Annotated in this window: 47 protein-coding genes and 1 pseudogene (2 of these 48 running past the window's edge); all 48 read right to left on the reverse strand. The window is 40.5% G+C overall.

The window, feature by feature from the left end; all coding sequences use genetic code 11:
* Positions 1-280 carry the 5' portion of a hypothetical protein gene (locus BLA28_RS21440; protein WP_009254689.1) on the reverse strand. It extends 35 nt beyond the left edge of the window, so 280 of the gene's 315 nt are visible here — the first part of the coding sequence; its start codon is at positions 278-280; its stop codon lies beyond the left edge, outside the window.
* Positions 280-684, reverse strand: a complete 405-nt coding sequence (locus BLA28_RS21445; RefSeq protein WP_071699405.1) for a hypothetical protein — start codon at positions 682-684, stop codon at positions 280-282. Before BLA28_RS21445 ends, BLA28_RS21440 begins: the two co-directional genes overlap by 1 nt.
* A gap of 444 nt (positions 685-1,128) precedes the next feature.
* Complete coding sequence (locus BLA28_RS21450; RefSeq protein WP_071699406.1) at positions 1,129-1,785, reverse strand: PIN domain-containing protein; 657 nt, start codon at positions 1,783-1,785, stop codon at positions 1,129-1,131.
* A gap of 89 nt (positions 1,786-1,874) precedes the next feature.
* Positions 1,875-2,201: a helix-turn-helix domain-containing protein gene (locus tag BLA28_RS21455; RefSeq protein ID WP_071699407.1), complete on the reverse strand. Its 327-nt coding sequence runs from the start codon at positions 2,199-2,201 to the stop codon at positions 1,875-1,877.
* Between the two features lie 524 nt (positions 2,202-2,725).
* The gene (locus tag BLA28_RS21460; protein ID WP_071699408.1) at positions 2,726-4,522 is read right to left on the reverse strand and encodes a hypothetical protein; all 1,797 of its coding nucleotides are present in this window, start codon (positions 4,520-4,522) and stop codon (positions 2,726-2,728) included.
* 12 nt (positions 4,523-4,534) lie between these two features.
* A complete protein-coding gene (locus BLA28_RS21465) occupies positions 4,535-5,392 on the reverse strand; it encodes an AraC family transcriptional regulator (RefSeq protein ID WP_069428390.1) in 858 nt (285 codons plus the stop codon).
* A 37-nt stretch (positions 5,393-5,429) separates the two neighbouring features.
* Positions 5,430-6,443, reverse strand: a complete 1,014-nt coding sequence (locus tag BLA28_RS21470; RefSeq protein ID WP_071699409.1) for a glycoside hydrolase family 88/105 protein — start codon at positions 6,441-6,443, stop codon at positions 5,430-5,432.
* A gap of 20 nt (positions 6,444-6,463) precedes the next feature.
* Positions 6,464-7,531, reverse strand: coding sequence for an oligogalacturonate lyase family protein (locus BLA28_RS21475; RefSeq protein WP_071699410.1), 1,068 nt, complete (start codon positions 7,529-7,531; stop codon positions 6,464-6,466).
* An 88-nt stretch (positions 7,532-7,619) separates the two neighbouring features.
* Complete coding sequence (locus BLA28_RS21480; RefSeq protein ID WP_071699411.1) at positions 7,620-9,239, reverse strand: extracellular solute-binding protein; 1,620 nt, start codon at positions 9,237-9,239, stop codon at positions 7,620-7,622.
* Between the two features lie 98 nt (positions 9,240-9,337).
* Positions 9,338-10,246: a carbohydrate ABC transporter permease gene (locus BLA28_RS21485; protein ID WP_207647381.1), complete on the reverse strand. Its 909-nt coding sequence runs from the start codon at positions 10,244-10,246 to the stop codon at positions 9,338-9,340.
* Between the two features lie 20 nt (positions 10,247-10,266).
* Positions 10,267-11,010, reverse strand: a complete 744-nt coding sequence (locus BLA28_RS21490; protein ID WP_242877419.1) for an ABC transporter permease — start codon at positions 11,008-11,010, stop codon at positions 10,267-10,269.
* 588 nt (positions 11,011-11,598) lie between these two features.
* Positions 11,599-12,399, reverse strand: coding sequence for a helix-turn-helix domain-containing protein (locus BLA28_RS21495; protein WP_071699412.1), 801 nt, complete (start codon positions 12,397-12,399; stop codon positions 11,599-11,601).
* 106 nt (positions 12,400-12,505) lie between these two features.
* Positions 12,506-14,746: a helix-turn-helix domain-containing protein gene (locus BLA28_RS21500; protein ID WP_071699489.1), complete on the reverse strand. Its 2,241-nt coding sequence runs from the start codon at positions 14,744-14,746 to the stop codon at positions 12,506-12,508.
* A gap of 38 nt (positions 14,747-14,784) precedes the next feature.
* Complete coding sequence (locus BLA28_RS21505) at positions 14,785-15,816, reverse strand: family 43 glycosylhydrolase (RefSeq protein ID WP_071699413.1); 1,032 nt, start codon at positions 15,814-15,816, stop codon at positions 14,785-14,787.
* A gap of 40 nt (positions 15,817-15,856) precedes the next feature.
* Positions 15,857-16,717: a carbohydrate ABC transporter permease gene (locus tag BLA28_RS21510; RefSeq protein WP_044963016.1), complete on the reverse strand. Its 861-nt coding sequence runs from the start codon at positions 16,715-16,717 to the stop codon at positions 15,857-15,859.
* 75 nt (positions 16,718-16,792) lie between these two features.
* Positions 16,793-17,707 carry an ABC transporter permease gene (locus BLA28_RS21515; protein WP_069428396.1) on the reverse strand — a complete coding sequence of 305 codons (915 nt, stop codon included), beginning with the start codon at positions 17,705-17,707 and terminating at the stop codon, positions 16,793-16,795.
* Positions 17,708-18,058: 351 nt separating this feature from the next.
* A complete protein-coding gene (locus tag BLA28_RS21525) occupies positions 18,059-19,777 on the reverse strand; it encodes an extracellular solute-binding protein (RefSeq protein WP_071699415.1) in 1,719 nt (572 codons plus the stop codon).
* Positions 19,778-20,003: 226 nt separating this feature from the next.
* Entirely contained in the window at positions 20,004-20,192 is a 189-nt protein-coding gene (locus BLA28_RS21530; protein ID WP_071699416.1) for a hypothetical protein, read from the reverse strand.
* A gap of 4 nt (positions 20,193-20,196) precedes the next feature.
* Positions 20,197-21,375, reverse strand: coding sequence for an IS1096 element passenger TnpR family protein (locus tag BLA28_RS21535; RefSeq protein WP_071699417.1), 1,179 nt, complete (start codon positions 21,373-21,375; stop codon positions 20,197-20,199).
* A gap of 16 nt (positions 21,376-21,391) precedes the next feature.
* Positions 21,392-21,904, reverse strand: a complete 513-nt coding sequence (locus BLA28_RS21540) for a YkgJ family cysteine cluster protein (protein ID WP_071699418.1) — start codon at positions 21,902-21,904, stop codon at positions 21,392-21,394.
* Between the two features lie 213 nt (positions 21,905-22,117).
* A complete protein-coding gene (locus tag BLA28_RS21545) occupies positions 22,118-22,600 on the reverse strand; it encodes an amidase domain-containing protein (protein WP_334293136.1) in 483 nt (160 codons plus the stop codon).
* Between the two features lie 135 nt (positions 22,601-22,735).
* Entirely contained in the window at positions 22,736-23,281 is a 546-nt protein-coding gene (locus BLA28_RS21550; protein WP_071699419.1) for a P-loop NTPase family protein, read from the reverse strand.
* A gap of 147 nt (positions 23,282-23,428) precedes the next feature.
* Entirely contained in the window at positions 23,429-23,860 is a 432-nt protein-coding gene (locus BLA28_RS21555; RefSeq protein WP_071699420.1) for a hypothetical protein, read from the reverse strand.
* A gap of 83 nt (positions 23,861-23,943) precedes the next feature.
* Positions 23,944-25,026: an alpha/beta hydrolase family protein gene (locus BLA28_RS21560; protein WP_071699421.1), complete on the reverse strand. Its 1,083-nt coding sequence runs from the start codon at positions 25,024-25,026 to the stop codon at positions 23,944-23,946.
* Positions 25,027-25,050: 24 nt separating this feature from the next.
* Positions 25,051-26,433: an FRG domain-containing protein gene (locus BLA28_RS21565; RefSeq protein ID WP_071699422.1), complete on the reverse strand. Its 1,383-nt coding sequence runs from the start codon at positions 26,431-26,433 to the stop codon at positions 25,051-25,053.
* A gap of 134 nt (positions 26,434-26,567) precedes the next feature.
* Positions 26,568-27,131 carry a hypothetical protein gene (locus BLA28_RS21570; protein ID WP_071699423.1) on the reverse strand — a complete coding sequence of 188 codons (564 nt, stop codon included), beginning with the start codon at positions 27,129-27,131 and terminating at the stop codon, positions 26,568-26,570.
* A gap of 154 nt (positions 27,132-27,285) precedes the next feature.
* Positions 27,286-31,524, reverse strand: a complete 4,239-nt coding sequence (locus tag BLA28_RS21575) for a hypothetical protein (RefSeq protein ID WP_071699424.1) — start codon at positions 31,522-31,524, stop codon at positions 27,286-27,288.
* A gap of 10 nt (positions 31,525-31,534) precedes the next feature.
* Positions 31,535-32,356, reverse strand: a complete 822-nt coding sequence (locus BLA28_RS21580) for a hypothetical protein (RefSeq protein ID WP_071699425.1) — start codon at positions 32,354-32,356, stop codon at positions 31,535-31,537.
* On the reverse strand, positions 32,349-37,586 hold the full coding sequence (locus BLA28_RS21585) for an ATP-binding protein (protein ID WP_071699426.1): 5,238 nt from the start codon (positions 37,584-37,586) through the stop codon (positions 32,349-32,351). The genes BLA28_RS21580 and BLA28_RS21585 overlap by 8 nt, the downstream gene beginning before the upstream one ends.
* A 2-nt stretch (positions 37,587-37,588) precedes the next feature.
* Positions 37,589-38,650: a hypothetical protein gene (locus BLA28_RS21590; protein WP_071699427.1), complete on the reverse strand. Its 1,062-nt coding sequence runs from the start codon at positions 38,648-38,650 to the stop codon at positions 37,589-37,591.
* Positions 38,650-39,102, reverse strand: coding sequence for a hypothetical protein (locus tag BLA28_RS21595; RefSeq protein ID WP_071699428.1), 453 nt, complete (start codon positions 39,100-39,102; stop codon positions 38,650-38,652). Before BLA28_RS21595 ends, BLA28_RS21590 begins: the two co-directional genes overlap by 1 nt.
* Before the next feature lie 10 nt (positions 39,103-39,112).
* Positions 39,113-40,822 (reverse strand): hypothetical protein, encoded by a 1,710-nt coding sequence (locus BLA28_RS21600; RefSeq protein ID WP_071699429.1) that lies wholly within the window; start codon positions 40,820-40,822, stop codon positions 39,113-39,115.
* A gap of 22 nt (positions 40,823-40,844) precedes the next feature.
* Positions 40,845-41,978 (reverse strand): aminotransferase class V-fold PLP-dependent enzyme, encoded by a 1,134-nt coding sequence (locus BLA28_RS21605; protein ID WP_071699430.1) that lies wholly within the window; start codon positions 41,976-41,978, stop codon positions 40,845-40,847.
* Positions 41,979-41,980: 2 nt separating this feature from the next.
* The gene (locus BLA28_RS21610; protein WP_071699431.1) at positions 41,981-45,577 is read right to left on the reverse strand and encodes a hypothetical protein; all 3,597 of its coding nucleotides are present in this window, start codon (positions 45,575-45,577) and stop codon (positions 41,981-41,983) included.
* 14 nt (positions 45,578-45,591) lie between these two features.
* Entirely contained in the window at positions 45,592-46,452 is an 861-nt protein-coding gene (locus BLA28_RS21615; RefSeq protein ID WP_071699432.1) for a DUF4007 family protein, read from the reverse strand.
* 1 nt (position 46,453) lies between these two features.
* Positions 46,454-48,208 (reverse strand): phosphoadenosine phosphosulfate reductase domain-containing protein, encoded by a 1,755-nt coding sequence (locus BLA28_RS21620; protein ID WP_242955503.1) that lies wholly within the window; start codon positions 48,206-48,208, stop codon positions 46,454-46,456.
* Between the two features lie 456 nt (positions 48,209-48,664).
* A complete protein-coding gene (locus tag BLA28_RS34710; protein ID WP_334294084.1) occupies positions 48,665-48,940 on the reverse strand; it encodes a PDDEXK nuclease domain-containing protein in 276 nt (91 codons plus the stop codon).
* A gap of 53 nt (positions 48,941-48,993) precedes the next feature.
* A complete protein-coding gene (locus tag BLA28_RS34715; RefSeq protein WP_278336444.1) occupies positions 48,994-49,125 on the reverse strand; it encodes a hypothetical protein in 132 nt (43 codons plus the stop codon).
* 123 nt (positions 49,126-49,248) lie between these two features.
* A pseudogene (locus tag BLA28_RS34815) lies at positions 49,249-49,526 on the reverse strand (DUF1016 N-terminal domain-containing protein).
* A 96-nt stretch (positions 49,527-49,622) separates the two neighbouring features.
* A complete protein-coding gene (locus tag BLA28_RS21630; protein ID WP_071699433.1) occupies positions 49,623-50,237 on the reverse strand; it encodes an HNH endonuclease in 615 nt (204 codons plus the stop codon).
* A gap of 268 nt (positions 50,238-50,505) precedes the next feature.
* On the reverse strand, positions 50,506-50,892 hold the full coding sequence (locus BLA28_RS21640; RefSeq protein WP_071699435.1) for a (deoxy)nucleoside triphosphate pyrophosphohydrolase: 387 nt from the start codon (positions 50,890-50,892) through the stop codon (positions 50,506-50,508).
* Positions 50,893-50,910: 18 nt separating this feature from the next.
* A complete protein-coding gene (locus BLA28_RS21645) occupies positions 50,911-52,374 on the reverse strand; it encodes a hypothetical protein (RefSeq protein ID WP_071699436.1) in 1,464 nt (487 codons plus the stop codon).
* Positions 52,375-52,385: 11 nt separating this feature from the next.
* Positions 52,386-52,943: a hypothetical protein gene (locus BLA28_RS21650; protein WP_071699437.1), complete on the reverse strand. Its 558-nt coding sequence runs from the start codon at positions 52,941-52,943 to the stop codon at positions 52,386-52,388.
* A 63-nt stretch (positions 52,944-53,006) separates the two neighbouring features.
* Positions 53,007-53,375 carry a DNA/RNA helicase domain-containing protein gene (locus tag BLA28_RS21655; protein WP_081365644.1) on the reverse strand — a complete coding sequence of 123 codons (369 nt, stop codon included), beginning with the start codon at positions 53,373-53,375 and terminating at the stop codon, positions 53,007-53,009.
* Between the two features lie 234 nt (positions 53,376-53,609).
* Complete coding sequence (locus BLA28_RS21660; protein WP_071699439.1) at positions 53,610-53,981, reverse strand: hypothetical protein; 372 nt, start codon at positions 53,979-53,981, stop codon at positions 53,610-53,612.
* Positions 53,982-53,987: 6 nt separating this feature from the next.
* The gene (gene rlmD, locus BLA28_RS21665) at positions 53,988-55,418 is read right to left on the reverse strand and encodes a 23S rRNA (uracil(1939)-C(5))-methyltransferase RlmD (RefSeq protein WP_071699440.1); all 1,431 of its coding nucleotides are present in this window, start codon (positions 55,416-55,418) and stop codon (positions 53,988-53,990) included.
* Between the two features lie 6 nt (positions 55,419-55,424).
* Entirely contained in the window at positions 55,425-56,369 is a 945-nt protein-coding gene (locus BLA28_RS21670; RefSeq protein ID WP_044965347.1) for a 3'-5' exoribonuclease YhaM family protein, read from the reverse strand.
* Between the two features lie 65 nt (positions 56,370-56,434).
* A protein-coding gene (locus BLA28_RS21675) for a S1C family serine protease (protein ID WP_071699441.1) crosses the window boundary here: on the reverse strand, positions 56,435-57,671 show its 3' portion. 158 nt of this gene lie beyond the right edge of the window; the window shows 1,237 of its 1,395 coding nt (coding positions 159-1,395); its start codon lies beyond the right edge, outside the window; its stop codon occupies positions 56,435-56,437.

A 57,671-nucleotide genomic window follows, 5' to 3' on the forward strand; every position in this document is an offset into this window, starting at 1 on the left:
TACCTTCCAGCTCTTCCCGATCCACGTTTTCTTCTCCTAATGACTGCGCTCCGATTCCCAGAAGCCGCTCTCCCGCCCTGATGATAATCCCGCAGGGAGCTTCTTCCACGGTTCCTTCCCGATAAAAAACAACCAGTTCATTTCCATAAACGGAAAGGCCCAGGATATTATCCTCCGCCTCCGGAACAGGCCAGACCTCCGGCCTCGTCAGAATCGTTTCTATCTGGTCTTTCTCTATATAAACCTTTTTGCCGCCTGTATCCGCCGTAATATATTCCATCAGGCTTCCTCCTTCCGCCAGGGCCGGAGTTCATCCACATCCAGCAGATAGGCCAGCACCTTCCGCCCATCCTCCAGCTGCGTTTCGTGGGCAGCACACAAATACCGGTTCTTCTTCACTCGCACCGGCTCTGTCAATTCCCACAACTGCCCTTCGGCTATATCCCGGAAACCCAGAATTTCCGCTGCCGGGACACCAAGCTTTTCCTCTTTGCAGTTGATGAGAATACAATATTTGTTTTTGCTGTTTTTTCCGCTTTCCGCCCACAGATCTATAAATTCAGTCTCCGGTTCTCTTTCTTCCGGCAGGGAATTTTCAATCACTTTGTCTACAAATGGGAGGGGAATAAGGAAAAAGAAATTTTCCAGGACAAAAAAAATGCAGCGGTCCTTCTGTTCCCTCATATCTTCCGCCTTTTCTTTTTAATTGAATTGTATTCTAATAATACTTTATCGGAGGGAAAAACTCAAGTGCAGATGTGAAATATGGAGTAAAAAAATAAATTTTTTTGATAATTTTTGTGTAATGTTGAAAGATTATGGGATATGTTGGAAGAAAAAGGTTATAATGCGGGGCAGGCATTATAACCTTTTGGGTTTAGATAATATGCAGTTGGATTAATAGGATGTTTGCGTTTAATGAATGTATTTTTATGGTTTCCTTTGAGGTTTTGGCGGGTATTGTTCCTAAGGATATTATTGTGTCGATGGTGTCTTTATGGAATGCTGTTGTTACTAGGCTGCCGGATTTCAGGCTTAAAAGCATGCAGGATTTGCAGATACCATTTATATGACTCCTTCAGTCTGTTAAAACAGCCGTAATTATTTCAGGCCGGCCTGTTTCATATCTCAGTCCTTTAAGTCCAGCACCTTCCTCACGCTTCGATAAATTTTCAAACCATCCCTTTTCCCAAATCGTTTTAATGTATTGAGATAAATAATTTTACGTTCCGGCTGCTCGCTTATGATATTCTGAACTTCCTCCGCTGTTTCTGCAAACTCAGTCTCCGCAAGGGCATTATGGATTAATGATTTCATACGGTTACGTTTCTTATATGCGGATAATTCAGCTTCAATACTCACCCTTTTTAAACGCTGTCTGACATGATATGTCCGTTCGTTCCTTTCCTGAGCTTCATGAATACATTTCTCGATCGTGGAATCAAGAATGACTGTATGCTTCTCATCCGAACAATACCGCCAAAAGTCGGCAACTCCCTTAAATCCCTGATCCTTACTGACGATTGCGGCCTTACCTGCGTATCCGTTTCCAAAAATTCTGCCCAATTCAGATGCTATATAGAAATCAAGTGAATTCTTGCCTGCCCTGAATAATTTATATCCTCTGCATACGCAGCCGGAAGCAAATATATCCGACATGAAGCCGGATTCCGCCTTGTCAGAGGATTCGCTGTAAAATATGGTTACCGTATCTTCCGGAAGGAGAAAGGAAGCGCCTCTCAGGCCTGCGCTTCCTGTGTTTTCAAAATCTATCATGAATTGCATACGCCGCCCTCACTCATATTTTATATGATGGTTTTCCTATATGTATATAGTCTACTTCAGAGCCAGGCGGTTGTCATTGAATTCAAAATTCAAGAGACAGCATTTTCATTCATGTAAAGAAAGTATGTCCAAATACGTTTCTGTCTGTTGTTCAAACATTTCATGACCATATATCTGCTGTCTTCCTCTCTGTTTCCAATAAGCAGGCGGTCCACCGGTACCTGGAGCAGGGCACTCAAAGCATATAGATTATCAACGGATGGGATATTAATGCCATCAAACCAGCGGTAAATTGTCTGAATACAGGAAAGCGACAGATATTGCTGGATATCTTTTATTGTATAACCCTTGTTTTTAATTAACTGCTTTAACTGTTTACCGGTTTTCACTTTATCAATTACAGGATATTGCGGCATTTAAGACTCCTTTCTTTATATATATGTAATAGTTAAATGTAAAACTCCATACCCCGTATGAAAATAGAATATTTCATTCTTAAAAAGTAACTCATTATTGGTGATAATAAAATTGAATTATCAAAATAAATTCATAACATTCATCAAAAAGAGAGTGTACCTATATGATACCATACAAACAACTTTTTATAGTATACTTTTTTACTGATTACCAAGATAAATTCGATAATTATATATATATGTACAGGAGTCACGCTGATTCTGCCTGATCCATGTAGTTCACAATGCCTCCAACTTTAATGCTGTTAATAAAATTTCAGGGGCAGATATACTCTTATGAGTCATATCCGCCCCTGTTTAGGACTCTCTATTTTCCGTCAGTCCCTTTTATCGAATCATTCACTTAATTGTCATACATCAACAGCTTTCTCAGTTAACTGTTATTCCATCATTATATCACAGTATATTTACTTTCTTTTTTCCGCCTGGAAAACTCCATGTTCTGTAAATATTTATCACATCCTCTACAGATAAATATCCTGATATTCCCTTCCATCCCGATACGCACGTGCATTCTGTACAAAATCTTCCAACCTGCAGGCTGCCGCCGGTGCCTCTGCCGCAAGACCATCCTGGCTGATTCTCAGTCTGCCGTCACATACTATCGCTTCAGCCTCTGCGTGGAACTGTCCGTTATTCGGCACAATCTCAAAGCTGACTGCACAGCAGCACTCCGCCATATCCGTAAAGCAATGTGCCTTCTTCTCGCCACTGTAAAGAACCACATCAATACATTTTATATCGTGCACTTCCTTATGTCCGCCTGTTTCATTTGCATGTCCGTTCTCCTCTGTGATTTGAAAATGTACAGGTTCCTCTCCATATCTGGCGTAAGGGAACTGTACTCTCAGCAAAGCATCTTCCATCCTCATCAGGAAGGTTCTGTCATCTGTCTGTTCCAGCTCCACCGTATCCACAGCCCCTCCGATCTCAAAACGAATCCGCACATCTGAGGCTTGAATCGTTGCATCCTTTACCATATCCAGATTGCAGTGTGTATCCCCGCCATTTGTTCCAAATCCGATCACAGATACAGTCCGCATGCCCTTCTGCGCCGTCACAATCAGACCGGAAGAATAATCGTACCCATCATGAAGACACTTCATGCTGCAATATACCGGCTGTTCCTGCGTTCCAAAGTAGCTCAAATGGTTTCTTCTTTGATTCCAGAATGTAGATTTATAAAAGCTTCCCAACGTATATGCTTCAGCCTGTCGGCAGACGGCAATTTCATTTTTCTCCCGTTCCTCGGAACGGACATATACCGCATCTATGTCCGCATCACTGTTTGGTGTCACAAAATATTTCTTAAACTGATCCGGACAGACACTGTCAAAACTAAAGAAACCTAAGGGAAGCTGCGAAGCCAGTCCTTCCTTCTCTAAATCAACCAGATTGATCTGATACCCCAAGGACCTCTGAACCCGCATCAGAAGCTGATCATCCTCCAGCATTGCATAGAAACGGGCATGAGGGCCTGCCCACTGTCTGGTTTTAAAATGATAATGCTCTGCAATACAGCGCCATGCCAGATCGTTGAGATCTGCAAATAATTTCAGGCATTCTTCGTCCTTAATATAGCATACCATCGACGCAATATCATCAATGACAACCCATGTATAGGAGGGACTGTTATATTCCTGATAGCAGCCATGCCCTATGTTGAATTCGTAAAGCTTTTTAAGACGCTCCTTTGCATATTTCACCAGATATGCCTCTCTTAAATTTTCCCCGGCCGCCAGTGTTACGAGAGTTCCCATTATGGAAATATTAGTGTAATGCGGCCCCATATTCCTCCTGATAATTGAATTGCAGGCATGGATAATCGCTTCCCTTATCATCTGTTTCAGATCACAAGGAAGAGAATCTCCGAATTCCACATAAATTTGAATCAGACGCTTTCCACAGAAATCAGCCCAGTTCCAATCAGGCGGAGCCATCTCATCCAGAGATTCCTCTACGAAATAAGACCAGATTCCATATGTATCATTATCCGGGTTTGTATCCTGCAGCGGCACCACCTTGTACAGAATTTGGACAGCCCGCTCCACATCGCCCTCTCTGCCGCAGTTCATCAATTCATAGGCATATCCCAGAGATGCATTGGTGGAATGTACGTACTGATTTACCAACTGACTGTGATAACCATTCTCACCACGCCATTCCCTCATCATTTTCACATCATCATCATAATCGGCATCAGCCTTTTTCATAATCCCTTCATACAGCTTCTTTTCTTTCTCATTTTTGAAATAAAGCATGATTCTCCTCCATCAACGCCTTCTTAACTTCCCGTACTGCTTCGGCGTAATTCCCATAATCTTTTTAAAAGTCCTGATAAAATGGGATTCATCCGCATATCCCACCATTTCACACACTTTAATTACCGAATATCCTCTCGCAAGATATTCCCTTGACCTCATGATACGGGACAAGATAATATATTCATTTGGCGTCATTCCAATTTCTTCTTTAAACAGTCTGATCAGCTGGGCCTTACTGATAAACAGAAAATCAGCCAGATCATCCAGCAGGATCGTTTCCTCAATATGTTCTTTAATAAAAGCGAATACCGGCTGCAGGCGCCGTGATGCTTCCATCTGCCGAGTATTCTCCGTTTCTCCTTCAAAGTAACCGCTGCAGAGGATTACAATCTGAGCGAGCGCAAGTTTCCTCAGCATAATCTCCCCATATCTTTTTCCCCTGAGGAATTGTTGAAGCCGTTCAATAACACTTACCAGCTCCTGCACCTGTTCCTCCGTCAGCTGTATACACCGCGGCCTGTCTGCAGGACGATTAATAAAACTGTGAAATACTTCTTCATCCATTCCCAGATCCGATATAAAGTCCGGAATAAATGAAACGATGTAACGTTCATACATGCCTTCAGGCGGAGCAAAGGTTCGATGCAGTTCTCTGTTGTTAGCCAGTATCAGTCCGCCCCTGTCCAGACGGTAGGACTTTTCCTCAAAGGAAAAAACACAACCGTCAGACATGGACAGAAATATCTCAAAACCATCATGAAAATGCAGATTCGGCATCTTGTGCATGCTTGCAAGACAGAGTCCATGTGTCACAAATACATTTTCTTCATACAATTCCTGAATTGCATAATGCTCTCTTTCGTTCATTTTGCTCCTTTGCCGCTGTCTGCCGGTTTTCTGACTATCATGTCAATTCTGCCAGTGCAAGCGCCATCAGCCCCTGTCCATACAGAGTCGGACACTGTTCAATCTGTTTATATTGCTCCGGAGAATCCATAACAGGTGTGCCTGTAGATACCTTCTGTACATTACCGTCTTTATCAATATAATCCATCAGGACCGCATAGGTCCTGTCAGAAATTTCCTGATACCGCCTGTCAATATAACCTGCATCCGCAGCCCTGCGGATGCCACATGCGATTCCGGCACAGGCAGACAGCTCATCATAAGAATCCGGATCATTGATTATGGTTCCATACAGACCATTTTTGCGCTGCCATTTTCCCAAGCCCAACACATGCCTCTCCAGCCTGGAAAGAACCTGATCCCTGCCTTCAAATTCTCCCGCCTCACGAAGGATCTCTACAGTGCTGTATATGATCCAGGCGTTTGCCCTTCCCCAGTAAACACTGCTCATATGGTTTCTCTGCGCTCCGTTCCATCCATGGTAATAGAGGTAATCTTCCTCACTCCAAAGGTATTTCTGATGTAGAATTAGTTGTTTAACCGCAAAATCTGTATATTTTTTTTCACCTGTCATTTTACCAAAACGAGCGAGAAAGATACAGACCATAAAAAGGGTATCCGCCCACATCTGATCTCCGAAGGCATCCACCTTCTCGGTAACAGTATGCTCCAATCCTCCATCCACCGTGATCGGTGCCTCTGTCAAAACAAATTCCGCAATATCAAAGCAGACCTTTCCATATCTTTTATCTCCTGTTTTCCGGTATAATTCCATCATCGTGAGAATTGGATCCGTTGAATTTACGGTTTTCTGAACATATGCTTCCTCCAAATGTCTCTCCGCCCAATCCAGCAGGAAATTCAGATATTCCGCCTTCCCTGTCACCTCATATGCTCTCCAAATCCCATACAGGCCTACACCCGGTACCCAGTCAAAATGATGGATGTTCATATTCCAATCCATATCTGTTCCATAAATAATACGGTCAATCACTTTTTCCAGTTCTTTCATTTACATCTGTTCTCCCGTCTTTATTTCAGCTTCAACTGTGCAAGATCTATGATTCCCACGCACAAGTTTCCATTTTCACTGAGTATTTCGAAGCAGATCTTACTGCCGTTTTCATTGAACACCGGATGAGGATGACAGGGATGCGTCCAGTTTGTCCTTGCAGACACCAGAGGAGTCTCACTTCCCTTTTTCTGGTCGATCAATACTACATCACTATAATCCCCGCCGATTTGTGTATCTGCCGCAAGCAGATTACCATCCGGTGATACCCCCACATGCCAGTAATCATAACCAGAAGCAATACACCGGCTTTCCTTCGTGTACACATCAAGATACCAAACACCCCTGGGAAGAATAGTTGTAGAAATATATTTGATAAAATACATTCCTTTTCCGTCAGGGCTCCACATCTCATGTCCTACACACTCACCGTTGTTACCATCCTCATTCAGCCTCTGGCGCAGAATATTTTCCACATATCCCGTATCCACATCTGCCATCCAAAGCCGATTGGTAATATACTGCGTCGTTCCCTCATGGCAGAAAAAGATTTTATTGTGATCCTGAGGGCTGACCATCACATGTGTAATATCAGCAAAAGGCTTTGCAAAACCTCCTCGATAAACTTCTTTATGCTCTCCGGTTACCGTATTGAGCTGACCCACTGATGTAGTACCGTCTCCGTAGCACCAGGACACGCTGATTCTCTTTTCATCCTCAGATACACTGATAGGGCCGGACAGCTCGTATTCACCTTCCCAAAGTACTTCCGTTTTCTTCGTCTTAATATTCGTCTTTTGCACTTTATTTTTCCAAAACTGATACAAACTCCCGCCGCGGACATAGAACTCCGGCCATCTGCCGGCACAGATTATTTCCTCCTCCCCAGTGTTCAGATCTGTTCTTACGAAATCACAACAATGATCCGTCAGACCTCTGACACGGGCTGTAATGATTGCATCATTTCCATCCCAACAGTTCCCCGTCACATAGCAGTGTGCCGCATGACCATTCGGCTGCTCTAATATATAGTATGCGGTTCCGAATTTCTCACAGATACATCCATGAATATTCCCTGTTTCTTTCATCTCTTTTCCCACCTGCCCTTTTGTTGTGTAAAAGAATGCCAGCGACTGTAACAGTCACTGACATTCTCCTGTTTACCAATCGAATTTATTAAAAGGAATCCTTATTTGAGTCATACCATGCCTGTCTTTCCTTCAATACCTCTTCCAGTCCCAGAACCTCCTGCTCACTCTTAATCTCAGCCAGGCCATCCTCAACCGAATAGCTGGAATCAGATATCATTTTAGCTTCAATTGAGGTCAGAATTGAATTGAAATCTGCATTATATTTACTGGAAAGCTCAGTGGATGGTGTATAGGGCACATCACGGCGGAATTTATTCTTCATTGCGGTTTCCAAACCCAGGGCACGCAGTTTTGCATATTCCTGGGAAAGCTCATCCTGCGCACTTGTTACTGAGATATAGGTCTCTACATCATCAATCACTTCATCGCGGATAATCGCATACTCGCCTGCATAAGCCACCTCTTTCTGAAACTTGTTAACATCAATCTGCTGAGGATATCCGTCTACTAAGTTATAATGAACACCTTCTTCCCCATATACAACACTCATCCAGCCTTCCTCAAGTATCCAGTCAAGGAACTTCATAACTGCTTCCGGATTATCACAATCTTTATTCATGCAGATCATACTCATTGCAGGCGGTTCCTGATATAAGCCAAATTTACCGTACTTACTCTCCACAGGTTCAAAAGGTACCAACTCCGCTTCAGGTACATTTGCCTTCAGCTCTCTCCATTCGGACTCCTGATTGTAATTACCAAGGTAAATTCCGATTTTTCCGGTTACCAAAAGCTGACGCTGGCGCTCATAATTGGTGTCCGTCACATACTCCGGATCAATTACCCCGTTCTCATACCAGCTCTTCAATAATCTGAATGTATCCGCATAGCCCTCAGAACCAACCCAATCTCCTACCACGCCATTTTCCACCATCATCGCCTCAGAGGGCTGACCAAACATGGATTTCATAATCGTCCAGTTATTGTAGTTAAATCCAATGCCGAATGTATCATCTTGGCCATTGCCGTCCGGATCATTCTTTGTGAAGGCAAGCGCCACCTCGTTAAGTTCATCTATTGTAGTCGGTGTATCCAGTCCCAGATTATCCAGCCAGTCCTGACGGATCCACATGCCGTGATTTGCAACACCCAGAGGGGTTCTGGCGCTGGTCATGCCATACATTTTCCCATCTCCTGCTGTTATATAAGGTTTCAATTCAGGATGCTCCTCCAGATACTGCTTATAAGTTGTACTATACTGCTCCACATACTCATCCACAGGCTGAATGACATCCTGCACTACCAGATTATCCATAAATGTTTTACCAAACTCCCAAACCAGGTCAGGTGCTTCACCACTGGCAAACAACGCATTTATTTTGGCAACTGATTCTGTACGTGGTACGGGAACCCATTTTACCTTTACAGGACTGTTCTCGTTAATATACTCCGTCCAGCGATTTTGTTCCATATTTCCTTCTTCAGCCGGACATTTGCCTCTCTCCAGAATTGTAATACTGATCTCCGGCTTCTCTCCATCAATAGAGCCCCCGTCCGTCTTCTGGCTTCCCATATCATCCGCACCACCCCCTGTCTCACTCTTTGCCGCGGTGTCTTCTGTTTTCTCATTTCCACAGCCGGAAAAAATGGTTCCTGCTGTAAGCACCAATGTAAGAGCCATTGCCGCTATCCTACTTTTTCTCATTGTGTTGCCCTCCTTCAATCATTGTTTATTTTAATGTAACGGTTCGGGGCGGTGCACCAACCCGAACCGCAACGTTTTGTTAACGAATCATCCTGCAGTTATCCTTTAATAGAACCAATCATTGCACCCTTCACGAAATATTTCTGAAGGAACGGATATACCAATACAATAGGAAGTGTCACCACCAATATTGATGCAGCCTTATAAGTTTCTGCTGCTATAAAAGTGGAATCCACTAATCCTTCTCCCGCGCTTACTTCTATCATTTTCGCCGTGTCCAGCATCTGTTTCAGTTTTACCATCATCGGAAATTTATTGGTGGAACTCAAATACAGCATAGGATTAAAGTAAGCATTCCACCAGCCGACTGCATAGAACAAAACCATGGTTGCAATAACTGCCTTGGATACCGGAACAACTACTTTCAGCAGAATCGTCGGTTCATTCGCTCCGTCAATAGAAGCTGCCTCACACAAACTTTCCGGTACACTCTCAAACGAAGTTTTCATCACTATCATGTTATAAGTACTGATTAACCCCATCAGCCACAGGCCGCTAAAGGTATCCATCAAATGCAATGACTTAATCAAAATAAAATTTGGAATCATCCCTCCCGAAAACAGCATGGTAAAAACAATCATTCCTACAAAGATCTTTCGTCCTCGCAGTCTTCGCTTTGACAATGCGTATGCTGCCAGAGTAGTGGCAAATACATTTAAGAATGTGCCTACCACAGTCAGAACCACTGTATTTTTCATGGATGCGAAGATCTGCCCATCAAGAAGAAGCTGTCGATAAGCATCCACATTAAACTCAATCGGCCAGAGTACAACCTCACCCGCACCAACCGCACGGCTGGAACTGAAAGATACGGCAATTACATTTACAAACGGATACAGAGCCGCAAGTGTGAAAAGTATCAGTACCGTATAGACAATAACCATGAAAATTTGTTCGCTTATTGACATTTTTATTTTTGATTTCTTAGTTTTGATTCTGCCTGCCACAAAGAATCCCCCTTTCGTTATTACCACAAACCTTCGCCGTTTATTTTTCTCGCAATTTTGTTTGTAGTGAACACAAGAATACAGCTGATTACTGACTGGAACAAACCGATTGCCGTGGTATAACTGTACTGCGCCCCCTCTATTCCGACACGGTATACATAGGTACTGATAACCTCCGCCACATCCCGAACAGCCGGGTTCATCAAAACATAAACCTGCTCAAATCCAATGTCCATCATGGAACCCATTCTCAAAATCAGCATTACCACGATTGTACTTTTCAGGCACGGCAGCGTAATGTACCAAATCTGCTTCAGCTTTCCTGCCCCGTCAATTCGGGCCGCCTCGTAAAGCTCCGGATCTATACCAGTGATAGCCGCCAGATAAACGATGGTTCCCCATCCGGCTCCCTGCCAGATACCGGAGATGATAAACATGGCCGGCCACCACTCCTTCTTTCCCATAAAGTAAATGGGATTGCCGCCAAAAAACTTAATGATGGTATTAATTACACCTGTGCTGGGTGAGAGCATATCTATCAGGATACCGCCCAATACAACCCATGACATGAAGTGCGGAAGATACATAATACTCTGTGAAATTTTCTTAAAGCCTTTGGATTTTACCTCATTCAGAAAAATCGCCAAAATAATTGGAATTGGGAATCCGAAGATTACGCTTCCCGCATTCAGGAGCAGTGTATTTCTTAAAATGATTAAAAAATTATTTCCCGTAAACAGCCTCTTAAAATGCTCCAACCCCACCCACTTACTCTCAAAAAATCCTGTTGAAAATTTAAAATCCTGAAATGCCATTATTGTACCGAACATAGGGACATATTTAAAAATAAAAAAGTACAACATAATAGGAATCAAGAAAATATAAAGCCATTTATCTCGTTTGATATCTTTTAATAATGATCGCTTAGGAGCTATTTTTTTTGTATTTTTGCTCATCTTCTTGGGCAATTAGCACACATCCTTTCTTGTCTCAGTCTGCTTTTTATGTATTTAATACAGTATCCGTGTTGCTTTTGTTGAATTTATTATAGAAAATATTCTTAATATTGTATCTGACTAAATCATCAAAAAATATGCGTATATTATCATATTATTACAGAGTAAGCTTGAAACCACCCGGCCTCTCTTCAGGTCGCTTTTCACGGACAATCATACAAACCAATGAATCTATCATGCATTTTGATATTTTATTACGATTTTTATTTAATAAAATATATAGGAAAAGGCTTTGAAGGCTTTCACTTCTCCGCATACCACAGAGAAATTCAAGCCTTCAAAGCCTTTAAAATCAATTCTATTGTTCCATGCCGGGCATACACATATATACCCCTTCTATTTATTATCCAATATCGCCTGATGCAGCCACACAAACAGCTCATCATACTTCAAATGTCTGCCCTCAAATTTAGTAATCCCGGTATGCAATGCAAGCGGTATCTCCTGTCCTTCAAAACAAATCATTTCTCCGTTCATTCTGCCGATCCCATCTGCCAGTTCCTGAGCATAAGCGATATCCCGGCTGGCCGTCAGAAGCACAAACTCATCCCCGCCAATCCGGAAAATAATATCTTCATCTCCCGCACATTTTTCCATTCTCCTGACAGTCTCAAGTATAGCGAGATCCCCTGCCTTATATGAAATTTCATTAATCGGCACCAGCCCCTTTATATCACAGCAGATAAAATAACAGTCCTTCCGTTCCAAAAACAAATCATACAGTTCCGAAATATCTACAGGCTTCCTTTGCTTCATATAAGCATCTCCTTTTTCAAACGGCTGCAGCAGACGCGGAAAAATATCGGTAAACCTTTTCTCTTTTCGGAAAACGGACGGACTGCATCCCCAAACCTGTTGAAAAGCTCTGGTAAATGCCTCATGTGACTGGTAGCTGTAACGAAGGGCAATATCCAGGACAGTGGCTTCCGGATATCGTACCAGTTCCCTGGCCGCCTTCGTTATTCGCCTTTTTATTACATATTCCTTCACACCGTAATGATATACATTCCTGAACAGCTTCTCCAGCCCTGATTTGGAACAGAAACAATTTCTTGCCACGCTTTCCGCAGTAATCGTTTCACAAAGGTTCAATTCAATATAAGATAATGCATCTGCAAGCAGCTCCATATTGTTCATAGAGGCCTCCTAATCTACAGCTAACGGTACCGTTATTGACAGAATAACAGCTTTGGCCCTGAAATGCTTGATATTTCGGATAAATGCTTGACACATCCTATTCCGCTTAACGCTCCTTCTCATACTGCGAAGGCGTAACCCCTACATACATCTTAAATGTCCTCCTGAATGTCACATCATTGGTAAACCCGCATTTTAAGGCAATTTCCTGCACATTCATATTCTTCTTTTCCATAAGAGAAATGGCGCATTCTATCCTTCTGGATGCCACATATTTCTGGAATGTACAGCCGAACTGCTCCTTGAAATATTTCCCGAAATAGGTAGCGGTATAATGCATTACCCGGGCCGTTTCATTAAGGGAAAGGTTGGCGTCGGTCAGATGATCCTCCACATATTGCCGGATCATCTGATTTCTGGCGTAATATACCGGGTTTTCTTTCGCCACGCACTGTTCCATCAGACGGACTGTTTTCAGGCGGAAGGTCTGCAGGTAGCTGTCAAGACCTGCAAAGCTTTCCGGTTCCAGCAATTCAATCTGGGGCGTCAGCTTACCCTGGCTTTTCTCTCCGAACAGTTCCAGCAGCATGGCATTCAGTTTGTGGATTCCTGCGAAATAAGCTTCCTTGTGCAGAAAACGGGTATTAAAATTATACAGCAGGATTGATTGATAGGCTTCAAACAACGTTTCGGCGTTCAGCTCTTCCACCGCCCTCTCCATGCTCTTTCTTTTGTCTTCCGGTATTTCAAAGGATGAACAGTTTAAATCCCGTTCCTCTATGCGATCCTCCTCCAGACGGATGACCTTTTTTTCAGGATAAAAGAAATGGTATTCCAGGGCTCTTACCGCCTGGTTATAGGCGGATAGAATATGCAGAATATCTTCATGTACGTTGCTCATACCAAGGGCAGCATCTTTGTAACCCGAATCATCAAAGGTCTGGGAGAGAAGGTCGGCAATCTCTTCCATAAGACTTTCCTCGCCATAGCTCAGCACCCAGATATAGTATTTATCCTCTTCCACAAAAACAGAATGGATCTGGGGATAGACGGCAAGGCAGGAATCTATTTCCTTGATGTATTGTCCTGATTCCGGGCTATGTTTGAGCACCAGACAACGGTAGAGGGAGTACTGACGCATGGTGTTTACATATTTTACCTCGTTGGCCTGCGGTTTATTGGAACGTAGAAGGGTATGGAGAATATACTGTTCGATGAGGGGATTTTGTTCGAAGACTGTCACTTCCAGGCGCTTTTTCTGAGAGTCCAGCTCTTCCAGTGCCTTTTCAATAATCTGATACTCATTAACGCTGCCCTCCGGATCCTCCTCCACCAGCATATTCATGATATGTTCCAGCGGCTGGTAGCTGTATTTGGCCATCCGGGAAGCCACCACCACAATCAGTGCCAACAGCACCAGGTACCCCATAACCAGCCATTCCGTAAAAACAGTAAAATCCCTGTACAAAAAATTATTATCCAGAATCTGTATGATGCCGATATCCATACCGGCTTTGGTATATTGGGAAAGGTATACTCCAAGCTCTTCGCTGTACCGGTACTCCTTGTCTGCCGCCTTCAGAATTTCCACCGAATCTCCCGGAAGAAGAGGTCCGTTATCTTTACCCCAGGAATAAATAACTTTCTGCCCATCCGTAAGGTAAAAACATGAGGTTCCGTCATCCATGAAATTCTCAATATAAGCACAGATTTTATCATAGGGTACAAAGAAAAGAATATTCACCTCCCCTGAATACGAATTCTGCAGGGGTATAGTCTGCAGCATAAAGAAACCCGTCACACGCTTCCCGTTTTTCATCAGGCTTGCGTTGTGGCAGATAGTTTTCTGGTTATTCTGATCCAGCATGGCTCCGGATAAAAATGCAGTATCCCCGCATTGAACCTGATAAATGCTTACGTATTCCTTCCAGTTCACTTTTCCGATACTGCTGATTCCAAAACCGCCAAGGCTGTAGTAAATATAGATGGATTCCACCATGCTGTCGTTGATTTCAGTCAGCGAAAGTGTGCTGGCATAATCAGAAATGTCCGACGCGGTTATGTTCCGGGCCATAAGCTCCGGTATCCTCTGCATATATTTCAGCCGGGTTACCCAGGGGGTCATGGAGTATTGGGCCGATGATTTAATCAGGTTATCCATCAGATTTTTCAGCTCACTGTCCACATTTTCCGTTATGGAATTTTCAAAATTCAGCACCCGTTCCCGTGTCATGTGATAATAAAGAAAAGAAAACAGGCAGGAAATTACTGTGAGAATAACCACCGGTATGCAGACATAAGAAACAAACATCTTATGCTTTGTCTGATATTTTTTACCCTTCCTCATGCTCCACTCCCCCGCTGCAGTAATAAGGCTGCACAAGCTTACTCCCGGCCCGCTCCCTGCGGGAACAAATCCGGGTCTTTCAATTCTGCCAGGCCGATTTGTTCAAATACCCACACAGGCTCTTCATATGCTGCTCCATTATACCACATCATCCACTTATCCCCTACGCGCAGGACAAAAGGCTTATATACGGCTACAGAATCCCAATCCCCTTCTGTGGGACATATGAGGGGATTATCAGGATGCTTTTCCCAGCCCGTAATCCCGTCTGCTGATCTGGCAAGTCCTACCTGTGCCCTTTCCTCATGGAGATGGCCCACATAAAACATATAGAACCAGCCTTTTTCTTTGATAACGCAGGGAGCCACCACCTTATGCTGTTCCCACAAATGAGCTTTATCCCCGGATAACACAGGGTTACCCTCATATTTTTCCCAATGGATTCCGTCAGGGCTGGAAGCATACCCGATGGCGTCAGGTTCATGATTGCAGCCTGCGGCATACCACATTTTATAGAGCTGATCCTCCTCATCGAATAACACATGAGGGCACATAATGGCCTGCAGCTCCCATGCCTGATCCGGTACCATGACCGGTTCCTGCCTGCGTTCCCAGTGGATTCCGTCTGAGCTTACCGCAAGGCCGATCACCGACCGGCCATCCTCCAGATAGGGCTTCATCTGACCGGAATACCACATCATATACTGTCCATTATGGTAAATAACCGCAGGACGGTTGATTTCATCCGCCTCCCAGGAAGACCCAGGCAACGGCTCCAATACTGCACACGGATTCTCCCAATGAATGCCGTCCGTACTTTCCGTGTAGCCGACAGCCCTTTTCGGCCGCCAGGAAAACCACATTTTAAATACCGGCATCCCCTCTTTTCCTTCTTCCAGCAATAACGAAACGTCAAAGCAGGTTCCGTAGTCTCCGCCGAATACCGGATTTTTCCCATATTTTTTCCAGCCTCCGGCAGTTCCGTATTGATAGTATTTCCGGTTTTCCTCACAATCATAAAAGGCGATGCGCTCTGCGCTGCTCATTCCTTCCGGTGCTTTGATATTCATATAAGTTTATCCTTTCTGTTTTGAATTATGTAATTCCTCACTATTTTACTGCGCCGATAAGTACACCCTTTTCGAAATATTTTTGTATAAAGGGGTACAGAATCATGATGGGGAAACAGGCGATGACAATAACGGCATATTTCATCTGCTCGTTCATCAGCACCGCATCCAGCCCCATTCCTGAGGCCTGTACCTCACTGGTAATCAGGATACTCCGAAGATACAGCTGTATGGGCTGCAGCTTTTCATTAGATAAAAAAATCAATGGTGCGAAATAACTGTTCCAGTAGCCCACACCATAAAACAGAATCAGTACGGAAATGATGGGTTTGGATAAGGGGATAAAAATGCGCGTCATTACCGTCCATTCCGATCCTCCGTCTATTTTCACTGCTTCCGCCATCTCTTCCGGAAGGGATTCAAAAAAGGAACGGGTTATAATCAGGTTATAGGCACTGATAATATAGGGAAGCACAATAGCCCATCTGGTATTATACAGATGCATTTTCTGCACCAGGATATACAGAGGCACCAGACCACCGCTGATAAACATAGTCAGCGTCATCAGCAGAGACAGCTGTCTGCGCAGGAAGAAACGTTTTCTGGACAGAACAAAGGCTGTTGTTGCTGTCAGTGTCACGCTGGCAGCCGCCCCCACTACAGTATACCAGATGGTATTGGCAAAGGAGCGCAGTACTGTGGCATTGTCCAGAATCATGCGGTAGGCCTTCAGGGAAAAACCCTTCGGCAGAAGATACACATCCCTTGCCAGCACATGGGATGGCTCACTGAAGGACATGCTCACCACATAAATGACCGGATATAAAGTAAAAATAATAATTAATATAGTCGCTATGATAATCGGAATGTCCGATGGTATAAATCTTTCTTTTCTGTTCATGGTTTATCCTTCCTCCGCCGGATTTCAGTTTCTGTCTTTTCTCATATCTGTCTCCCGGTCTTTCTGTCCTACTCATCAGAATATACTGGTTTCCGTTGTTTTTTTCGCCAGGAAATTGGCTCCCAGCAAAATCACTACATTGATCATGGAATTGGCAAGCCCTACGGCGGAAGCAAAACTGTACTGGGCGTTCAGAAGCCCTTTACGGTATACGTAGGTGGAAAAAATATCGGCGGTGGAATAGGTGGCTGAATTATACATGAGGATTACCTTTTCATAACCGATATTCAGCATGTTTCCCATGTTCAGAATCAGAAGCAAAATGATGGTGGGAGCAATGGAAGGCAGGGTTATGTAGATCAATTTTTTCCAGCGGCCCGCGCCGTCAAGAGACGCAGATTCGTACATCTCCTGGTCTATTCCCGCGATTGCCGCCACATAGATAATGGAATTCCATCCGAATTCCTGCCAGACACCGGATCCCACATACAGGGTCCGGAACGCTTCCGGAAGGTTAAAATAATTTTTAGGCTGCACGCCGAAATTGGCAAGCAGCTGTGTGAGCACACCGCCGTTGGATGACAGCAGATCTTTCAGGATTCCCACCACTACCACCACAGAAACAAAGTGGGGAAGATAAGCGGCCGTCTGAGCCACTCTGCGGATTCCACTGTGTTTCAGTTCATTTAAGAGCAGGGCGAAGGCTATGGGTACGGGGAAGGACCACAGCAGCTGCTCAATGCTGAGCAGGAACGTATTTTTAACTAAGCGTCCGAAATAAACGGATTCCACCAGTTCCCTGAAATGCTTAAGCCCCGCCCAGGGACTTCCCCATATCCCTTTGGATATGTTGTAATCTTTAAAAGCCATCAATATCCCATACATGGGTCCATAACAAAAGATGGCAAAATACAGCACGCCCGGAAGAATGATCAGCAAAAGCATCCAATCCCGCCTGATATTTTTCTGTAATATACGCAGCGCTTTCATATAACTTCCTCTCCGGTCACTGTTCATGTTTTCCCCGTGCTGCCTGAAGTTTCCGTCTGCCCCGCCTTCCTCTCCCGGCCTTTCTGAGCTGTACCGGCTGCTGTACGACAAGGATTCCTGTAAGGGCCGTATAAATACGCCGGTCCTTAGGCTGCGTATTTTGCAGCCTTAGTACCGCTGCGTAGTTATCCGAGCGAAAGCGCGCCCTGTAAGGAACCTTGTCGTACAGCAGCCGGTACAGTTCAGAAAAGCCGGGAGAGGAAGGCGGGGCAGACGGAAACTTCAGGCAGCACGGGGAAAACATGAACAGTAACCCTCTCCGGAGGGCGCCCGGAAGCGCCCTCATTCTTTTTACTGTCCTACAATTTCCTGATATCTCTGGTACTGTGCAGATTTAATATCAATAATATCCTGCATACCCATGCTGTTGGCTGTTTCCACATATTTGTCAAAGTTATCCAGTGATTCCGTGCCGATAACAAAGGCTGTGAACATTTCATCCAGATAAGTGGAAAGATCAGGCCATATGCTGGTATAAACTTCGGATTCCTCTGCCGTTCCCAGCATTTCCGGGAAGGGATTCTCCATATTTCCATAGGCCTCTTTACATGCGGTTTCCACTTTGGTTCCTTCGAATATTTTCATGAAGGCTTCGCCGGAATCGTTGATAAAATAAGTAGGCCATGCACCGATACTTCTCAATGCGGAAAAAGCTGAGGTATAGGTTTCATTATTGGTTATCAAATCGGTGAACCGGATTTCCCCGGATTCATCATATTCGTAGGACATGCCCTCGATCCCATAGTTGTAAAGCATCAGGCCATCCTGGCTTGCATATACGTAATCAATCCACTGGACTGCAGCTTCCGGGTTCTTGCAGGCGGAGGTAACACCATAATAATGCCAGGTGAGGCCTCTTTTAGTCATACGGGCCGTGCCGTTTTCATCCGCCTGGATAACCGGCATGAATTCATAGTCACAGTCAGGATTGCTTGTCCTTGCCAAATCATCGGAGGATGCCATATTATCGGCAGGGTCATGGCAGACAATCCCCACCTTGTCCTCGGTTATATTCTGGGTGAGAAGAGTACCGTCCAGATCGTCGGATATCAGTCCTTCCGAATAGCATTTATTCAGGAATGCCAACATTTCTTTATATTGATCCTCTACGGCAGCATAATGTACTTTACCGCTGTCATCGGTATACCATAAGGAATTGGTATCGTAGCCGAAGCCTGTCATCAGGTAATACAGCTGTTTGATGCCGTTTTTGGTTGCCATGGGAATTTCATCATTGGGATTTCCGTTTCCGTTGGCATCCTGTTCCTTGAAGGCCACCAGCACATCGTAAAGCTCGTCTACTGTTTTCGGCATTTCCAGCCCCAGGTTATTCAGCCAGTCCTGTCTGATATAAAGGTAATCGGGAACATAATCGTTAATATCCCCCCACCAGCCTGCCAGAGCATAAATATTTCCGTCAGAAGAGGTACACATGGCTTCCAGCGCCGGATATTTTTCAAATAATGCCTTTATGTTAGGAGCATATTCTTCAATTAAATCATTCAGAGGAATCAGCACGCCATTGCTGGAATACGTATCCACACCCACATTAGAATCAAAGGGCGGTATTTCCACCATATCGGGCAGTCCCTCCATGGAGGCCAGTCTGGTCTGAAGGACGGTTTCCACATCGCTGCTGTACGTATCCCATTCAATATGAATACCGGTACGGTTTTCGATTTCCTTCTGGACTGCCGTTCCGTCATTGTAGCTGACACCGGCACACCAGGTATCATTTCCCATATAGGTAAGTGTAACTGAACCCGGATCGCAGATGGGAAGCTTAAGCCCTCCTAAATCATATACGGTTCCTGTTGCATTGATTGCAGTATTATGGGCCGGATCTGATTGTTCCTGTGCTCCTCCTTCCTCCGATACGGCTTCTGTTTTGTTTTCCGCCGGAACGGAATCAGCCGTTGAAGACGTGTTTCCGGAAGAGCTTCCGCAGCCTGCCAGCATGGAACCGGCTAAAACTGCTGTAAGTAAGCATGACAATAATTTCTTTTGCATAATGTAACTCCCTTTCCTGATTCGTTTTCCTATAAGCCCGGCCGGTCTTATATCGTGGTTGTGTTGCTGATTCAAGTATATGTTGTTTATGCACAATTATAAAGAAACAAAATCAGCTTTCTTATGCATTATTCATGCCCAGAAAGCTGATTTTGTATGAAATCATTGATTTTGTTTTTTACTTTTTAGGAATTGTTCGGAGTCCCACCTTCACCTGTTTAGCCTGCTATAAAAGCATCTCCATCTCTTTCTTAAATGCACTCTTCCGTGAATGCATCTGCCGGATCCTTTCTCTTGTCTCGCCACTGGGCCTCATCTTCTTTTGGGGCATGGCTTTATAAAGCTCCACTATCAATAAGCGCAAATCCTCTTCCGGATACTCTTTTATCACTTCTTTTATTTCCGATACCAGCATATTATTACCATTCCTCTTCGTCGTAAGACGGATACTGTTCGGGATTTGCGCCCTTAACCACAGTCGTTTCACTGCCTTCCATGTGCCCGGGAATTATACGCTTAACCATTACATGGAAATGCCACGAATCACCAAAATCATATATGAATTCGAAGTTTAAACCTTCATATAAAGTAAGCTCCTCCAATACAACCTCGTCAGCCGTCAGTTCCATATCCCTACATTCCGGTGCATAATACTTTTGTCTCAGGGTTCCGGAACCAAATTGAAAATAATACAAATGATCACTGTCAAAGTTTACACTTTTTAATATCTCATAATGAAGCTCTTCCAATGTATGCTGATCCCCGGTTTTTATTTCCCTTACCGCGGAACCAACCCTTATTTGAAACTCAATGGAATGCTCTCCCGGTTCTGCTGATTTCTCCAAAATACGTTGGAATTTTAAATCCGTATCTGTCATTTCCTCTGGTATTATCTCAAAAATTAAATCTGAAAGCGAGTCATCATCCGGGTAATTCCAGAAATCCTCGTCAATCTCATCCATCAGCGCTGTCAAGCAGGCTCCTTCTTCCGTTTTATAAATCGCATTCACCAGAAATTTATTTTCCGGATCTACAGGTTCTTCGTCCAGCCATTCAATAGTAATTAAGCGGAATAATGCACAGAGACGAAGCTGCGGAGAATAAAATTTCCCCCATATTTGAGGGTCTTTTACATAAGAATATGTAACAGGCTCATTAACTTTTGTTTTCCTGAGCTTTTCATAAAATTCGGAACTTCCTGCACTGAAAGAAAAATTTCTGAAAGCATCCTCGTATCCCCCAAGCCATACCCACATCATAAGGGCATACTTTTCGATAGGATATAATTCATAAAAAGAAGGATATTTTGGGCCTTTTTCATAAATCAGCCCCGCGCCCTTCTTTGATACCAGCCGCAGGATGTCCAAATATACGGAAAAGAATACAAAGAAATCAATTACTGTATAATATTCCTGTGTCCTTCCTGCCTTCTTATATCTCTCTTTTACGATATGGAAACGGCTGTTCAGTTCAAAACAATCTTTTTTTCCAAAATGGCCCGTCGCCTTCGAAATCATTACTTCGTTTGTTTCTATGTAATCCAGAAAAATCTGATATTCCTTTTCCAGTTCCTCTGCCGCATTCTGAAATTGATTCATCTCTCATCCTCTGCTCTTATCTGTTCCCCGTTCGGAACCCGTATATTTTCTTCAACCGCTCCCAGATCTCATAAGCTGCCGGACATACTTCCACCGCATCGAGCACACTGTACAGGCTCTCCAGTCTGTATGGCTGGTCCGTGTAGGGATATCTGCTGCAATTATCCGGTTTATTCTCTCCAAGCATGCATGTGCCATCCTCTTTCAGGAAGTCACAGGGCATATGTTTCGTCTGGTACTCCCACGGCATCGCACCACGTTCCAGAAAAAATTCAATAAACTGTTCCCTGGTAAGCTTTAACCCCTCCGCATCCTTTTCCAAATCCCCCTCCGGGATGGTGCCAGGGTACATTTTACAGCAATTTCTGCACTTACTGCAGTCATATCCGTCAAATATTTCTTTGTGCAGCTCCAGGAACTGCCTGTCCAGCGTTTCTTCATCTGCATGGTTTTTCAAGTAAGAACGAAAGCGAATATTTTCATTCTCCTTCCGTTTTGCCTGCCCGGCAACTTCTTCCGGTTTTATCATGGCTGACACCTATCCTTTCATGTTATCTTTATATATTTTGATCCTAATGCTCTTATCATAATAAATCAACAATTATTAGCAAAAACCGATAAATATTTCGTTCCATCTAAAGCAAACGTCCCTGCGGACAGCAAGTTAATTACATACACAGATGCGTATCTCCGGCTTGCTGCCACAGAGATTCAATAATCGTTGGAAACGCGGCAGGCCGCTCTACCAGCTGCGTACTCCTTTTATATGGATAAAACGAGCTTTTTCATATATATAAGAATCCAAAGGCCTCATATATACATCATACGTATGGGCCGCTACATAAATATGTCCCCGGCTCACGTGAACAATCACCGGACTGTGGTAAAATCCACTGCCATCTCCCAACTGGACAATGTCCCCCGGCTCTGCTTCGTCTTCCTCTGTCTCCGCTGCATACGGCCCGACAGACTGGTTTCCCACAAGAAAATTATAGAGGAATTCCACTCCCGTCCAGCTTGGCGTCCTGTCCCGGCCGCTGTTATAGTACCAGCCCTTTACGGGCGTGTAATTCATTACTCCGCTTCCCGCATAAATGCATTGTGATGCAAAATTAGTGCAGTCCCCTCCCATATTCTCAAAATCCAGATATCTGGGATTTCTGTCCAGCGCCCACTTCTTTGCATAAAGCAACGCATCATTCCGATGATAACCTGTTTCCTTCAGCATATTTTGCTGCCTGCCGTTTTTTTATTTAATATCTATATTATGGCAGGTTCCGGCAATGCGTTAATGAATAAATAACTCGCTGTATAAGAGGATTGGAAAAGGCAACTCCTTACCACTATAAAAAATACTTTCTCATCGGTTCAATTCCATCCGGATCCGTTCCAGATTTTCTTCTACAGGCCTTCCTCCATCCAGGACTAACTGACGGCAGTCCAGCTGCTTCTGCCATTGATCATGCAGTGCCCTTGACCGCATATTCACATCACCGGTATCGTAAGCAGCAGCCCATTCAAGAAAATCCTGATGCTGTTTGTACATATCACCGCCGGGGAGGATCCGATCTCCGAACCGTTCCGACTCCCGCGTTTTTATACGGGCAATGCGGATGTCCACGTCCGTAACCAGACGAACGGCAAGATCAAACATGGGGATGAGAGGATCTCCCCAGCCTGTAACAGAACCGGAAATAACCACTTTTTTGTGCTCTTTTATGTCCTCTTTCATCAGCCGGACCCGTTCTCCGCTTTCTCGCATTTGAGTAAACCGCGGATTTGTCGGAAGCCAGAGATAATCATCGGCATCCATAAAATAATAGCCCGATTCGCGGGAAAAGGCATACCCCAGGGTAGATGTGCCGGAACCGGAGCCTCCGTATATGTGGATTACATTTATCTGCATGGTTTTCCTCCTCTTGTGTTATGTGACAATTATATCAGATTCTGAAAAAGGAATCACTCCCGAACAGAAATGCCGATAAAAAAAGGAACAAGCCGGGCGACGAAAAGCATTTTATTCGTCAGTACCCGGCGTATTCAATAACAGGCCTTATAAATCCTTATACGGGATTTCAGCTACCTTCAGCTTTTTCTTTACACAAAGTTCTAAAATTTCACTGCATCTCTGGTTGTCGGAAGCTAACTTCTCGGGATACCGCTCCCATGGATTTTTAACATAAATTCCTTTATTTCCCCCGGCAGGTCCCACCGCATGATAAATTTTATCTGCCTCTTTCAGTTGTCTTACCAATTCCTTTTCCTCAATTTTCTTTTGAAGCTTTTTCATCCTTATATAATCTTCATCCAGGCATTCTACTCCCTGCACACTTACCGGTAAAGTTTCCCCTTCTATCCTTACATCCACATAAGTTCTCCAATGTTGATTTTCTCTCTGGTATTCATGCATGGTGGACTCCCCTATCGCATCCTTGGCAAACTTGAGATTATATCTGGTTAAATCCACCGTTAATCTGACTTTCATCCCCGTGTTCCTCCCATATCATAAATCATTAAAATCTTTGACAGTAAAACATAAATTTCCATCTGCAAACAGGAATATCTATCCTATACCCCTTGCTTTTTCCGGTACTCCATAAACAGCTTCCAGTCATCCCTTCCCATATAATGGGTGCCGGGACGGAGGTGGAAACCGACACGGCCTTCATGGAATACATCTCCCGTGGACGGAAGGCGATCCGCCGCAAGCCCCTGCTGCCCCAACATTTCATAGACAGGCGTCACTGCCTGACCAGTCAGGAATTCCGATAAAGGATCCGCCCATTCATCATCTACAGCCCCGGCTAAATACAGGTGTCTGGGCGCAGCAAGAGCCGCCGTAAAATGCTGGTCAAAGGGAAGTTCCTCCTCCCTGTTCTGCCACTTTTTAAAGTTGCCGCAGAACCAGTAAGGGAAATTCCGGCACAAATCCGCCACATTTTCCCCTTCTTTTCCCCGGAAAAGAGCGGCTCCTCCGGCTCCGGATTCACAGGCTATGACAAGGGAAAAACGATCGTCCATCGCTCCGCACAGCAGCGCCGCCTTCCCCAGACGGGAATGGCCCACTACCGCAACGCGCCCCGCATCAATCGTTTCCTCCTGAACCAGATAATCCATGATACGACTCAGTCCCCAGGCCCATACGCCCAGTTTCCCCCAGCTGTCATAGGCATTCCCCGGGAACAGGCTGCCGGGGCCGTTCTGAAAACCGTCATTTTGATCCGGAGCAATATCCTGGTAACATACCCTGGCAACCGCAAAGCCGTTATCCGTGATTTCTTCCACGATTTCCGCGGATGACAGCGGGAAAAAGCTCAGGTACAGAAATACCGGCGGCTTTTCAATATTCTTGGGAACCGTCAGCTGGAAGGGATAGGAAACATATCCCCTGCCGGAGCGAATCCGCACGTCCACAGTGCGCATACGGGCCTTTCCGCCGAAGGCATTTTCCTCTTCCGATACGGTCTCCCATTCTGTTTCCCAGCCGGTTTCCGGTATATATCCATAGCATTCTTTCTGAAGAATGTCCCGGATTTCCTTTCGGCGGGTTTCCCACAGCTGCGGGGTATCCACAGGCGTGTTGTCTGAAAGACGCAGCAGTTCCGGAATACGGCGCTTTTCAAGTTCCTTTGTTATTGCTTCTTTTCCCATAACAGACCTCCTTTATATGTCTTCTTATTTATCTGACCCATTGTATTTCAGCTTTATATATTCCGCCACATCATCGATTTCCGGGAACAGAGACGCTTTATTTACGGAAAACTGATCCAACTCATGCAGCAGATTTTCCTTATTTCCGACGATGAAAATCAGCTTTTTGCCTGATTCATTCTGATATCGGAGGCCGCGGAGACTGTTTCCTTCCCCGTTTCCGTCTCCCAGGCCGCAGAGAATGAAGGAGCCATCCTGCTTGATGATTCTGCGGTTATTCCGCAGCGGCATAATAAAAACATGGCTGAGAAGATCCTTCTTTTTGATACGGGGCTCGAATCCGGGATTCTTTGATTTCACCTCTCCCGCCAGCTTCGCGGCAAGGCTTATGTATTCCGGGTCTTCCTCTTCAGGAATTCCATTGATACATGACTCATACAGTTTTGTCCGGAAGGAAGCGTCAAAAACCGGAAGGGCAGCTAAAATAGCAGCCGTATCGCTTTTGGCATATTTCATGGCGGCAATCTGTGTCTGCAGGACGATGACCTCCCCCACATCCTCGGGGCTGCTGCAGCAGGCAAAATACAGGGCTACCAGGGGATTTTCCGTGATATCAAGCAGTCTGGTAGGCAGACCGTAATGCTGCATTTCTACCAGATAGTCCAGATGGGACTGGCACTGTGCAAAATCTGAGGCACAGCGTATGATCAGCTCCTGGTACATCCTGTTTTCATTCTCCTGCCAGCCGGGGCTTCTCTTGATGCTGGGGAGCAGGGCATAGGAAAGCCTGGAATGGCCGCGGAAGTACAGGATACGGCCGGTATCCTGCTGCTTCATGCGGGAGATGTCCTTTACATAGCCGCTTACTGAATCGATTAATTCGAGTTCACAGCGTTCTGCATCGTAGATGATGTTGTTCTTTTCATGAAGATCCATTTGCTTCGGGGCGGATTCTTCACTGATGTCATTGTATTTTTCTATCCATTCAGAAGCAAAACAGTTCAGAATGGCTATGAGGTATTCTTTCTTTTTTTCCCGCTTGGGGGTGTTGGTGCTGGTGTAGGGGAGAAAGATCCAGTATACCAGGGCCTCTTCTTCGAGAGGAGACAGATTTCTGTCCTGGTTTCCGACTATGGCTTCCAGATACTCCAGCGTGATTTCTATGTTTTCTGAGGTCATGCAGCTTTTGGCGTAGAGCTTATACAGGTTGGAGCCCTGGCTGTTCAGGCGGGAGTAGTAGCTGCCTTTTCCCAGAGCCTTCAGTACGTAGCTGCAGTCCACACAGCCTTCTTCCAAAAGCTTTTTTCCGAATATGTGGTAGAATGCACGGGAAAGGTAGGGGGATGTGCGGGCGTAGATGGTTAACTGGCGGGCATCGGAATGCAGAGATTCTTTGTATTTTTCCATGGTGGGTTGCCTCTTTGGTGTGGGTGAATGGGGTAAAGGGTGGAACCGTATGGGATTACTTTTAGGGGAATATGACCTCGATTATTTGAAGCAACTTTTTTCTCGGGCTGATAATTATCCAACAGCTTATTTTTTTAGTCTTGCAGGAATGGGAATTTAGCCTGTAAAAAGGCTTTGTATTCCGGCCTCTGTGTATGAGAATACTGCTCTTTGATTGTTTTCTCTATCCATTGCAGTTTTGATACTGAATTGTCTTCATATTTTTGGATAATTATTTTATGATCTCTTGCGGCGGTTAGAATTGCCTCGTATGCATCGGGGATGTATTCGCAGGAAACTGGAGGCATACTGTATTCAGAAGTATAAGCATATGGTATGTCCTGCTGCTTTTTTATATCTGGGGATGGGGCTATGGTATAAATATAACCGGATATGCCTTTGTAGGTTTCTTCGGCTGCGTTGGGATAGTATTCTTCAAGGCGCAGGATACCCTCCCCGGTAAATCCGTAGCTGGCCCACTTGTGATAGGGCCCTTCGGGGAATTTCCCGGAACGTTTGCCATAGAGTTCTATGGCGTTTGATAGGTATGGTAGGGTGTTTTCACGTTTTGCGGAGAGGTATAGCAGCGGTGTTCCGTGGTTGGAGGTGTGTGGGGTTAATATTTGGAGATCTTTTATGGGAGATGCATGGTAGTACATGGGGTGGCCTCCGTTATAGAATACTAAAAATCATAATATGTTATCCAGGGCATATCTGCTGTCTCCTTATCATAGGAAATCTTTTATAAAGCAAAACTCCAATAAATTTCCGGTTAAGTAACTATCCTCCACCCCTAATTGTATCGTTTAAATGTTATTTCAACCGTTCTTCAAGTTTTCTTATGCATTCTATTTTCTCAAACTCATCGAGTTTATCAAAGTAGAATATCACATCTTCTATTTTACCCTCTCTGATGATATCGTCTGCTTCCTTATCATATTGCTTAACTATTGCGATCGTATCATTTGACAAGAACTCTGGAAGAAATCTTGTCTTTTCCTTCCATCTGTGAACAGCCTGACGACTTTTATCTCCTAGAGTCAATTCGGTCTCAATCCAATTTTTTTCTCTTTTGTCGAGTTCTTTTTTAATATTGGCAATAACTTCTTCTAATATAGGAATTACCTCAAAATCAAAATCAACATTCTTATATTTTTCTAGCATTTTATTTGATATTTCACTATATTGCGTCCTTGATTGAATTGTTTTCTTGCTTTCATTGATATCGTCCAATAGTTCTTTCAAATTGCCCTGTAGTTCTTCAAATCCACCTTGATCCGCAGAAGAAATACCTTTCTTCAATACTATTTCAATTCTCTGTAACAATGCTTCAATGTCATCAGCACATTTAATTTCACAAAGATCATCCCATATATCAGTCATATCCTGATTAATACGATCTCTTTTTTTCTCTAACTCAGTTACTTTTATAAAGATCTCGTCAATTATCTTCTGTGCATCCTGTCCCAGCGCTTTACCATACTTTAAAATCCTTTCCTGCAGGCTTTTTCCATTTTTCAAATAGCTGCAAATACTCATATAAGTAGCATATCGTATGTCACGATTCTCATCAAGAAATTTTATACAATCAGAACGTAGCTCTTGGCGAGATTTAATCTCCTCTATATTACTGAGTTCCTTTTCCTTTTGTACTTTTACGCGTATAGAATAATCATCGAATCCTAACTCAGAAAGCATCGTTTGCATCTTCATATTATGATTTCTAAATGTATTCACGCCCTCTACTGATTTACAATACATATTCGACACATACGAATCAATAAGCCGATCAACTCTTTTTGTCAAATTCACCTCAAGTTTTCTTAGCTCTTCTTTAGAACATTGATCAACCTCATACCCATTGGCTTCAAATATATTTGAATATGGAATATCTCTTAAAATCTCTAATCCCTTTAATGCCGAATATAAATCATCTTTATCTATTGAATCTTTAAATTTATCCTCAACTTTGCCAATACTATCATACCACTCTTGAAGTGCCTTTTTACCTGAGTCGAGAGCCTTTATGGCCAAAAGATATTCTGTTTCTAATTCCTTTGGCACCTCATCTGATTCTGTCATCTTCTTCAAACTTTCATAAAGTGAATTCACCTTCCAAATATTCTTATTTGTATGTACGCAATCAAAAAAACGCTTATATTTTCCAGCAACGGCTCCAGTATCAATCAAGACCAAAGAAGATGTCTTAACAACATCAACATCAATCTTTTTATCTTTAAAAACAACGAGTTCTTTCCAGTTGTTTATACTTAACAGTGAATTTTCATATCTAAACCTCAGGCAATAACTGAGATTGGCACAAATAACCGAAATCATGAGAGTAACAATATCTTCACTCATACCATAAGGGGGATAACAATAGGTATCAAAAATATCCTTACAAGCAAGTTCCCTACCATTGGTAATACCTGCAACTATTTTATCGTATACATTTCGAGACTTTTTCTCTTCCGGTGGAATCACACGGTATTCTTTGTCAATGCATTTCCAAGATGTTACATTCGTTGTCATAAGCAATGCTTCGATACGATTTCTAATATCGCTAGCAAAATTATGAATCGTAGCCTCATTTACTGAGTTAGAAAGGAGCATCTTAACAATAGTACAATAATAGGAACCACCTTTACCACCAAGGTTATTACCTTTTGTAATAAAACCATCGAATGAGAATGGAATAGCTTCAGGATATAAAACCTCAAATACATTCGTTAGGTATATAGGTATACGTATCTTTAACTCTTCTACACCTGATACACCAAGATTAATTCTCTTCTTCTTTAATTCATTAAACTCATCCTTCAAGTTATTTTCTGCTTGTTCATAATCAGCTTGGTAATAACGATCATACTTATTACGATTCGCATCATCCATTTTATCTAGGATATGGTATTCTAATAGTGCATTATAAAGCCTATTGTCCATGTCATTTAATAACATAATTACGATTGGTGTATCTACAAGAGCATTAACAAGAAATTTAGCACGTTCCATATAATCTGCATCAGTGTCCCTATTGATATACAGCCAAACCAACCGACCCTTTGCAGCTATTGAGCTTGTCGCATTTTTCCAAGCATTAATATAAGACTTGACCTTTATTTCATCGAATTCTTCAATAGCATACATCTCCTGTTCAAAAAGCCATTCATTCGTTGTAATCTTATGTTGTATTGCGAAGTTCGTCGTTTGCTTCTCAAAAACACCTGCAATCTCCTGGATTTTTAACGTCTGCAGCAATGACTTATTAATTGATGCCCCTGCTATCAACCGTTTTTTGAGTACCTTAAAGTCATGCGCTCCATTTGATTCTTCCATAAAATCGAAGCACCCTGCATGATCATCAAAACCTAATACCGCATATTCTGTTTCAAGCCATCTAAGTTCTTCTTCAATCTCCTCAATTGTAAAACCACAGCATAATGATAAAGCTTCCTTAGCATCTGTATAATCTGTCGTTCTAAAACGTAATATTCTTAGAATCAAATTGGAGCGTAGCACCGTCAATGAATTATCAGATAACTTGTCTCCAAATTTTCTCAAAATATTGTCATAACGAATGCATTGTTGAGATGTCTGCTTACCTTCCTGCTCAGCAGCAAGCATTTCAGCATATAAGTCACCCAACATTAATGTCTCTGGCATTACCAAAAAACCCCCTTCAGAAACATCAACATCCCTTGAACTCTCGATATACTGACTAATCAGTGTAAGAGAAGATCTATTCTGTAAATAGTCCGAAAGCTGCGTAAGCATAAATGTAGAAAGAGGATGCATTGGGTAGATTCCTTCTACCACAATCTTTCTAAATAATGAATAATCCTTCCACATTCCCTTTGTGATAAGCCATTTATTTATTTTTTGGAAAATATCTTTCCATTTTTCCTCATTCTTCTTCTGCCATGACACAATATTTGCATCAAAGGAATCTTTATCCTTACGCTGAATCAGATTTGCAAAGACTGTCTCAAGATTAGACGATATGTAATACTTATCACTTGCATCATATCTACCTATATACCTGCTAATATTTTTTGTCTGATCCACTCGCTGAAGGTATGTCTTAATATCGGACTGAATAAAATTAATAACCTGTAATGTGCCATCTGCATTTTGCGCTGTCTCAAAAATCTGCTGTAATGCCGAATCACCAGATTTAGCTTCCTTTGCACCTGAAGCATACTCAAGATATCGTCCAAACTCATCAAAAAGTAAAACAATATGTTCAAAGCGACCATTCATGCCACAGTACTCAGAGATCAGCATTTCAAGAATATTTCCAGCAGAAAGTCCCTCATCCCACCGTATTTCCTGTCCATTAATTTCTGAATAAACCGCATTAACAATTTCATAAGCCGTTTCATCTGTCATAAGACTCTCGCAAATTTTTTCTTTAAGATGCTCTCCCATCTCAAGCCATCCTAATTTCTTTGCTTTCTCCTCAAACATTGCAATTGAAGTTACTATATTTCTATTAAAGAAATTTTCTGCTGTTTCAAGCGCACGGTTCAACTTTTTTAAGCCATCATCTGGCAAACCGTATAACTTCAAACTTTTCTGCGCGGCCTTCAAAATCTCAGAATGTAGATTAAAATCTCTCATTCCATTGATAACCATAACGAAATTTCTTTCATCTGTTAAGTATCTTATTCTATCTGCGGCTTCTTTATCAATACCCGCAATATTTTCAAGAACTTTAATGTAAGTTTCCGGCATGTATTCTTTACCGGAAAAAATTTGACCTAATGTTACGGCTAAATGAGATTTACCTGTTCCATAATCGGCAATGGCAAGTGTGAACGCATTAGAATGATCGTCTACCATTTTTGCAGCCAACATTTCTACTAAACTGATAGTATCAATTCTCTTCTTACTGCCAATCTCCTGTTCTTCTGCACCAAAGTATTCCTTTCCATGGAAAACAAAATTCTCAGCTACCCTCGCCGCCTTTTCTGGATCATAAAACCAATCTGCTTGAACCGCTCCTTCAAAATACAAGTCTTTTCTAAACCCCAAAAGCTTCCCCAACTCCATAAATTCCCTCCTAGCACAATTCACTATACAATTTGCTAATCAGCTCGTCTTTACTTGTCAATTTCAATATTGTATATGGCATTAGTTGCCTGTTCAAACGAAGTAAATTCTTGTCTGCCAAATTCTCCAAAACTTTATATTCATATTGTGTATCCCATCCAAAAACCTTGCCATATTTTAATTCTACAAGCTGTATAGATGAGATTTCTTCCTGTTCAGGATAATATTCTTCCCAAAATGACCACAACGCTAAAGCATACAAATATGCAAACTCTCTATTATATGGCAGTGAATTACATTTAACTATGTTACCCTCCATGGATAATACCTCAAAATCCGAAAATATATCATTATATGAGGCAAAAAAAGGGGCAATATTCTTTGTATTAACCTTATTGTCATAAAGTTGATTCAGTTCTAGAATAAGCATATCTTTTTTTATCCCTGAACGATAATTGGGAAGAATACACTTGAACGTAGAACTCCATACACAAGCCCCTTCTTTCTCTCGCACCATCATTATATGAAGTAGCAATCTTGTCAACATCTCCTGTAATCCCAGATCTTCCTTGCTTACAGTTTCACCTAGCTCTGTTTTTGTCAGCTTAATCTGCTTATCCTTTTTTTCACTTTTAATCAAACCCATATACTCAGCATAACAGATATGTGGTTCAACCTTTCCACTTGATACTCCTTGTGGAATCCCGGTCATACCAGATATCTCCTTTACACTTAACCAAGAAGTACCATCCGCTACATTAAGAATACTGCTGATATATTGACTTTCTGGCTTAAATGTCTGATGAAAATTCACATTTACTTGCCTAGCCATTCTTATACCTCTCCTTAAATGACGTAATATTTGTTATCGTTGGCTTAACACTACCAAAAACACCATCTTCTTTCTTTCTATCCCCAACAACAATACATTGTCCCTTCTTGAGTCCCTTCAATGCCCCCAACCAAAGCGAACCATTCGTCGGATCTAATTGCTTTGATAGTTTCATAATTTCTTCATCTGTTGGCTTAAAGTACAATTTAAATGCAGCCTGCATCAGTCTTACGACTTCATCATCCGCAAGCACCTTCAACGACTGTGTTGCAAACCAAGCAGACCAACCAAACTTACGCCCTTCCGTAAGGATTGCCTTACTAGGTGAATTTTCTTTATGAGAAAGATTTTGCGCCTCGTCAAGCACAACAACAAAAGGCTTTTCCTTTGAACCATACTTTTTTGTATAGTACCAAGCATCCCAAAGCATAAGTTCTGTCACAATAACTTGCATCTCACGGTCAATCATTGTCAACTGAAAAATGTTCATCTTTGCTTCTGGTACATATAAAATACTGCCCCAATCAAAATCAGCATTCTTATCAAAAGTAATACTGTGAAAAAATGGTGTCATTTTCGATACCACCGTTTTTGCAGAGCTATTCTTTACCTGAATTGCTTCTAACTCTTCGCGGAAGTGTTCCATGTTCATATCTTGGCTATACTTCTCCATACCAACTCTAGTAGCCTCGTAAATTGCCGCATACTGTTGTTCACCAAATCCATAAACATGTGTTAGAATATTGGCAAATCTACCCGCTACATCAGAAGGAGTATCCATTATTTTCATTCCACCGAAGTCTTGTTCTTGTTTTTTAAATGGATTTATTGGAACGCCTTGTACCTTTACAATGTGCTGATTAATCTTGTTGTTCATACTCTCAACAAATTCTGGCTCTAGCTGATCCAATCGGAATCCTTCTGTATAGTCAAAGATAACTGACGATATATTATTCTTTGCCAACTCGTAAAGCATTGTCTGAATACTATACGTCTTACCTTGCCCGGATGTACCTGTAATAAGCAAATGTCTATTGGCCATCTGTGAACTGCCAAACTCCCAATATACATCATTCATCACCTTATTCTTTCCTATAAGCACTCGAATATCTTCCAAATTTATACTCCCTACATTCTTTAAGATTTCAGACATCACTATAGATTCTGTCTGCCGTTTTAGTTCAGTCTTAGTTTCCTCCTGTTCCTTTTCGTCATATATTAGGGGCGAATTAGAAGCTGGTGCAAATATAGGTGTAGGAGTTATTGGCACAGAAGGACTTCGTTTTCTGCCTTTCTGGAAATCAGCAATCTCTTTATCGAGTTCTCGCTCGCGTTCTTCAATAACGAGTTGCTGCTCTTCATCTTCTAACATTATCTTCGGATTAATAGAAACAAACTCAACATCTGCACTATCATCCTTTAATAACAATGATTGAATAACTTTTTGCGGCACGTCATAAATCACAGTCCCATCAGAAGAAACTACCGTTTCAACTTCTTTATCACCTTCCATATCAAACCAGAACCCAACTACCCTGCCATTCCAGTCTATTTCAAAGTTACCATCTAGAATTGTCCTAAGTTTTGCAGATAATTCTGCAAATTCGTCTGTATTATTACTAAATGTAACCTGTGCAAATGCCAACGCACGATACAACTGCGCAAACCAATATCTTCTCTTGATAGAGCGAGAATTCGGATCAAACACCTTACTTAATCTTTTAATTCCATGCTCGACTTGCTTTAAAGCTTTTTCTTTATGTGTTCCTGCATTTAGATAAACTGAAGTTTTGCATTCCGTAACAGTAGCTTTTAATTTCAGCTTATCATCATCTGTAAGGAACGCCTCTAGCACAAGGAAGTCCGGACGTGATGCAGAATCTTCTTCATCCTTCTCTATTTCACTGTCAAACCAGTGCTTATAAGAATCCAAGTGTATTACAATTTTAAGTGCACTATCTCCACCCGACCGTTCTTCTCGCAAAGCCGTTAACACGTATGCCATAAATTCACGTATGTTTTCATCTTTCGGATTCGTTGCTGATAGCAAACTGATACCGTCTAACCCACTTGCCTCGTCTAAACATAACTTAGCGGCTTTCTTAATAAGCTTCTTATCCCACTTAAATAAATCAAACAATCGATTTTCTAGTTTTTTGCAGATTATATTAAGGATTGTATTTCTTGCCGTAATAGTGAGATTATACTGACCATAAGCTCCCTTGCCAGTACTAAATCCAATGATTGAATAATCTGCTTTATGGGTACTATCATTTCTTAACAGAGCTCCATCCATACCACTATCTACGCAAACCACCCAATATGCCTTCTCATGAAGAAAATGCACAATGTTCTGTGCCTCAGAATCAATAGATACTTCCTTAGCTGCAATATACTTTCCATCCGGAATCCTCTCCATATTATTACGATATCGAACAATCTGCGTATGTTCATATGCCGCACGAAACTGTGGCTGCGACAACTCAATTGTTCTTTTCACAGATGTATTTGATACAGGCGTTGGCTTATAAACAATTGGAAAACGACACTGGCTCGGTGCTAAACCTATATCTTTATTGGCAGAAACAAAACTAAGGTTATTAACCTTAAGAATGTCCATAACAAAGGCAATATCATTGTTTCCATTCAAAAGTTTTTCAAGTTCTGTCTTATTTTTCCATTCGTTTAAATAAGTACGAATATTAACATTCTCGTCTTGAGAGAAGAATTCATCCATCCAATATGCCAAGTAGTTTCTTCCTCCTTTATTCTCAGGTTTTACAAGAATTCTCAGAGAAATATCAATTTTGGCTAGTTCACTTTTTTTTCTTCTAATCTCGATATACTTATAAATGGCGGCGACTATGGGCTGAAGCTCTGAAGGATCAATAAAAACAATACTTAGGGTATCTGCAGAAGTCGGAAATGCCTTCGCATAATCCGAAAGAACATAATAGATCATCTTTGCATTATCGCTAAGCGAAGAAACTTCGCCCTTATCGAAATCATCATCAAAAATTGCATCTTTACGGATCATATCTCTTAAATGATTTTCATTTATAATGTCACTTCTACCATAAAGACTAAATGCTCCAAACGAAGCAATTGCTCCAAAATAAACCTGCCCATAGGATGGGAAGATATCAAGCGTACTCTGAATTACACTCATCTGAAGAAGCCCGTTTATCATAGTGCTAATATCTTTCTCAGATACCTTATTCCCTGTTCCCTGTACTTCAGTCCACCATTCTTCACACCCATCTAAAAAGAAAATCTTCTGATCATTTAACTTCTCTAATGTTGCGGGATGCCATGCGGGAACAATACAAGCATCAATTTCTTTTTCAGAATCAAATACGTTTGTATTACTAACGATATTGAACGCATTAATATATGCATCTAATACCCATTTAAGATTCTCTGAAAAAGTTCTTTTTCTAAGGTATTCTCCTAAATCCGTGTATTCCTTTCCCAGCTTTATCAACTCTGAATCATCTTTTGTAATACAGGAATAAAAACCATTTTTTGAAACACAATACACAAATTTCACAAAAGCCTTTCCAACTTCATCGAATCTAGCTGATATCTCTTTTTCGTTGTTTTGCACCTTTTTATCTATATATTCAGCTAAATTAAATGAAAAATTCATATCACTTTCACTCAAACGCTCAAAAAATTCCTCTTCACTCTTAGAAAAAATTAGTGCATTAATCTTCGTAATCTCTGTCACTGGAATATAATTTCCATCTTTATATGAACAAAAATCCTGAAGACATAGCTCACTAAAATTTTTATCCCATGAATTGTTAATCCCAAATTTCCACTGAAAATCATGATGATATTTTTTACCATCTACAGTGTATACAGTTGAAAAACTAATCTTACTAATAGTCTTGTTTGCGCCTGCTGGTTTTACACGCACATCATCAATATAATGAAGAGCATTTGTAGGATATAAGAAATCTTTCGGACTAGATGTAAGCGTTACATCGTTCCCATTCACGCTCCACATCCTTTTATTAAGGTATTCTATGACTCCACCACAATGAACACAGATAGCAATCCACGTATCTAATAATTGTTGCTTTTCCTCATCATCTTCAGCGCTTGAATATACGCAGACAATTTCAGCCTGTGTAAAACTAAATTCTATCTCGTCAATCAATATGTCTACGTCGTTAATATGTGCAAGTGTAAGAAACAGTGCATGTGCAAAAACCTCAAGAGGTTCACCCACAAGCGTAGTAACCTTATCTTTTGGAGGCTTTTTCTCAACCGGAATTCCAATATCAAGAACATCCTCTACTATACTAAAATCAATACCTAAAAGTATTTCCGTGTTAACGTGGATATTCTCGCCTCGAATAAACTCTTTCACAACTTTTGCAAATTCCTCATAATCTTTAACGCTTTGTGTTCTCCAACAATCATGCTCTGAGGTATACTTTGCAAGTTCTGCTTTGCCTGAGTTATAATAGTCAATCTTTTCTATATATTTATTATACTGAATGATTGACATTTTCTTACTAAATAACTGACGCTTAATAAAGCTATAACAGCTTCTCAAACAATTCCTTCCTCTCGTAATCTCCTGTACTTTTGGAAGTTCTAATTGTCTCTTTGGCAGACCCCAAGCAGGAAGCCCTTCAAAAAACAGCTCTATAAAATCCTTAATATTCGTAATCTTGTCTGTCCATGTATCTGCAATATCACTGAGTTTACAGATATCAATTGCAACAAATTCAAATAAATCCTTGTATAACTTATCTATAATTTCCCTATCCGTATCAACAAAGGAATCATCGTTATAAAACAGCTTATAGTACTTTCCACCTAAAGTTTTTGATATGAGATCAGGAGTAATACTATAACAATTAGCCAAACCACCTTTATCCTCTTCATCCTCTGTACCAAGTAATACTAAAACATTACTTGCATGCAAATTTCTGTAATATGTTATGCTCTCTGCATCACTGACCCAGCCATGCTGAACCATGGATTGTAGAATCGTTGTATTTTCTACATTTTTCTTAAACGATTTCAACTTATTTTTTGCTAGCTTTATGTCTAAAGAAATCCCTTCGCTTTCAAGTTCCGATGTCAACTTTGCTGCAACCCTCTCATAAATTGCAACATTTTCAAAACCATCTACACGAATCATTGTTTCCATATCAGAAGACGGCTCTTTTTCGAGTATTAATTCTACAATTCTATCTATAACATACTTCATATTTATACTCCCTTCTGAATGGATTCATACGGATTAACTACAATAGAAGTAGCATCCGATAATTCTTTTAAAAATCCCGTTGCCTTAAGGAATTCGCCAAAAGCAGTCACGTTCTCTGTAAAACTATTTGCAAGGGTTGTTTCTATTGCATCTTGCTCCAAACTTTTCTTATATTCTTCAGGTCCAATCACAATGCCATAATGTCTATATAACTTTTCTAAAAACATATTCAAAGTCATCTTTTTCCCTGGTTTAATTAATGAGAGTACTAAAAAACGAATAACATCCTCTGACAAACTGAATCGCTCAAAAATCCCATTGGCTGGAATAATACACTGCAATTCTTTCCCCTTACTCTTGAATATATCCAATGAATTGATCCTTGCCTCACGTACTTTCTTCATGATTTCATCTTCTTTAATACCGACTTCTCGAGCTTTCTTATTGATCGCAGTCATGAAATCACTTTCTAGCTTTTGAAAAGACTCTGCTGCAATCTTCTTAACCGTGTCTGATGTTTCCCCTTTCATATCTACAATCCATGACGGTGAGTCCTTGTCTAGATAATCCGCAATACGATATGACATCATCCTCATAATCTGAAACATAACACCCTTTGCCAATACATCGGTTCTACTAATTGGATGCAATTCACACAACAGATAACTAATTAATTCATCTGCACAATATTCTCCACATTTTTTGTAGCCTGTATCTGGTATAAATGCCAGATTTAGTTGTTTAGAAAGGCTTTTCTTATCCATATGATATTGTTCTTCCCATGTATTCTGAACATATTCAGCTAATGTTGAAATCTTCTTACATTGAATACCTACAAGATCCTTCAGTAAAAATTCTAGTTCTGCCTTTTTTTCTTCATTTCTACCTAATCCTTGTAACAGTTGAAGATAGTATAACTCCCCCCCACGTGCAAGAAAGTTATGCTTATCAAAACTGAAACTATTATCTACTGACTTGGGATTATTATCCCAGTCAACTTTTTTTTCCCTTTTTTTCTCATTAGGGTCCGCTCCACATAAAATAAACTCTGGACAAATTGGCATTAAAGATCTAGCACCCCAGAATCTTTTTTTATAACTACTGAGTATCCCCGAAACAAATCTTGAATACTTTCAATATATTCTCTTGCAGCCTCTTTATCATCTATTTCGATTTTACTTACCAAAAGCTCAATCATGGAACGGTACGCCAACTCATCAGCAGGAATAGACCCCTTTTTCTTTGCCTTATCGTAGAAGATAAATCTTCTCAAAGCCATACGAGGTTCCACCCAATAACTAAGTTTTCTATCGATTGATATATCATGGAATTTCATTTTCCCTTCTTGAAGATTCTCCTCTTTCGCTGATACAAAGACAAGAAGGAACTCTATCAAATATTCGTATAACGTTTGATCTGCATTAAATCTGTTTCCAAAGATTAAAGAGGACACCGTTTTCTTACCATTAGCCAAATCTTTATAATCTTCTTCCATACATTTTGGAAATATTCCCATATTCAGCCTCCTATACTTCCCTAATCTTCCCATCGCTAGTTAATTCAATACGTATATTTTTATTACCACCATTTTTTAAAACTATAATCTCAATAATATCCTCATCGTCATCATCTTTAGTTATCTCTGATATCTGCGCTTTTAAGCATTCAACTCCATGAGATAATTGTGGATCAATATTAGTGGAAATTATCCCATTTTTAAGTTCCTCAAAGTAATCCAGCATGGGCAAAGTAAGAACCGTGTCTAAGTTTTCCTTATTGATATTTAAACAAAGCTCGTATCTGTCTTTACCTATATTAAATATACCATCCTGAGTTTTCACACTTTCCACTCTAAGCTTACGCACCGGAACGGTTCCGATGATTAACTGCACATTCTGAGCGATACCTGATTCTCTACTTAATGTCAAAGGTATCTCTGACTTGTCATTCGTCGTTCCTACATAAATCATTGACAAAGCATCCGCTATCAAATTTGCATCTGCCTTAGCTGGTGTATCTTTTCCATCCCTTAGTTCAAGATAACGTTTAAATTGCTTTGAGAAGACATCCTCGTAATCTTGTTCAACAACAGTCTCATCTATCACAATATTCATGAACAAATATGTTCTCCGTAAAAATTCTGCCCAACCACTTACGAATACATTCTTCTTTTCTGCTTCAGAAATAATCATTTCGACTTCTTCACCAAATAATTCTTTATATTCTTTTCCCACAAATAACTTTTCATCCGAACGCAAACGCTTATGGTCATACATACAATGATTCGCAGCATTTATAGCTATTATATTCAATGCTCTGTCATTCAGTTTTGTTCCGATATACCCAAAGAAAAGGTTGCTAAACAGATACTTATATGTATCGTTAGGCGTTACCTCTGAACATGATATTCCACCTGTCAGCATATATGTCAACTGTTCAGTCATACTACGAATTGTCAGGCGATTCCCATATTCTACAAGCCAGATAAAATGATTATTAATAAACTCACATACTTTAAGTTTGTTTTTAACAATAAGCTCACGGTTTCTATAGATGTGGCAATAGTCACACTTAGTACAAGACTTACAATCTTTCCACAGCTCATCTTGAATTAACTTTTCTAAAAACGCCTTGGCAAAATACGAATTATCTACCGCTGCCACGTTTACAACACATATTTTAATACCGTTAATTTCAACAATTTCCCCTGTATTCTCATCCATCAAATTAATAAGTTCAATTTTAGCCTTTTCCTTATCCTTATCTGAATCAAAGAGTTCGCCAAATGTATTAATCAGCGGACCAGTATTAGCAACCATAAATACATAATTTCCCATTTCTGGCATTTCTACAGCTCGTCTCATAACATTGATACGATCCATTTTATTACTACTATCTACCTCCGGTATTTCACTAAAATCCTTAACACACAAACATATATTTCCAGAGGGCAAGGTGATTTCACTTAGTTTCTCCTTTGAATCATACTTTGCATTAAGTTCTGACAAAACTTGATACATAATACTAGTTTTACCATCGCCGGCATGTCCGGTTAATATTATGATATGTGGCTCTTTTTCAGTAAGGCTAGTTTTTATATAATCACATAATCCAACACGAACCATAACTGCCTCAAAATAAGGGTTTTCAATGTTTCTCTCACCGTATGCATTTTCATTCTGTGCATTATAATTATGTAGAGAATTTAGATAGTCTATATAAGCTTTATTGTTCATAGCCTTACCTCTTTCACCCAGTTTATAAATCTCTTATTGCATCAACCAATCGATCAACATCTTCTTTTGTATTGAACTGTCCTAGCCCTACACGTATTGTTCCTAAAAACTTCTCATCATCAAGATATTTATGTATAAAAGGTGCACAATGATATCCTGTCCTTACAGCTATATCAAAATCTTCATCTAATATAGTTCCAACATCTTCAGACTTATACCCCTTTACATTAAAGGAAATAATCCCTATATGTCTCTCAGAATTTTCGGGTACATAGAGTATCACATTCTTAATAGACATCAATTTTTCTATTGTATATTCTGTTAATTTATTCTCCTTCTCAAAGTTCTTAAGACGATTCAATACAACCAAAGCCTCATGCATACCCGCAATTGCAACTATATTCTTACTTGCAGCTTCATATTTCTCTGGCCTCTCTTCCGGCATATAGAGTTTAAGTGATTCACTACCAGTTCCTCCAACAAAATATGGTTTTAATTCTATTTTAGAATTATCTATAAAGCCAGCTGCCCCAAAAGGACCATAGATTGTCTTATGACCTGCAAAAACTATGAAGTCTGCCTTACATTTCTTTACATTAATATCCACTAAACCAAAAGACTGTGCTGCATCTAACACAGTTATTGCATTATAATCTTTTGCTAATTCAAAGATTTCCTCCACTGGAAGAATATATCCTGTCACATTGCTAACATGCGTACAACAAATACATTTTGGTTTATCCTTCATAAACAAGTATTTAGTCTTTTCAATATCAATTTCTAAATTATCTTTAAGAGGAAGTTCAATAACACGAACCATTTTTTCTTTGGAAATTCTATGCAACGTCCGTGCAACAGCATTATGTTCAAAAGGTGAAATATAAATAACATCACCTTTAACAAGGTCTAGTCCATTCAAAATAATATTCATTGATTCTGTTGCTGATGAAGTAAGTACCGCAACCTCTATGCCTATACCATGAACAATCTCCACCAACTTCTTACGAGTATTTTCTATTAAATATGATGCCTCTCGCGCCGTCTTATAAGAACCTCTCCCAGCATTTACTGCAATATTACGATTTGCCCATTCTATCTTTTGGTAAACAGGTTCGGGTTTAGGAAACGTAGTTGCAGCATTATCCAGATAAATCATTATTAATCCTCTTTTCTCATTACCTTTTCAATCATTTCTAAAAGAATAGCAACTCGGACATTTATATCTAAATCAGAGAAACTTTCAATTTGGTCCTCAATTATGTTTCTAAACATAGAGCCTTCCGACTCATCCACCCTGTCATAATACCTATGGATCTCTTCCCCATTTTTACCAACAAAAGAAAGCATACAAGTACCACTATTTTTTTCATCCCCAATAGATTCTATTTCGTTTTTTAATTCTTTTAATCTTTCAATATACTCATCAAAAGAACCATCATTCCATGAATCAATGTGGATCCCACTAATTATCTTAATAACTTTTTGTATTGTGTCTATCTCATCAAAAGTATTAATGTCAGCTATACAAGTCATAAAACCTGAAACAGATGCATTATAGAGTCCGTGTTTTGCCACATCACTTTGTTTTCCATACCATGTTTTCAATGTATGTATTAGATCTTCCTTTGCGTTCTCATCAAAAATAGCAACGGACTGTACAATAATCTTTTTAAGAAGCCAATCTAGATACCCATTCAACTTATTCTTGATCGTTTTTAAAACAATTATAGTTTCTTGGTAATCAAATTTTCCACAAATTTCCGGTAAAGTTTCAAAAATAGTCTCATACGCATTTACATCCATACGCTGCATAAGATTTTTTAATCTTGGAAGAGCCTTCAATATATTTTCATCAGTAATAAATTCATTACCTCTTCGAATATTCTTTGCTACCTGCGGAAGTGCTCTATACCACCGTTGCATGCAAGTAAGGATATTGGCAATTCTATTACCAGAAAGGTTTTTGTCTCCCCTATCACCAAACAAAGTTAAAAGTTCTTGAATATACGCCTCTTTATCCGCACTCTCCTTCGAAATAAATAAAGAATATTTACCAGGATATTCAACCATATTGATAATTGTATCTACATCAAGAATTACCTCACGGTCTTCATAATAGGTAATAATATCTTCCTGCTTCTTTGAAATTACATAAGCAAGAAAAATAGGTAGAACACCTGCTCTCATTCCATATGGTTTAGAACTATATTGATTGACAAGATCCACCAAAGATTTTCTTTTTTCAACACATCCATTAAAAAAAGAATCAAATAATTCAAGAATTTTCTGAACTTTATCAGATTTATTATTCTCATTAAGAATCCCTGAATTTATCATTACTGCTCGATAAATGGTGGACTCAGCACTTGTACCTGACCTATAATACTCGTCAGACTCTTTTCTCATTATACTTTCCATAATTGTCCTTCGAGCCTTTTTAATTGGTGACGACGTAATAAATTGTTTGTTTATCAATTCATTATTAATTATCACTGTTTCAGAATAAAATGACTCACAAACAGCATCTACCGCAGTACTTATTGCAACTCCCTCTTCTACCTTCCATGCCTTTCCATCATAATACACCGTTACATGCGAACTGTTATTTCCAAATTCATCATCAATAAACTTCAACAGTTCTTTTTCCAAATCTTCTTCTAGGACATAGAGTTCTTTCATTAAAATCTCATTCTCACGCATAAATACAACATCTTCTTTTATCTCTTGAAGAATCTCATAATCCTTTGCTTGTTTGCCCAACACATATTTATTTCTTGAATATATCACTACTAGATTTTCAATAGCAAAAAATTTCATCTTTGAATAAATCTTCTGAGTCTTATCTGTATCATCTAACGAATAAAGGGCAAGTATTTTGCCGTCCTGAAACTTATTTTTATCAAAGAACACATTAGGATCCTCAATTTGTAGGAAATCATCAACCCCCATATACTCATATCTAAAATATCGAGTCATAGAATATCGATTATTATATCGTTTTGGCAAAATATATTGTACATCACTTACACGTGCAAACACCTTGGGTAGATCTGGCTCACCTTTAATACCACGACGGTTTTTAATCTCTGTTTTTAATGCGATACCTGCACGAGTTTTAAAAGCATAACAATTATTTGAACCCTTCTTGTAAATAATCTGTTCAGCCTCTAAACTCTCTATCACACCCTTTGCATTTGGTAGACCCGATGCAATCTTTAAAATTTCTTCTGTTGGTGGCATCTCATCAAACTTATTGATAATATTAAGAATCGCCAGAGTCTTTAGCATACGCACTTTGCTTATATCGTCTGAACTTTTAACCTTTGTTATTGCATACTCTGCATTTAGCCATTCTGTATGAATAAATTCGTTATTGACCTCTTTTTTAAAGATATTTTTAAAATAATCATATATATAATCTGGTGCAATAATCCATTCATCATCACGTGTATGATCTGACACATACTGCGCCATACTAAATGGCTCTTCCTTAGAAATAAAAGTAAAGAGTGTACGTTCATTCTGTGCTACCTTTTCGCTTATATTCAAAAGCGCATATGCAGAAATAGGACTAAGCGGATAACAACCCTTTACAATTATTTTTTCAAAATCTTTACTTGTAAATGCAGACTTAAACGCAGGTATTTTATAATATTTATCTACAGTCTCTCGGCCAAAAAACTTATCATAATTTGGTACATATTTAAGTTCTTCTGAATTTGTCCGAATTGCATTCTCAATTAATTCATAGCTATTCTTAGAGGATGTATTAAATAGCACTTCCTCAATTCGACCTTCAATTCCAGTAAAAGCATTAATTGTTGCTTCAGGAAGATACCTTCCATATTCTTTTATGGATTTATGAGCCACCATGGTAATAAATATCTGTGTGTCCTTAGATTCATTTGACAACTCGCATATATCTTGAAGAAGCTTCATGTTGCCACCTATTGCACGATTATCCTGCCCTTCGATAAATTTACTAAACTCGTCAAAAATTATGTAAATTCCGCTATACCCTAATTCCTCATGGAGCTTATCGGCAACACTCTTATACATAGGCAGTACATCTCCACCTGCTAATGGATTAAACTTTTCTCCGCCCATAAGTGCAGGGTAAATATTCTTAAATATATTCAATATATTAGAATTGCACATTTTAAGCCCTGATTCAATTTCACCTGCTGAATATCCTTCTTTCTTTAGCAAGGCACAATATTTACTATATACTTCCGGGAATTTTTTCTTCCATCTCTGTATAGAGTCAAGAGCGATACTGAAAAACGTATCCGGCATAAGTTCTGTCAGATTTTCTCTTTTTAAAGCATCATTCAATGCAACCATAGTGGCACGGTTTAAATCATTATGACTACCCGAAATAATAACTGGCAGAAATTTTCTCTTGTTTTCCCATATTTCCACTACAGCTTCGTACGTTGCTTCATCAACAATCTTTATCCTCTCAAAAAGAGACCTTATGATTTTCTCATTTTCGTTCGTTCTCTCCATACTTATAATCGCAAGTAAAATAAGTAAAAGATGTGATTTGCCCTTTCCGTATGAACCAACAAGAATTGTTGACTGATTCTTGTTTTGTTGCACAGATTCGATATATCTCTTCAGAATCGCCAAAGATGATTTTGTTGGAATATAGTTCTCTATCTTGTCCTGTTTATTTAAATTCAAGTAAAGGTTAATAGCGTTTTTAAAGTTACTATTTAACTTTACAATATCGCTCAACTTAGTTACTAACATATATTTATCCACCTTTATTTGTTGTAATAATCCATAATAACCTCAGTAGGATCTTTAATATTAATTGGATAAACCATATCTAATCCAGCTGTTCTATCAACATGTATAAATCCAAGCGCTTCAAGATTATCTAAATACTGATTCACCGTAACCATAGTCATATTATATATCGCACCTAAGCCATTCTCGCCTGATACAATCCTCTCAATGCTCAATGATTGTTCTTTCTTAAACATGCAACTTAATTCATAAAAAATCAATGCATTATCAATCTTTCTTAAGTCAGGCTGTACTTTAAAGTAAATTTCATCTTCTTTTTTTATCAGCCCTAACATTGACAATGGACAAATAATTTTATCTTCCGGATCATCATTTCTAATGTTTCCCTTTGTATACATCTTAAGTAGAACATCAATGTCATCATTTACCGAACTTTCCGTTACATGTTGTCCCACAAAGTTAAACAGTTCCAATTTTATTTTACTTTGTATATCTGCTTTTGAAAAAGTATCCACCTTAAACATGTTAAAAAACATATACCAAACTGTTGCCTGATCACGATTCTTTGCAAGGTTAGAATGTAATAACCATAACGAAAATACATCTTCAAAATCTTTATCTTTTTCATAAATAATCTCAGCAATCGGTGAAATTCTTTCCTGGTTTCCATCCTTCTCAAGCATACCACACGCCTGCATCCAATAACGAATTGACTTAACCATATTAGAACCTACTCCTAATATATCCGGTCCATTATTCTCAAGAAAAATATGCGGACTATTTTCTTTAACTGCAGTAAGTCCTTTAGTCATCCATCCCTCACGAAGAGGAAACTTTTCATGCCCTTTTAATTTATAAACAACTTTGTTCACCATTTTATTCTTCTCTCTTAATCGTCAATACTTTTCTAACATAACATCCTGCGGTAAAGTGGTTTACGCACTCCGTACATCTTACACACTTCTTATCATCAATCTTATATGATATACTACCATCATCTAATTCTTTTATCTTGATCGCATTATATTTGCATACGCTCTCACACGCTTTGCAGTCTATACACATCTGATATTTTGTGAGTTGGCACTGTATCTTGCCCTCTGAAACTCTCAAATTCGTCGCACCCGCAAGATTTTCTTTCTTTATAATCACTTTCAGTTTTGTAGAACCAATTCGCCCTTGAAGTATCAAAACTACATTTCCTTTTTTGTCTAATATATATACTTCACCCAATCGTTCGTTACCAAGTTGCATATTGATATACCCAAACGGTTTAAATAACTCATAAAACTCTGTAGTAATTGGCTTCTGCAATACATAATTAAAAGCATTATCCTCTGTTGCACAGGGCTCATAGGATATTATAGACCTTTCCGCTACACCGATTCCATTCCCCCCCCCCTGACGTGCCTTCCAACCACCCTCATCAATGTATTCCTCTGGATCAGGCTTTTCTATCTTCTTAGCGAAATTAACAAGTAGTTCTCTCCAATGCATATACTGTTCCTTCATATGCACCTTGGATAAAAACTCTGACCACGCCCCATTATTTGGACAACACCAGCATCCTACTCGCGAATAACCTAATCGATATGCATCATTAAAATCAATATTAGTAGTTAAAATATAAAGCCAAACATCAAAGTCAGTCCATTCAATGATTGGAGCCACCACCGTTTGCTTTGTAATTTTGGAATTTTCACTTTCTCTTTCATACTTACTTCTACTTACAGATTCACTATGACGAATTCCCTGAAACGACAATATATCCGTTCTATTCTTAAATGCAGATGTTATCATCTGTGTAATTGCACCAGTTTTGAATACTGTACAACACCATCGCATGACTCGACTTGGTGGACCTATTTGTTCACAAAGTTCTTCAAAATTCTTACTATAATTCTTCGCAAGTAAAACCCTATGTTCTTTTTGAAATCTTTTCCGGTACTCATCAGTCAATGGAAACTCTAGTGTTGTATCTCCAAAAATATGACATACCTTATTGGATGAAAAGGCCCTTCTAACAATATCCGATGTAACTGTTGAATCTTTTCCACCACTAAAGGATACAAACATGTCATCAAAAGAATATTTGCCTAAATATCCTTGTACAAATGATATTGCCTCATCAGTAATTTCACTATATCGATTAGAATTGGCCTTAATGAAACGTTGCACTATCATATTAAATTTATTATAATCTATCTGGCCTATATAATCATCATAAATCTTTTTTATTGCGCCAATATCATTTAACGATTTACTATTAAAGTCCTTTATCGAAACCTGCACTTTTTTACCATCTATAAAATAAAAGTTCATAGTATTCCACACTGATGCTTCTTCAAAACAAAGTGGATTCTCTTTGCCTAGAAGTATTGCCAAAAGAACTTTCTCTTCCGGAAATACTGGTCTAATATCCGTCGATATATATTCTCCTTTATTACCGCATAAAGGGCAGTACTCCTCATATGTGGGAACATTGCACTTCTCACACCAATACAGTGTTGTAGACATTACAGAGGTTTCTTGACATTCAATACGCTCACCTGTAGCTTCATTAACATCCCATTCCATGCATTTTCCCAGAGGCGTACGACACATATGTTTAGGACATACAAGTTCTCTCATTCCATTATCCTCCGGTTTAATCCTTGATATTAACTCCTTTGTTTCAGTGGTTACTATCAAAGTAACCACTGAAACAAAGGAGTCTATTCATTAATATTTACTTTTTTATTATATCATAACTTATAATATCTGGAGATATTAAACCTCGTTATAAAAAAGCTTTTAAACTTATCCTTCTATTTCCAATAAAACTTATTGTTCTTTCTACTACTTTCCTATCATTTATCACCCTCATCCTACATTTACAATAATACACTTACAATCTCCAACAGACAGCAGATTATTTGTTTTTCAAAAATACTTGATCTCCATCTCTACAAATTGACTTTTATAAAATATAGTAATTATCAGATATAGTAAAAGAAAATAACGAGAAGTCAATAGCTAAAAAATCTATATAATTTTTCCCCTAAACAACACTATCATCTCCACATTCAGTGAGATAGCTGTTTTCTTCTAAACACAATATTCCTTTCGCAATTCTTGTAATAATTCTTCTTCACTAGGAAGATATAATTTATACTTAGATACAAAAATCTGTGTCTCATTTTCTGGAAGTGTGAATTTTACTACAGATTCACTTTTATCAGCATACATTACAATTCCTATTGGAGGATTGTCCCCTTCATTCATCAACTCTCGTTCATAATAGTGTACATACATTTGCGTTTGTCCTAAATCCTGATGTGTCAAATCACCAATTTTTAAATCTATTAAAACAAAACATTTCAAAATATAGTTTTAAAAAACAAGATCAATTCTTAAATGATGTCCATCAAAAGTAATTATTTTCTGTCTAGCAACAAAAGAAAAACTCTCCCGAGTTCTGGTAGAAACTTTTGTATATATGTGATAAGAGCTTCTTCCAAATCACTTTCATAAAAATCATCATTTGGATTCGGACCAAGAAACTCCAATACATAAGGATCACGAATGATATCTTATGGCAGTCTATTTGGTTCTAAACTCTTTATTTCCTCAGATACCTCTTCTTTATTTTGACTTGATAATAATCTTTCATAAAAGAACGAATTAATCTGTCATTCTAACTGTCTTGTACTCCAATTTGACTTTATATATTCATCAAGATAAAAGTTCCTTGCCTCTTTATTTTCCACGCGTATTAGTAAACAAAAGTGAGTCCAACTCAATTCGCTACGCAGTGCGTAGTCATTTGGAAATGTAAGATAAAATTGATGCATATTTTTCAAATTTGCTGCGGTAAATCTTTTCCAAAATCTCTTGTCATTTGTTTTGCAGGTTCTTTGATGAGACCAGTTCCATATTCAGCTTTATCCTCATCACCTTGTTGCTCCACGATATTTTTTCCAATATTCCAGTATGCTTCACCATAGCAAAGTTAGCAGTTTGATAAACCTTATTCCTTGCCTCTGATAAAATTTTTGTTCCATATCTACCTCTCTTTAGACTCTATATCTTTCATTATTTCGCTTAGCAGTGCCATCATTTTTGATGATGACGAGACAAAAGAACCATGTACTGTACAATTCTTAATAATATGACGCCTTAAGCTCATCACTTTGTCATAATCAACTTTCGAAAAATAATCTTGTACTATTTGACTATCTATATTTTTCATTTTACAGGCACGTTCAAATTCTTTATACATCATAGTCATATAGTTTTCATTTCTTCTCTTATAATAAACCCACGCAAAAAAATTTTCATTATCTCTTGTATCTGGAGATTCAGCATGGCAAGTAGGACATAATAAAAATAGATTATTAACTGTTTCCAGACCGCCTAATGAATTTGCAAGTATATGAACTTTTTGTAAAGATTTATCATTATTCCATTCTTTTTTTAGGTCATCAACTTCAGTAATATTTTCATTCCCAATTATCCACGATGGCAAACCACATGCCCAACAGCAGATATCATCATGAAATTCTAATATTGGGAGCGCCTCCTCCTCTGACCTACAATCAGCATAATTCTTAACTTTAAACTTATTAGTAATAGCTTTATCTTTCCAAAAATTATATATTTCAAATTTAGTAATTGCCATATTAACCTCCCATAATTAAAGATATTATGCGATTTAAATTATATAGTTTTGCGAAAACATTCATTTCACTTATCCCAGCACAGTAATCGGAAACTTATTTCACTTCTAACAACCTCAAAAGCGCACATACCTATCCAGAACAAATCTTCATAACCCTTTAATTTCCTAGGCTTTCCGCTCCAGTGACACCACCGTCTCCACATGGCACAAGTTGAATGGAAGTACGTCTTTTCCATTGGTCGTGCATAAATTGTGTCGAGCCTTTCCATTAAATGCTCTCTTTGATTCTCTCGATAATAGTAACATCTGCCGGGAGCCACTGAACGGTGTCCAGGGTTTCCTTTATAAGCCAGCAAGCCTCTTCTGCTTCCTTTAGTTCCAGCTGACCGTCGATAACCTTTGCCCAGAAACAGTCCATCGAAAGATGGAATGCTGGGTAGTCATATTCGATCGTATCAATAAGCTCTCCGGCTTCGATGTCAGTGTCGAGCTCTTCTTTTATTTCTCTCATCAATGCCTGCTGAGGCGTTTCGCCAGCTTCGATCTTCCCACCAGGGAATTCCCACTTGCCCTTGAAATCGTCATAACCTCTTGCAGTTGCAAAGATACTATCTCCATCGCGTATAACAGCCGCAACTACTCTCACTGTTTTCATTTAATTCACCTTAATAAGTTATTCTTCCAAAAGCCTATCTAAATTTTCTATTTCTTCAATAATCTGAGCATCCAATTTACTGTTAATAAATTCTTCTTTAACTTTCAATATAAACTTCACATCAGTAAACAAATGTGTAATTGTAACAAGAATGCCTCCTACATCAAGATACTTTAATGATTTTTTAACCATTTCCGGATTTTCCCCAGTAGCACCTATACCCGCAGCTACTCCTACAGCTATTAAATTACTTGTTGATGCAATTACATTAGAAATAAGAATTATCTTCTTTGTTCTAACCTTGTAAAGCTTCGTGTTCATTTCCCCAGATTCAGCACAAAGTAATCCATGAATTGTTGAAATCACAAAATTAATAAACTCCGCTCCTGCTGCCTGCTTAGCAATATCTCTAAGAGCTATTGCATCTAATCCAAACTCAGCAAGTGTTTGCGCAAAATCCGGAGATATTGCTTGTAAAAAAGGAATAGGTAATCCATCTGTAGTTTGATCGGATTTTAAGTGTAAATGTTCCTTAACAATTGCTTCTACTAATATTCGTTTTCCATCTTTACCATTAAATCGATTAACAACATATTCAAACATTTTTGCGGTATCAGCATTAGCAGCAAGTGTAGGTACCATAACGCCTGCATTATTAGGTTTATACATAATGTGATGAGACGTACCATTCCACCAAGTTGCTGTATTAGTAACTATATTTGCGGTACCGAATAAATAACCCAAAATTGGATCATGACCTAAACTCCTAAACCTATGTGAATTACCGTCTAATCCCTTACCATCGCCACCAATTCCATACTTTTTAGATCCTGTTATAATATCATATGGTACTTTTTTTTGACCAATTATTGTTTCCTCAGTTGCATAGTAATATTTTCCTTTAAGCTTTCCATCCTTGCCATACTTATCCTCCATAATCTTCGAACCATCTTTTGCATTTATATCTTTATCAGAAAATGGCGTTATTACATATTGTCTTACAACTTGAAGTGCAATAGCAGTAACCAAAAAAGCTATATCTAGTTTTTTCAATTTGGTTTTAGCTTTAAATTCTTCTTCTATACTTTTTAATCGTTCATCTGCTACTCTAATCTCATCTTCCGTAAGTAGATCTTGTATTTGTGTATTTACGTACCCTCTTTCGTGAGCCAGCTTAACCAGGTCATCATAAGAAATCTCAAATTTTGAAAAAGATTCATTAGCATTTTCTACTTCTTCAATCATTCTGGTTGCTTCTAAATTCCCTTTATCTCTTGCTTCAGCTAATTCTTTATCTGGATTAATACCTAAGCTTCTCACCCAAGCGAGATTTTGTTCGAACTTGTCATCACTATTAGCCATGGATGCTTTGGCATCTTCATTCACAGATTTGCTCTTGTCAATTAAGGCTTGTTCTTGTGCATTTAATTTTTCCATATCATCATGTTGCATTTTAAAAATATCATAAACATCATTATTCATACATATTTCTCCTATGCTGCTGACAAATTACTTTCCCATTTTTCACGTTCTTTCTTTAATGCCTCAAATAATGCTTCATACTCAGCTAATTTTTCTTGCTGTTTTTTTATGATATCATCTTTTTCTTTATCTGTTTTTTCATATTCTGCTTTTAAATCATTATACTTTTTATATAGTTCTTGCTGCTTTCGAGTTAATTCCTTAATATAATTAGCTTGTTTTTGTTGTTCTTTCTTTTTAGCTTGATTTTTCCCAAAAAGGTATCCGACTCCGCCTAAAATCAATGCCGCTATTGCCACAGGCCATGCTGCAACTGCCGCGACACCACCGCCAACTGCTCCCATAACGCCAAGCCCACCAGCAGCAAGGCTTCCTGTAACACCAATTGTACCTGCAGAAGCTGCAATAGCAGCTCCAGCTGCTCCTCCAATTACCGTTCCTACAGTTTTTGCCAACTGTGAATTTCCTTTGATTACCGGAGTGCTTGTTCCAAGAATTGCATCTGCCGCCATTAAAAGATTTTGCATTTCTTTTGTTTGATCCTTAGTCATTGTCTTAAAAGTACTCATTCTATTGCTCCTTTCATATAGGAAATCAACGAGAATAATAATATTAATAATTATTCTGTGGTTTCAATCTGTTTTACATGCCTCGATAATGCTTTTTAAATATAAGTAGGTCTCCTGATCCTCCACATAAATGTAGGTTGAAATTCTTGACCTTGTCAGCAGAACTCTGTAACAGTTCTTGATGAATGTATCCCGGATCTGATCTTTGTCCACGTTGAGAACAGAATCGAGTTCCGGGTACTGATTTTTTAAATCATCAATCTTTTTGCAGTAACTATCAAGCGTTCCAACTGCATCCTTTGAAATTTCCCACTTGTCACCTCGTCGAAGCATCTTTCGCCCCCAAATAACTATGGTGTAATCAAGCTCCAGTCCCTGGCAGTTAAACTGACTCGCAAATGTGTCCAGGTCGTTTCCCTTCTTAATTGATATAGAAGGCTTTCAGCTCGGAATTGCTAATGTTCTGGACTTGATGGCCATCAAGTACAAGATATGATACCGGCACATTTTTCCCGTAGCGATCTTACTCCCAACGTGTAAGGGTATCGAATCCATTTGCAACTATGCCGAAAGTGAATGCATTGTTTTGTATCGGTCGCAGAGAATTATTAAGGGTCGGATAAACGTTGAACAGATAAAGATTGAGGCTTATCGGATTCTTCATGTTCAGACTTTTGAGATGGGATATGGCCTGCTTGATATATTTCTCGCCATCCTCCTCACCAAGGTATATCTCCGACCTGATCCCAGAAGAAACACGACTGTACGGCTGATGCTGTCTTTATGTACGGCTCTGAACACGGCACGAAGCACAAGCATCGCCTCTGATACTTCTTTCTCTATGATGAATGCTTTTTGATCGTTGCTAAGCTGGTTTTTCTTTGCGATGGCAATCTGGATCGGGTTCCAAACCCTCTGCGCTTCATCAATGATCAGAAGCTTGTTTTCTATACGCCTAAGCTCTACTCTCTGACCACTCTGATGCTTCGCGCAGAACACTGCAACATCATAGAGGTCGTGAAGAAAACCAACTTTCACAATTATTTACCTGTCCTTAGACATCAGACAGACAGTCTCAATATGCACCGTCCCCGGAAACATATCGCACCCTCTCCACGCCTTCATCTCATACCCATTCTCCCCCAAATACTTCAAATCCCTCCCCAAAGTAGCCGAATCACAGCTCACATACACAATCCTCCCCGGCCGCATCCGCACCATCGTTTCCAGGCACTTCTCATCGCACCCCTTCCTGGGAGGATCCACCACGATCACATCCGCATAAACCCCATCCTCTTCATACTTCCGCGGCAGCACCTCTTCCGCCTTCCCCACGAAAAATTCCGCGTTCGTTATCCCATTCCTTACCGCATTCTCCTTCGCGTCCGCAATGGCCTCCGGCACGATCTCCACCCCATACACCTTTTTAGCCTTCTGCGCCAGAAACAATGAAATCGTCCCAATCCCGCAATACAGATCCCAAACTGTCTCTTCCCCCGTCAGCCCCGCATACTCCAAAGCCTGTCCATACAGCTTCCGTGTCTGTACCGGATTCACCTGATAAAAAGACAGCGGGGAAATCCGGAACACCACGTCCCCGATCGAATCCTCAATCTTCTCTTCTCCTTTAAGAACCCGGACCTTCTTTCCCATAATCACGTTTGTCCGTTCCATATTCACATTCACGGACACACTGGTCATTCCCGGTATCTTCCACAGTTCATCCGCCAGTCTCTGTTCCTCCGGCAGCTTCTTCCCATTTATAATCAGGCAGACCATCAGCTGTCCGCTGGCAAACCCTTTCCGGATCAGCACATGTCTCAGCAGCCCTTTCCCGGATACTTCCTCATAAGCGGACACCCCATATTTCTTCATAAACCTGAGGATAATCTCCAAAATCTGCTGATTTTCCTCCACCCCTAACGCACAGTCCGTATTAGGTATGATCGTATGGCTTCTTCCCGCATAAAATCCCGTCACCACATTCCCTTCTTTATCATATCCGAAAGGAAACTGGGCCTTATTCCTGTAATGCCAGGGATCCTCCATCCCGATAATCGGCTCCATGCAGGCGTCGATTTTCTCCGGATCAAACCCGCCGATCCGCACCAGGTTATTCCTGATTTTATTCTGCTTGAATTCCAGCTGCTTTTCATATGAGAGAGACTGCAGCTGGCAGCCGCCGCATTGGCGGTGGAAGGCACAGGGAGGCTGAACGCGAAAAGGAGAAGGCACAATAACCTTCTCCAGCTTTGCATAGGCATAGTTTTTCTTCGCTTTCATGACCTTCACCTGTACGGTATCGCCGATGACCGCATCCTTGACAAACAGAGTAAAGCCTGCGGCTTTTCCGCCGGCTTTTTCTTCTGTGTCCGCGGCATCAGGGGCAGGGAGTGTAAGCTTGCCAATGCCCTCGCCTTCTGTGCCGGTATCGGTTATTTCTACTGTGAGAATGTCATTCTTTTTGATATCCATATATATTTACTCCATCCGTGTCATCCTGATATTGGACTCGAAAAGCCGGTTATAGCCCAGCCATCCGTCGTCCTTGGCGTTCTGAAGGGCTTCCATGAAGGTTTCCATCTTGGCGTCCGTGTTGTCGGCCAGGTTGAGGGCGGCAGCTTCTATGATTGCGGGCTTTTTGGGGGAGCCGTATTCATATTCTCCGTGATGGGCCAGGATACAGTGTTTGAGCTCGGCTTCCAGTACAGGCGGGAATCCCGGGATGGTGCGGGCCTTCTGGCCGATCATCTCTGTGCCCATAACGATGTGTCCCAAGAGCTGGCCGTCATCGGTATAATCGTTTTCGGGAAAAAGAGAAATCTCTTTGGTTTTGCCGATATCGTGGCAGATGGCAGCTGTGATAAGAAGATCTCTTTTCAGTACGGGATAGGCGGCGCAGTAGTATTCACAGAGTTTGGTTACGCTCAGGGTATGTTCCAGCAGGCCTCCCACAAAGCCGTGGTGTACGGTTTTGGCGGCGGAGGACATGCGGAAGGCTTTGATGAAGGACTCGTCTTCCAGGAAAAAGCTTTCCAGGAGCTTCTTCAGGTACTGGTTTTCCACACTGCCGATAAAGCCCAGAAGCTGTTTATACATGTCATCTATATTTTTGGAGCTTACGGGAAGGTAGTCGGCAGGATCGTATTCTCCCTCTTCGCAGAGACGGACTCTTTTCACGCTCACCTGCAGAGCACCCTGAAAGCTGTTCACATCGCCGTATACCTCAATGTAGTCCAGGGTGTCAAATTCGGCAATTCCCGCGCTGTTGGGATCCCATATTTTGGCGTCTATGGTGCCGGTTTTATCCTGAAGGATCACATTATCATAAGCTTTTCCGTTTTTGGTAACGGCAGACTGTTTATGTTTACAGAGGTAAATGTCAAATACTCTGTCGCCCTCTTTTAAATCTTTAATATATTTCATGTTTTCTCCAATCCGCCCGAAGGCTTTTTTCCTTAGTAAATGGACGGCCTTCAGCGGCCCCATATTTATTTCAGAGTATCCAGAATGACATCCACAGCCATTTCCTGATATTCATCTTGTACCTGGCGCATAATTGTGATGGTGATCTGGGAGTCGGGCACCAGGCTCATCATTTCCTTATTATATTCCTGGAAGGTGGTGATTTCCTCCGTTCCCATTTTTACAATGACGTCTCCGCTCTGGATGCCTGCCACCATGGCGGGGGAATCCATCACAATGCCGGTCACATAAGCTCCGGCGGGAACTCCCTGTGATTCCTGGATTTCTTCGGGGACATCAGTGCCATAAATGCCCAGGGTGGCCATGGCCTGGCCGTTGGACAGCTTCTCGATATTGCTTTTCAAATCGCTTATTCCCAGGGCGGACACCAGGTTTTTGGCGTCGCTGCTGTTGTTGCGCTGGCTGATTATTCCCAGCACCTGTCCGTTCAGGTTGATGAGCACGCCGCTTCCGTTTGTGCTTCCGTATATGTCCGTGGTAAGGAGGCGGTAGTTGCCGTCGGTCAGGTTCAGCACGGTGTCCATGGAAGTGATCATGCCGTAGGCTACGGAGCTGACGTTGCCCATGGGGCGTCCCAGGGCAATGACGGGTGTGGCCAGGAGGCCGCTTCCGCTGTTGGAGCTGCCGAGCTTTGCGGCTTTGATTATTTCCTTGGTTTCTTCGGCGATATCGGTCAGGTTGACGCAGATAACGGCCAGGTCCGTGGTGGGGTCGGACTGTTTCAGGGTCGCTGTAACCTGGGTGCTGTCGCAGAAGGTGACATGCACTTTTTCGGCCTGTTCCACTGTTTCTTTTTCGGTAAGGATCATGAGTTCCTTGCCGTTATCGGCTACGATCAGGCCTGCGGTCTGGCCTTTATTTTCATAGGTGTTGTTGAACCAGTCCACATCGGACACCACGCCGGTTACGGTCACCATGGATTTGGCGGCGTCCTGCACCAGCTTATACAGGTTGCTGTAAAGCTTCTGGTAATCGGAAACGCTCATATCAATTTTCTGGACGACGGTGGAGGTTACAGGGGTACTTTCTTTTTCCTCTTCGCTTTCTGTCTCCAGAACCATATCCTCGGGAAGCATTTCTTCATTTGCCGCTTCTTCCTGAAGCTGTACGGGCGCAGGATCCTCCTCCGGGTACAGCCAGTTGCTGAAAACAGGCTCAAGCACCAGAAAGGTAAAGCACGCGATAAGGCCGAAAATCACCGCCATGGACGCTGTGATAATGGTGCGTTTGAGCAGCTTTCTT

This window comes from Eisenbergiella tayi, from assembly GCF_001881565.1.
Classification (GTDB): domain Bacteria; phylum Bacillota; class Clostridia; order Lachnospirales; family Lachnospiraceae; genus Eisenbergiella; species Eisenbergiella tayi.

What these genes read in the sequence shown, in the direction of transcription:
- BLA28_RS21565 (WP_071699422.1), bottom strand. Translation starts at nt 26,433, where the DNA reads ATGGAAAAATACAAAGAATCTCTGCATTCCGATGCCCGCCAGTTAACC.
- BLA28_RS21605 (WP_071699430.1), bottom strand. Translation starts at nt 41,978, where the DNA reads ATGATTTATCTGGATAATGCTGCAACTACGTTTCCTAAACCCGAACCT.
- BLA28_RS21575 (WP_071699424.1), bottom strand. Translation starts at nt 31,524, where the DNA reads ATGGAGTTGGGGAAGCTTTTGGGGTTTAGAAAAGACTTGTATTTTGAA.
- BLA28_RS21555 (WP_071699420.1), bottom strand. Translation starts at nt 23,860, where the DNA reads ATGAAAGTCAGATTAACGGTGGATTTAACCAGATATAATCTCAAGTTT.
- BLA28_RS21650 (WP_071699437.1), bottom strand. Translation starts at nt 52,943, where the DNA reads ATGAGTACTTTTAAGACAATGACTAAGGATCAAACAAAAGAAATGCAA.
- BLA28_RS21475 (WP_071699410.1), bottom strand. Translation starts at nt 7,531, where the DNA reads ATGAAAGAAACAGGGAATATTCATGGATGTATCTGTGAGAAATTCGGA.
- BLA28_RS21535 (WP_071699417.1), bottom strand. Translation starts at nt 21,375, where the DNA reads ATGAATCAATTTCAGAATGCGGCAGAGGAACTGGAAAAGGAATATCAG.
- BLA28_RS21515 (WP_069428396.1), bottom strand. Translation starts at nt 17,707, where the DNA reads ATGAAAGCGCTGCGTATATTACAGAAAAATATCAGGCGGGATTGGATG.
- BLA28_RS21615 (WP_071699432.1), bottom strand. Translation starts at nt 46,452, where the DNA reads ATGGTGAACAAAGTTGTTTATAAATTAAAAGGGCATGAAAAGTTTCCT.
- BLA28_RS21540 (WP_071699418.1), bottom strand. Translation starts at nt 21,904, where the DNA reads ATGATAAAACCGGAAGAAGTTGCCGGGCAGGCAAAACGGAAGGAGAAT.
- BLA28_RS21620 (WP_242955503.1), bottom strand. Translation starts at nt 48,208, where the DNA reads ATGAGAGAACTTGTATGTCCTAAACATATGTGTCGTACGCCTCTGGGA.
- BLA28_RS21580 (WP_071699425.1), bottom strand. Translation starts at nt 32,356, where the DNA reads ATGGCTAGGCAAGTAAATGTGAATTTTCATCAGACATTTAAGCCAGAA.
- BLA28_RS21590 (WP_071699427.1), bottom strand. Translation starts at nt 38,650, where the DNA reads ATGCCAATTTGTCCAGAGTTTATTTTATGTGGAGCGGACCCTAATGAG.
- BLA28_RS21595 (WP_071699428.1), bottom strand. Translation starts at nt 39,102, where the DNA reads ATGGGAATATTTCCAAAATGTATGGAAGAAGATTATAAAGATTTGGCT.
- BLA28_RS21670 (WP_044965347.1), bottom strand. Translation starts at nt 56,369, where the DNA reads ATGAAATATATTAAAGATTTAAAAGAGGGCGACAGAGTATTTGACATT.
- BLA28_RS21465 (WP_069428390.1), bottom strand. Translation starts at nt 5,392, where the DNA reads ATGAACGAAAGAGAGCATTATGCAATTCAGGAATTGTATGAAGAAAAT.
- BLA28_RS21450 (WP_071699406.1), bottom strand. Translation starts at nt 1,785, where the DNA reads ATGCAATTCATGATAGATTTTGAAAACACAGGAAGCGCAGGCCTGAGA.
- BLA28_RS21645 (WP_071699436.1), bottom strand. Translation starts at nt 52,374, where the DNA reads ATGAATAATGATGTTTATGATATTTTTAAAATGCAACATGATGATATG.
- BLA28_RS21510 (WP_044963016.1), bottom strand. Translation starts at nt 16,717, where the DNA reads ATGAACAGAAAAGAAAGATTTATACCATCGGACATTCCGATTATCATA.
- BLA28_RS21530 (WP_071699416.1), bottom strand. Translation starts at nt 20,192, where the DNA reads ATGCTGGTATCGGAAATAAAAGAAGTGATAAAAGAGTATCCGGAAGAG.
- rlmD (WP_071699440.1), bottom strand. Translation starts at nt 55,418, where the DNA reads ATGGATATCAAAAAGAATGACATTCTCACAGTAGAAATAACCGATACC.
- BLA28_RS21610 (WP_071699431.1), bottom strand. Translation starts at nt 45,577, where the DNA reads ATGTTAGTAACTAAGTTGAGCGATATTGTAAAGTTAAATAGTAACTTT.
- BLA28_RS21525 (WP_071699415.1), bottom strand. Translation starts at nt 19,777, where the DNA reads ATGCAAAAGAAATTATTGTCATGCTTACTTACAGCAGTTTTAGCCGGT.
- BLA28_RS21550 (WP_071699419.1), bottom strand. Translation starts at nt 23,281, where the DNA reads ATGCAGATAAATGTAATCCACATATACGGAGGCTCCGGTTCCGGCACA.
- BLA28_RS21495 (WP_071699412.1), bottom strand. Translation starts at nt 12,399, where the DNA reads ATGAACAATATGGAGCTGCTTGCAGATGCATTATCTTATATTGAATTG.
- BLA28_RS21570 (WP_071699423.1), bottom strand. Translation starts at nt 27,131, where the DNA reads ATGTACTACCATGCATCTCCCATAAAAGATCTCCAAATATTAACCCCA.
- BLA28_RS21505 (WP_071699413.1), bottom strand. Translation starts at nt 15,816, where the DNA reads ATGAATATCAAAGCACCGGAAGGAATGAGCAGCGCAGAGCGCATCGCC.
- BLA28_RS21480 (WP_071699411.1), bottom strand. Translation starts at nt 9,239, where the DNA reads ATGAGAAAAAGTAGGATAGCGGCAATGGCTCTTACATTGGTGCTTACA.
- BLA28_RS21600 (WP_071699429.1), bottom strand. Translation starts at nt 40,822, where the DNA reads ATGAACAATAAAGCTTATATAGACTATCTAAATTCTCTACATAATTAT.
- BLA28_RS21445 (WP_071699405.1), bottom strand. Translation starts at nt 684, where the DNA reads ATGAGGGAACAGAAGGACCGCTGCATTTTTTTTGTCCTGGAAAATTTC.
- BLA28_RS21630 (WP_071699433.1), bottom strand. Translation starts at nt 50,237, where the DNA reads ATGGCAATTACTAAATTTGAAATATATAATTTTTGGAAAGATAAAGCT.
- BLA28_RS21460 (WP_071699408.1), bottom strand. Translation starts at nt 4,522, where the DNA reads ATGCTTTATTTCAAAAATGAGAAAGAAAAGAAGCTGTATGAAGGGATT.
- BLA28_RS21500 (WP_071699489.1), bottom strand. Translation starts at nt 14,746, where the DNA reads ATGAGGAAGGGTAAAAAATATCAGACAAAGCATAAGATGTTTGTTTCT.
- BLA28_RS21560 (WP_071699421.1), bottom strand. Translation starts at nt 25,026, where the DNA reads ATGGGAAAAGAAGCAATAACAAAGGAACTTGAAAAGCGCCGTATTCCG.
- BLA28_RS21585 (WP_071699426.1), bottom strand. Translation starts at nt 37,586, where the DNA reads ATGAAGTATGTTATAGATAGAATTGTAGAATTAATACTCGAAAAAGAG.
- BLA28_RS21470 (WP_071699409.1), bottom strand. Translation starts at nt 6,443, where the DNA reads ATGAAAGAACTGGAAAAAGTGATTGACCGTATTATTTATGGAACAGAT.
- BLA28_RS21640 (WP_071699435.1), bottom strand. Translation starts at nt 50,892, where the DNA reads ATGAAAACAGTGAGAGTAGTTGCGGCTGTTATACGCGATGGAGATAGT.
- BLA28_RS21455 (WP_071699407.1), bottom strand. Translation starts at nt 2,201, where the DNA reads ATGCCGCAATATCCTGTAATTGATAAAGTGAAAACCGGTAAACAGTTA.